The following is a 57,349-nucleotide window of genomic DNA, read 5'->3' on the forward strand; positions in this document are numbered from 1 at the left end:
GCGGGCAAACTTTTGCAGCTGCGGTATGTTGCTCTCCTCGGCTCCTTTAAACCATTTTTCCCATTCTACGGCAGCTAAATCGGGGTTTCTAAGCTCGAATAGATCACTTAGTTCCTCTTTCATTGTATGGCAAACTGTCAAATTTTCATGTTTTTTAAGGATTTCCTTGAGATTTTCTGCCTTTTTATCGCTTAGTGTTTCTTCCTTGCAAAGCAGCGTCCAGCGAGCTTGTTTTACTTCCTTGTAAAGCCGATTCTCCTCTTTAATTGAATCCTCTGCTTTTGTTGCCTGCTCTTCAGCAATATTCTCTGTAATCCCAAGCTTTAGGTTATCTTCTTACTGTTTGTGCTGTCTTTCTTCATACAGCCTTACGGCTACCAGCTCATCTCGTCCATACTGGGCTTGCATATGGTAGCGGTCGTATACTATTGCCGCATGAGGCAGATACTTTTCTACCAGGGTGTTGAACGATGCGTTCATGTCCATTGCGACAGCTTCTACTTCAGACAAATACTCCAGGTCTGTCTCTTCAAAAAACTTTGTAAAGGCAGCTATAGAGCGTCCCGCACCAACCCAGAGGATGTCTCCCATATCAAGGTCCATAACACAGGTTGCGTAAGTATGGCCTTTGTGCATTGCAAACTCATCAACGGCAAGATGCTTAGGACGGTAGCCACTTTTGCGAAGTTCCTCGCTTCGCGTTTTGAGAGCCTCGTCCATAATTTCCTTATGGATTTTAGAAACTGTTCCCCAATGGATACCGGTCAAATCGCTGACTGCTTTAATCGTCATTTGATGCATAAGCAAAATCTTGATCCATAAAGCGGCACGAGAAGTGACTCTGGTTCCAGGATACTTAAAGGTTATGTTTTCATTGAAGGTATGCCCGCATTTTTGGCACCGGTAGCGGTGGAATCTCACACGAAGAATCCGTGGCTTTCCGGGTATCCAGGACATGTCTTTAAGTGTAGTTACAGGGTTGTCATGGACATGGACCTTACCGCCGCAGCAAGGGCATACAACGTCGGCTGTAGGCCGGGTACTATTTACATCTATGATCTCTTCAAAAAGAGAAGCAATACTCGTAGGAATATTAAAATTGTCCTGTATGTTTTTGCATAAATTTGCTATACTTGAGGTTGAGAGCACGTGGATCATTCCTTTCGTAGTTTTGTCGCTATTACTTAGAATGGAGCATCCCGTGCTCTTTTTCAATACCTTTTTTCAGTTTTTAAATTCTGTCTTAGATTTCGTATCCCCCAATTTTCCGTGATGAGCCATAAAATTTCTTTGGGAAAAGAATACTTTACGGAAATTTTACATACAGGAAAAACAAGTAGTACAAAATAAAGAAATTTTGCTATAATCCCGGCGAATATGGTACACTATAGATTGAAAAAGTACAGGCAGAAGTACATAGGAATTCTTGTTCCGAGCACTTACCTGAAAACCTTTATAAGCAAGCTATAGCTTAGGGAGGGGAACCTTTCCCTTCCTAAAATCCTGGAAAAAAGCTGGTGAGACAGATGGCAGACACTCCTCTTGCAGTATTGACATTTTCCGTCCGTGCCTCCCATGTGCTGAAAGGCATGGGGATTGGCACCGTGGAGCAATTATTGGCCACACCCTCTAAAAGGATTGCGGTTCAAAAGAATGCCGGCCGTAAAACCCTGGAAGAAATTGAACGCATCCGGCAGGATATTCTGTCGGGTAAAATTGATTTGGCAGCCCTGGAACAAAAAGGCAGGGCTCCCGGGGCTGTTCCCAGGCAATTTTCCCAGGATCAGTTGTCCGAACTTTCCCGGCACTCCATTGGGGAGCTGGGGCTCTCGGCCCGGCCCTACCACGCCCTGATTCATCGGGAACTGGTGACCCTGGACCAGGTGGCGGTGCTGACTGTCGAAGAAATGGAAAAATGGACCGGCTTTGGTCATAAATCCCTGGTGGAGCTCCAGACCGTGCTGGGCCAGTGGCTTGCCAAGAACCTGGTACCCGCGGCTGCTGCCGAGGAGGAGCTGCCAGGGGAGGGGGAGATTTCTGAAGCCTGCCGGAGCTATTTTCAGAACCTGGCCCAGAACCTGAGACCCCTCCAGTGGGTGTCCTGGCACCAGTTAAAGGAGGCGGCGGACAAGGCCGGCCTAACCGAAGCTTTGGTGTATTATGGGGACCAGCTGCCCCGGCAGCTCCAAATGGATCTGCTGTCCATGCCCGTTTTGGCACCGGCGCTCAGAAAACTGTTTTTCCAGCTGGCACCGGAAGGGATTCTCAAAACGGAAGAACTGAAAAAAGAACTGGATCAGCTGGACCTGCCCATTGCCGGGGACGTGCTGTTTCAGGTATTTCTGCGCCGCCACGTGGGAGCCCTTTTGGGGAACGCCTGCTATTTTCCCCGGCCCAATCTCAGCCGGTACCTGCGGCGGCATGCCAAGGAGTGGGATGCCCGGGTGCTGTCCATGCTGCGGCTGCGGCTCCAGGGAGAAACCCTCCAGGCCATCGGCAACCGGTTTTCCGTAAGCCGGGAGCGGGTGCGGCAGATTACTTCCAAAATGGCTCGCAAATTCCCGCCCCTGTACGAAGACTACTATGAACGGCCCTTTACCTATTTCAAATTTACCAAGGAAGAATTCTGTCAGGCCTTTCCCCAGTGCGGCGGCCAGGGCTACGAGTTCCTGGCCCTTCGGTGGGAGCGGGGGACCCACAAGGTAAACCGGGAAAATATCGAGGCCTACCAGGATGTTTTCAGAGGCCAGCTGGTGCGCTGCCTGGTGGCCAAGGACAAGCAGAGCATTACCCGGACGGCCCTGGCTTACCGGGTGCTGCTCAGCAACAGTGAAAATGCCCTGACCATGGAAGAACTGGCCCAGGCCTACAACCGGTACCTGAAGGACAACGGCTACCCCAAGGAGCGGCTCCACCTGAACATCCATACCCTGACCAATACCCTGCGCAATTCTTCCCATGTGGTGTGGGACCAGAACAGCCGGGTGCGGTACTGCGAAGCGGACGGGGAGCGGCTGTGGGAGGAAATCGACTTCCAGCGGTACAAGGACAAGGTGATTTCCACAGAGCTCATCTACCGGGATTATCCGGACCTGATGGAAGCCCTGGACCTGCGGGATGGCTACGAGCTGTTCTATGCCCTAAAGACGTCCCAGCCCCAAGCTGCCCCAGGCGGCCTTTCCGTGGTATTTCGCCGGGTGCCGGTGGTGGTCATTGGGGACGGCCGGGAGGACCAGCAGGCCCTGGACCTGCTAAAGGAACTTTCCCCGGTAAGCTACCACGACTTTTACCAGGCCTACGAGGAGCGCTATGGGGTCAAGAAGGAAACGGCCCAGGGGAACGGGGAACTGAACCGGCCTCTGCTGCCCTATTATGCCCACGGGGAATATACCCTGGAAGTGCCCACCCTGGACCCCCGGGACCGGGAGCCCTTTCTCCATGCCCTGGGCCAGAAAAAGTTCTGGTTCTGGGATGATTTGAAGCGGGTGTTTGCCGCGGTCTGCATCCATTCGTCCCCGGATGCCTTAAACCGGGCAGCCTTTCAGCGGATTGGCTACGCTTTCCAGACCGGCTACGCCTACAAAAGCGAATACGGTACAGCCCTGCGGTTTTTCGACCAGGAAATCTTTAACGGCAAGGTGGTACAGCTCAGTCAGCTGGATCCCCGGCTTACTTCCCTGCCCACCTTCCAGTCCGCCCTGAACCATAAGCGGAACAAACTGGAATACATCGAAACCCGGCCCAAGGTCCTGGAACCGGCTGCCCAGGTGGAACGCAAGTACGGCATTAGCCGCCAGGAAATCAAGGCCTTCCAGAAATGGGTAAACAGCCAGTGCCGGGAACCCTATTTCAATGGCTACAGCCTGTGGTCCCAAATCCGGGACTACCCTTTGGTCCGGAAAATCCAGGGGAAAAAATGGCTGTACACGGCCCTGCTGCGGCAGCAGGCTGGGGTTTCCTCCCTGGTGGTTACCGGCGGCCTGGTGCTCAGCCGGGAAAACCAGACTCTCAATCTGAGAAAAATCTGCCTGTGGCTGGCGGACCGGTACGGCAAAAAGAGCCTGGAAGAAATGACCCGGTTGTTCAACAAACAATTCGGCACCCAGGTGCCTTCATACAAACTGGCGGAAAAACTGCGGGGCAAAGGGGTCTGGGAACAGGTGATTACCGATTCCCTGGAATCCTACCTGGATCAGCTGCTGCCGGAGTAAATTGTATAATTACGTAAAAATATACCGATATAGTGAATTAATATTCACAATAAGCGGGTTTTATGGTATAATGCGTGCATGCGCAGAAAGGTGGTTTTGTTGTGCATTGGAAGAAAATTCTCGGAATCTGTACGGCCGGCCTGCTGTCCCTGCCCGGGGCAGTGAGCGCTGGGGAAAAGCTGGTGTTTGTCCCCTTGGACAACCGGCCCGTTTCCCTGGCCTATACAGCGGACAGTTTCCGCAAAGCAGGGTATCAGGTGGTAACGCCTCCTGCAGAGCTTTTGGCCTCGGACCGGCAGCAGGGGAAACCGGAACAGCTGGAAAAATGGCTGGAGCAGGAAATTCCCGGGTCCATAGGGACCGTGGTTTCGGCAGATACCCTGATTTATGGGGGCCTTACCGGGTCCAGGACCCATGAGCTGCCGGCGGGGGTTCTGGCCAAACGGACCCAAAGCCTTTTGAACCTGAAAAAGAAATTTCCCTTGGTTCCGGTCTATGCTTTTGCAACCATTATGCGGTCTCCCCGCTACAGTGCAGCGCCGGCCGAACCGGCCTACTACGCCCAGTATGGGCCCCAGATTTTTCGCTGGGGGGAACTCCGGGACCGGCAGGAATTGCAGCTGCTGAACAAAAAGGAAACCCAGGAGCTGGAACAGTTGGAAAAGAGCCTGCCCCAGGAGGTTCAGACGGACGTTCTTTCCCGCAGAAGCAAGAACCTGCGGGTGCTGGAGCAGCTGGCCCAGGGGATTCCGGAAGGCCGGCTGGATTACCTGGTCATTGGCCGGGACGATTCGGCGCCTTTTTCGGAAGCCCACCGGGACGCCAGGGCCTTTTTCCTGACCACGGGAGATGTACCTTCCTATAAGCTGCGCTCCTTCTCCGGAACCGATGAACTTGGGATGCTGATGCTGAACCGGGCAGTGAACCGGAGCAAGGGGGTTACCCCCCTGGTGTACGCCTACTATACCGGCGGCACCGGCGGCAGGACCGTGCCCAGCTACGAGGACGGCACCATCCGCCAGAGCTATCGCCAGCACGTGCTGGCTGCCGGCGGGTACCCGGCCCTGCTGGATAAGAATGCGGACCTGGTGCTGGGGATTTACACCCCGGTCAACGGCATTACCGCCGGGGCCGATACGGACGCCAACACCAGTCGTTTGGATGACCGGCAGGAAAGTTTTTTGGCGAAAACCAGACGGTACGTGGACGCAGGCCGGAACGTGGGCCTGGCGGACATTAACGTCAGCAACGGGGGCAGCAATGGCCTGGTAAAGCATCTGCTTACCGCCCGCCAGGGCAAAACACCCCTGGGCTGGGAGCTGGGCTCCTACGCCGGCTGGAATACGGCCGGCAACTCCCTGGGCTATGCCCTGGGGCAGGGGCTGCTCCGCAAGCGCCTGTCCGACCAGAACCGGAAGGACCTGCTCACGGTCCGCTACCTGGACGACTGGCTGTACCAAAGCAAGGTGCGCCAGGAAGTGCGCCAGCAGCTGATCTACCCCAAAGGGTACCCGGATGGGGCCCTGACGGACCAGGAAACCCTGGAAGCACAGCAGTTTATTGCCAAAGCCATGCCAGAAGCTGGGAAAAAGTACTTTGTGCCCCAGGTCTGGCAGGCATATACCTTTACTTTGCCCTGGCACAGGACCTTTGAAGTCTATGTCAAGCCAGCGACAAAACCGGAAGCACGTAAGTAAAAGGAGGGAAAATCATGACATTATTGGAAGAAGCTATGGGACTGCGGGAGGAAATGGTAAAAAGACGACGGGACCTGCACGCCCACCCGGAAACAGCCTGGACGGAATTTCGCACCACCAGCATCATTGCCACGGAACTGAAGAAACTGGGGTATGAAGTGCTTATGGGAGCAGATATTATGAAAGCTTCCGAGAGAATGCTGGTACCTTCTGAAGCGGAGCTGGAAAAATGCGCCAAACGGGCCATTGCCGAAGGGGCGGACCCGGAGCTGGTGGCCAAAATGCAAGGCGGCATGACCGGCTGCGTGGGGGTCATGCATTTTGCCAAACCGGGTAATACCGTTGCCCTGCGCTTTGATATCGACTCGCTCTTTGTGGCAGAGGACCCGGACAAAAAGCACCGGCCCACTGCAGAGTGCTTTGCTTCCCAGCACCCCGGCCTGATGCACGCCTGCGGCCATGACGGTCACGCCACCATCGGCCTTGCGGTAGCCAAACTGGTGGCAGCCCACAAGGACGAAATGGCCGGCACCTTGAAAATCTGCTTCCAGCCCGGTGAAGAAGGGGTGGTAGGAGCCAAGGGCATGGTGGCCAGCGGTATCGTGGATGATGTGGACTACTTCCTCAGCGGCCATATCGGCCTGGGAGCTGAAAAGAACAACGCCCTGGTCTGCATGACTACGGGCTTTTTGGCCACGGATAAAATGGACGCGGTCTTTACCGGGGTTCCCGCCCATGCCGGCGCCGACCCGGAAAAAGGCCGCAATGCCTTGCTGGCAGCGGCCCAGGCGGCCATTTCCCTCCATACCATTGCCCGGCACAGCGAAGGGGTCTCCCGCATCAATGTGGGGGTCCTGGAAGCCGGTACCGGCCGGAACGTAATCCCGGCCAATGCCCGAATCAAATTTGAAACCCGGGGCTCCACGGCCAAAATCAACGATTATATGGCCAGCGAAGCCAAGCGCATGGTGAAGGCCGCTGCAGACCTGTACGGGGTCCAGGTGGAAATTCTCCCCATGGGCAGCGCCACTGCCTCCGGCTCCGACGCCGATATGGGCCAGGAAATCTATGACCTCATCAAACCTCTGAACGTTTACAAGGAACTCAAATTGGAAGACCAGGTAGGCGGCAGTGAAGATTGCTGCTACTTCATGAGCCGGGTACAAAGCCACGGCGGAAAAGCTGTCTACATGCTCTACGGAACGGAACTGGAAGCCGGACACCACCAAAGTGATTTTGACTTCAACGAAGATGTTTTGCCCCGCACAGCCTTTACCATTACCTATCTGGTCAAACACTTTGGCAATAAGGCGAAGTGAGCCGCGGTTTGACTTTTTAGGCCTCCCGTGGTAAACTTGTAGCAACTTCAAATGATTACCTTTAAATCTAGTCCTGTGAGACTAAGAAAGGGACTTTTATTTCAGGAGCTATTTAGAAGCCTTCTTGTCTTAGGACGAGAAGGCTTTATTTTGTTGATAAAAGCCTTTTTGGAAAGTTGAACAGTTGTGAAGCAGGATTGTGTAAAGCGTTTGCAGTCAATCAGTGAGGAGGCTATTCCATGACCAAAGCAGCAGTCAGCCTTTCCGGGCGGGATATTCTAGATCTGGCGTCCCTGTCCGTGGAGGAATATGAACTCATTATGCGCACCGCCGCAGAAATGAAAAAAATTATGAAGCGGGACATTAAAAAGGTTCCCTCCCTGCGAGGCAAGTCCATCATTAACCTGTTTTACGAAAACAGCACCCGTACCCGTTCGTCCTTTGAACTGGCCGGCAAGTACCTGGGAGCTGATGTCATCAACATTTCTACCGCAGGTTCCAGCGTGGCCAAGGGCGAATGCCTGAAGGACACCATCCTGACCGTACAGGCCATGGCCTGCGATGCCATCGTCATGCGGCACCCCATTGAAGGGGTTGCCAAATACGCAGCGGATATCGCAAGTCCCGTGGTCATCAACGCCGGGGACGGTGCCCATGCCCATCCCACCCAGGGCCTTTTGGATATGTTCACCATCCTGGAACACGGCAAAAAGTTTAAGGGCCTGAAGATGGCCATCATCGGCGATATCCTCTACAGCCGGGTAGCCCGCAGCAACATTGCGGCCTGGACCAAACTGGGCGCCGACGTCCATGTGGCCGGTCCCATGACCCTGATTCCCCATGACGCTGAGGCGCTGGGGGTCACCGTCCACAAACGGGTAGAAGACGCCATTGAGGGCGCCGACGTGGTGGACGTCCTGCGGATTCAGCTGGAACGCCAGGAAAAAGGCATGTTCCCCACACCCCGGGAATACGCCCGGATTTTTGGGGTAAACGAAGAAAAAATGAAACTGGCCAAACCCGACTGCCTGGTGATGCACCCGGGTCCCATGAACCGGGGACTGGAAATTTCCTGGGAAACCGGCTACTCTGACCAGGCCGTAATCCGGGAACAGGTAACCAACGGGGTTGCCGTACGGATGGCACTGTTATTCTTGACGCTGACGGGAGGTAAACAAGTTGAAAACGCTAATTAAGAATGGTCGCCTTGTAGATCCCAGCCAGAATCTGGATGCAGTGCTGGATCTGTTGATTGAAGACGGAAAAATCAAGGAAACGGCTCCCCACATTGATGTGGACGCCGACGAAGTCTACGATGCCACGGGCCTTGTGGTAGCCCCTGGCTTTATTGACCTGCACACCCATTTGCGGGAACCTGGCCTGGAAGCCAAGGAAGACCTGGTCACCGGGACCATGGCAGCCGCTGCCGGGGGCATTACCCGGGTAGCCTGTATGCCCAATACCAAACCGGTGATTGATTCCTCCATTATTGTCAGCGGCGTCAAAAAACGCGCGGAAGAAGAAGGTTATGTCCATGTGGAAGTCATTGGTGCCATCACCAAAGGCGAAAAGGGACAGGAAATCACCGAAATGGGGGATATGGCCATGCGGGGCGCTATGGCCTTCTCCGACGATGGTCACTATGTGGACAGTGCCCACATTATGCTGCTGGCTGCCAAATACGCCGGCATCTTTGATAAAGCACTCATCTGTCATGATATTGAAACGGAACTGAACCACGAAGGCTATATGCACGAAGGGGCTGTTTCCGCCCGCCTGGGGGTTCCTGGGGTACCGGCCATTGCAGAAGACATTGCCGTCGCCCGGGATGCCATCATCGCGGAATATACCGGCACCCACGTACACATTGCCCACATCGCCAGCAAGGGCGCCGTGGACATTGTACGCCAGGCCAAAAAGAAAGGCATTCCCATTACCTGCGAAGTGGCCGTCCATCACCTGACTTTGACGGACGAAATGTGCTCCTCCTACAGCACCGCCACCAGGGTATCTCCGCCTCTGCGGTCTTGGGACCATGTGGAAGCCCTGCGGGAAGCCCTGAAGGATGGCACCATCGATGCCATCGTTACCGACCATGCACCCCATGCGCCGGAAGAAAAGGATGTGGAATTCCGCTACGCCCCCAACGGCTTCTGCGGACTGGAAACGTCTGTTGGGGTGATTCTTACCGAGCTGTACCAAACCCATGAGTTCACCATCAACGAAATCGTGGACAAAATGAGCACCAGCCCGGCCAAGCTGTTCAACCTGGATGCAGGCACCTTGCAGGTGGGCAAAAATGCCGATATCACCCTGCTGGACCTGGACAAGGAATGGACTGTGGACAGCAATAAATTCTATACCCGGGGCAAAGTAACGCCCTTTAACGGGAAACATTGTAAAGGTAAAGCTGCGGCCACCATCGTAAATGGCCAATTCGTTATGAAAGACGGTGTAGTATGCAAAAAATGAAGGGTAAGTTAGTGTTGAAGGACGGCGGCGTCTACGAAGGCATCCTGTACGCCAATCGGAATGCTGTAGGCGAAGTAGTTTTCACTACCGGTATGAGCGGGTATCAAGAAACCCTCACCGATCCTTCTTTCTATGGACAAATTGTAGTCTTCACCTATCCGCTGATCGGAAACTATGGCTGCAATGACCTGTTTAAGCAATCCGAAGGCTGCTGCTATCAGGGCCTGATTGTGGATGAACTGTGCGACGAACCCAGCTCCTGGCGGGATGAAGGCACGGTACTGGATTTCCTGGACAAAAACGACATTCCGGTGCTTACCGGTGTGGATACCCGGGCCATTACCCGGAGAATCCGTTCCTACGGTACCCTCCAGGGAGTGCTGGTGCCCGCCGATATGCCGGACGCAGAAGTCCAGGCCCTGCTCGCCACCCCGGACCGGCACGACCAGGTAGCCCAGGTGACCACCAAAGAAGTGTACACCATGGGTGACGGTCCTTACCACGTAGCCGTTATGGACTACGGTATCAAGAGAAACATTCTGCTGTCCCTGGTACATTACGGCTGCCGTTTGACGGTATTCCCGGCAGAAACCCCTGCCGAAGACGTCCTGGCCATCAATCCCGACGGTATTTTCCTGTCCAACGGTCCTGGCGACCCGGCAGACCTGACGGTGGAAATCGAAAACCTGAAGAAAATGCTGGGCAAGAAACCCATTTTCGGCATCTGCATGGGACATCAGGTCATGGCCCTGGCCAACGGCGCCAAGACCAAAAAAATGCTCTTTGGCCACCGGGGCATCAACCAGCCCGTACGGGACCTGGTGGACCACAAAATTACCATTACCTCCCAAAACCATGGCTTCATGGTGGACGAGGATTCCTTAAAGGGCCTGCCTGTGGAAGTGACCAACCGCTCCCTGAATGACGGCACCATTGAAGGTCTCCGGTATCTGAATCATCCGACCTTCACCGTTCAGTATCACCCGGAAGCCTGCCCTGGACCCAGCGGCAACGCCTACTTGTTTGAACGGTTTATCAAAATGATGGGAGGGCATTGATATGCCAAAAAAAGAAAATATCAAGAAAGTCATGGTAATCGGTTCCGGTCCTATCATTATCGGCCAGGCTGCAGAGTTTGACTATGCAGGGACCCAGGCTTGCCGGGCCCTGAAAGAAGAAGGGCTGGAAGTGGTGCTGGTCAACAGCAACCCGGCCACCATTATGACCGACGTACACATTGCCGACCGGGTTTATGTAGAACCCCTGGATGTGGAATTTTTGGAAAGCGTTATTGCCAAGGAACGCCCGGATTCCCTGCTGGCCACCCTGGGCGGCCAAATGGGCCTGAACCTGGCCATTGAGCTGGATAAAAAAGGCATCCTGAAAAAATACAACGTGCAGCTGCTGGGCACCCAGATTGCCAGCATCATGAAAGCCGAGGACAGAGAACTGTTCAAGGAAACCATGGAAAAACTGCACCAGCCCATTCCTCCCAGCACCATTGTGGAAAGCGTGGCTGAGGCCAAGGAATTTGCCAAGACCGCAGGCTACCCCCTGATTGTGCGCCCGGCCTACACCCTGGGCGGCACCGGCGGCGGTATTGCCCACAACGACGAAGAACTGGACGATATCACCACCAAGGGTCTGATGTACTCCCTGATTGGCCAGGCCCTGATTGAACGCAGCGTGGCAGGCTGGAAAGAAATCGAATTCGAGGTTATCCGGGACAGCGCCGACAACTGCATCACCGTCTGCAACATGGAAAATATCGACCCGGTGGGCGTGCATACCGGCGACAGCATCGTGGTAGCGCCCTGCCAGACCCTGACGGATCGGGAAGTCCAGATGCTTCGTACCGCCGCCATCGACATCGTGCGGGAACTGGGCGTAGAAGGGGGCTGCAATGTGCAGTATGCCCTGAACCCGGAATCCGAAGAATACATTGTTATTGAAGTAAATCCCCGGGTCAGCCGTTCTTCTGCCCTGGCTTCCAAGGCAACGGGCTATCCCATTGCCAAAGTGGCCTCCAAGATTGCAGCCGGCTACACCCTGGACGAAATCGAAAATGCCGTTACCAAGAAGACCTCTGCCTGCTTCGAACCCACCCTGGACTATGTGGTCCTGAAGATTCCCCGCTGGCCCTTTGACAAGTTCGTTCATGCTGACCATACCCTGGGCACCCAGATGAAGGCCACCGGCGAAGTCATGGCCATTGAACGGAACATGGAAGCCGGCCTGCTGAAGGCAGTGCGGTCCCTGGAAATCGGCCTGATCCATATGGATATGCCCGAACTCCACAAGCTTACCGACGCCGAAGTGTTTGCAAAGGTAAAGAAAGTGGACGATGAGCGGCTGTTCACCATTGCTGAAGCGTTCCGCAGAGGCATGACCGTGGACCAAGCCCACGACATCACCAAGATTGACAAGTTCTTCCTGCGGAAGATTCGCCATATTACCGAAATCGAAAAGCAGCTGGCTGCCGGCCCCCTGACCCCGGAACTGCTCCGGGAAGCCAAGGTAAGAGGCTTTGCCGATGAGGCCATTGGCCACTTTACCGGCAAGAAGGGCCTGGAAATCCGCAGCCTGCGGAAAGAATGGAAGATCATTCCTACCTTCAAGATGGTAGATACCTGCGCCGCCGAGTTCGATGCGGAAACGCCCTACTACTATTCCACCTATGGGGTAGAGGACGAAGTGGAAGACACCGACAAGAAAAAGGTGGTTGTGCTGGGTTCCGGTCCTATCCGGATTGGCCAGGGCGTAGAATTCGACTACTGCTCCGTACACTCCGTGTGGGCCCTGAAGGACCTGGGCTACGAAACCATCATCATCAACAACAACCCAGAAACCGTCAGCACGGACTTTGATACCGCTGACCGGCTGTACTTTGAACCGCTGACCCTGGAAGACGTACTGAACGTGATCGACCGGGAGCAGCCGGAAGGGGTTATCGTCCAATTCGGCGGCCAGACCGCCATTAACCTGGCCGGCCCCCTGCACGAATGCGGCGTGAAGATTCTGGGTACCTCTGTCGACGATATTGACCGGGCAGAAGACCGGGAACGGTTTGAACAGCTGCTCACCGCCGTGAACATCGACCGTCCCAAAGGCTGCACCGTATTTGATATTGACGGCGCCCTGAAGGCTGCCGAAAAAGTCGGTTATCCTGTGATGGTGCGTCCTTCCTACGTACTGGGCGGCCGGGCCATGGAAATCGTCTACAACCCGGAAGAACTGCGCTACTATATGAACAACGCCGTTAAGGCTTCCCATGAACACCCTGTACTGGTGGACCATTACCTGATGGGCACCGAAGTGGAAGTGGACGCCATCTGCGACGGCAAGAACGTTCTGATTCCTGGGATTATGGAACACGTGGAAAGAGCCGGGGTCCACTCCGGGGACAGCATCGCGGTATATCCGCCCCGGACTCTCAGCCAGCACATCATTGACACCATCATTGACCATACCAACAAACTGGCCCTGGGCCTTTCTGTACACGGCCTGATCAATATCCAGTACATCGTCCGGGACGACCAGCTGTACGTCATTGAAGTGAACCCCAGATCCAGCCGTACCGTACCCTTCCTGAGCAAGGTTACCGGCATCTCCATGGTGGACGTGGCCACCAAATGCGCCATGGGCGTCAGCCTGCCGGAACAGGGCCTGAAGGCCGGCCTGAAACCTTTCCCGGATTACGTGGCGGTGAAGGCTCCGGTGTTCTCCTTCAACAAGATGACCGATGTGGACATCACCTTGGGACCTGAAATGAAATCCACCGGTGAAGTCATGTGCATCGATGACAAGTTCCCCAAAGCCCTGTACAAGGCCTGCATTGCTGCCGGCATCGAAGTACCGGAAAAAGGAACCATCCTCATTACCGTAGCCAACCAGGATAAGGAAGAAGTAGTACCCATTGCCAAGGGCTTTACAGACCTGGGCTATGACCTGGCTGCTACCAAGGGCACCGCAGAATACCTGAAGAGTCACGGGATTCCTGTAAGCCATGTGGAAAAAGCCAGCGCCGGCAAGCCCAACCTGCTGGACGATATCAAGGAAGGCCGCATCTGCATGGTAGTGAACACCTTCACCCATGGCCAGGATGCCACCCGGGATGGCTTCAAGATTCGTCGGTCCACGGTAGAACACGCCATTCCCTGCCTGACTTCCCTGGATACGGCCCGGGCTCTCCAGCACGCTATGGCGGCTATGGCCCACCAGCGGATCAACAGCGTCATTGCGCTGCAAGATCTGAAAACGGAGTAAGGTATGACTGCATATAAGGTTGAAGGGACCCTGCTGTTCAAGAAACAGCTGTCCCAGGATATACGCCTGATGGAAATCAAGGCACCGGAAATTGCCAAAACGGCACAGCCGGGACAATTTGTAACCCTCAAACTGAACCACCTTTCCGTTCCCCTGCTGCGCCGCCCCTTTGGGGTGGCCGGGGTGGACCGGGACCGGGGAACCCTGCAATTGATGTACCGGATTGTAGGGGAGACCACGGAACTGATGGACAAACTGGCCGTGGGCAGCCCCGTGGATCTTTTGGGGCCCCTGGGCCACGGCTTTGCTATGGAGGCCAAGCGGCCGCTATTAGTCGGCGGCGGCATGGGTCTTGCTCCCCTGCATTTTCTGGCAGCCGAGTACAAGGGCGCCAAGCCCGACGTGCTCATTGGCGGCCGGACCAAGGCGGAACTGTTCTGGGTGGACCTGTTCAAGGACAAGACGGGCCTCCAGTACGAAACCACCGATGACGGCTCCTGCGGCGTCATGGGTACGGTAAACGCTGTGCTGCCCCAGCTGCTGGCCAAGGGTCTGTATGACTGTGTGTACGTCTGCGGCCCCTCCAAAATGATGCGGGCAGTGGTGGCCGAAGTGGACAAGGCCGGCGTACCCTGCCAGATTTCCCTGGAAAAATACATGGGCTGCGGCTTGGGCGCCTGCCTGTCCTGCACCTGCAGCGGCATCGGCAAACGGGTAAAGGTCTGCAAGGACGGCCCGGTATTTTGGAGCGGGGAGGTGACAGAATGGTAAAACCCTGTGAGGATCCCAGAATGACGGTGAAAATCGCCGGCATGACTATGAAAACCCCGGTGACCACGGCTTCCGGCACCTTTGGCTTTGGCCTGGAATTTACGGATTTCCTGGACCTTGACCAGGTGGGGGCCATTACCGTAAAAGGCACCACCCTGGAACCCCGGGCGGGGAACAAGGGCCAGCGTATTGTGGAAACCCCTTCGGGTATCCTGAACTGCGTAGGCCTGGAAAACCCCGGCGTGGAAGTGTTCCTGAAGGAAACCCTGCCCCACCTGCGGCAGGTGACGAAAAGCCCCATCATCGTCAACATTGACGGCAATACCCCAGAAGAATACGGGGAGCTGGCGGCCATGCTGGACGTGGAAGGGGTAGATGCCATCGAACTGAACGTGTCCTGCCCCAACGTGGCCCAAGGCGGTCTGGCCTTTGGTACGGACTGCGGGGCTGCGGCCCAGGTGGTGAAAGCCGCCAAGGCCCGGACCAGCAAGGTGGTAATCACCAAACTGTCCCCCAATGTAACAGATGTTACGGAAATTGCCCGGGCGGTGGAAGCTGCCGGTACCGATGCCATTTCTCTCATTAATACTTTGGTGGGAATGAAAATCGACATTACCACCCAAAAACCCGTTTTGGGCAATATTATGGGCGGGCTCTCGGGCCCGGCGGTGCGGCCGGTGGCCGTGCGGATGGTGTACCAGGTGGCCCAGGCTGTTAAGGTGCCTCTTATCGGCATGGGCGGCATTACCTGCTGGCAGGATGCAATAGAATTTATCCTGGCCGGCGCCACTGCGGTAGCTGTTGGTACGTCCAACTTTACGGATCCGGGCCTGGCCCAGCACATCAGTGAGGGGATTCAGGGCTATTTGGAAGCCCAGCAGCTTTCTTCCCTGGAAGAACTGAGGGGACGTGCCCTGCCCGGCAGAGGAGAAGCCTAATGGACCCTAAAGATCGCTTGATTACAGCTTTGGATTTCCCGTCCTTTGCTGAGGCCAAGGCCTTTGTGGAGGAACTGGGGGATTCCCTGAGCTTTTATAAAGTGGGTATGGAGCTGTTTTATGCAGCCGGCCCGGAAATCATTACCTATCTCAAAGAAAAGAACAAAAAGGTGTTCCTGGACCTGAAGCTCCAGGATATTCCCAATACGGTGGCCCATTCCTTGGCGGTACTTACCCGGCTGGGAGTGGACATCTTGAACGTCCACGCAGTGGGCGGCGCCAAAATGATGGCAGAGGGTGCCAAGGCGGTGCGGATTGCTGCGGCGGCCCTGCATAGACCCGCTCCCAAACTCATTGCCGTTACCGTGCTTACCAGCATGGATGACGCCCAGTGGGAGCAGCTCCATTATGCCCAGCCCATTGCCCAGCAGGTGCTGAGCCTGGCCCAGCTGGCCAAGGAAAGCGGCCTGGATGGGGTAGTGGCTTCTCCCCGGGAAGCTGGGGAAATCCGCAAGGCCTGCGGCAAGGATTTTCTCATTGTAACCCCGGGCGTTCGGCCGGCCTGGTCCGCAAAGAACGACCAAAGCCGGATTGCCACTCCTAAGGCAGCCCTGGAAAACGGTTCCACCCATTTGGTGGTGGGCCGGCCCATTACCCAGGCTGCGGATAAAAAGGCAGCGGCAGCAAAAATCTTGGAAGAAATGAAAGAGGCGGCAATATGAACGATAAGAATGTACTGCGTATGCTCGAAGAAACCCAGGCTGTCATGCACGGCCATTTCCTTTTGACCAGCGGCCTGCACAGCCCCATGTACGTGGAAAAATTTAACGTACTGCGGCAGCCCCGGTATACCGAAGCCCTGTGCAAGGAACTGGCCAGCCGCTTTATCAACGATAATGTGGAACTGGTGGTAGGCCCCATGACCGGCGGTATTCTCCTGGCCTATGAAGTGGCCAAGAACCTGGGCACCCAGTTCTTCTTTACGGAACGGGTCAACGGGAAAATGACCTTCAAACGGGGCTTCCACATTGAACCGGGCACCCGGGTGCTGATTGTGGAAGATATCGTAACCACCGGCGGCAGCGTCAAGGAAGTACTGGACGTGGTCAAGGGCGAAGGCGGCGTGCCGGTAGGCGTGGGCCTGTTGGTAGACCGGAGCGGCGGCAAGGTGGACTTTGGCGTGCGCACGGAACCCCTGCTGCAATTGGAAGTGGAAGCTTTCAAACCTGAGGACTGCCCCCTGTGCAAGGCCGGCGTACCGTTGACCCAACGGGGCCGTACCGGCAAATAAGCCGGCCCCTTCCTGGGAACGCTTCCCACGGGCGGCCTTATTGACAAATTATGGTATAATAGGGTTAGATAAATAGATTCTTGAGGAGGATTCCCATGGAAAAAGTTACTGCAGATTCCAGCATTATAGAAACGGTGCAGTTGCACCCCGAAATTATTGACATTTTCATGCAATATGGTTTGGGCTGCATCGGCTGCATGGCTGCCAACTTCGAAACCATCGGCCAAGGCGCCTCCGCCCATGGCATTGATGTAGAAGCCCTGATTGCAGACATCAACGACTGCATTGCCGCTGTGGAAGGCGGAGAAAACTAAGAGCTGGCTAGACTGGCTGCGTAAATCCCTTTACCGAGAGAAGTTCTTTCGGTAAAGGGATTTTTTTGCGTTTTGGGGGGAATAGAGCTGTACTGAAACTGATAACAGTTCGAAAACGGTACAGCCCAAATACCCTTGTAATGTACTAGCTATTGTTTATAGAACGTTTAAAACAAAGAAAATAAGTGAGTAAAAATAATTTTATGCATATTTTCGGCCATAAATGGCGAGAACACCGAAACTTCAGTTAAATTGTCACGATTCGGCGTGAATTCGTTGATTTTTTGCCGAAAAGGTTTTATAATGGTGAAAAATGGTGAAAAGTGGAGCGAAGGGGGTGAACAGATATGCTGATGGGAGAGTTCGAACATACCATTGATGCCAAAGGCCGTCTGTTCATGCCTGCAAAGCTTCGTGAAACCTTGGGCACACCGTTTGTAGTTACCAAAGGCGTGGATGGGTGTTTGGATGTGTATCCCATGGCAGCCTGGGAAAAACTGCAAGTTAGCTTTTCCCAAAAAATGATGCCCAAACATAAGGAAAGAGACGTTTCCCGTTTTATTTTCGGCGGCGCCGCAGAAGTGGAGCCGGACAAGCAGGGGAGAATCCTCCTGCCGTCCAACCTGCGTACCTATGCCAAAATCCAGGACCGGGTCCTGATTGTAGGGGTGGGGAGCAAGGCCGAAATATGGGATGCTGAGCGGTACGCCGCTTACACCAGTGCTGTAGAAGATGATGTAGCGCAATTGGTAGAAGAACTGGATTTTGAATCATTGTAAACGGGGACTGAATATGGAATTTGTACATAAAAGTGTGTTGTTAGAAGAAAGTGTCTCCTGGCTGGTTACCGACCCCCAGGGGATTTATGTGGACTGCACCCTGGGCGGGGCTGGCCATTCCAGCCGGATTGCCCAAAAGCTGGCTCCGGAAGGGCTGCTGATTGGCATCGACCAGGACGAGGACGCCATTGCCGCCGCCACCGAAAAGCTCAAGGGAGCACCCTGCCAGGTCCGGATTGTGCACAACAATTTTCGGAATCTGGGAGACATTCTGGACCAACTGGGACTTGCCGCCGTGGACGGTATTTTTTTTGACCTGGGGGTATCCTCCTATCAGCTGGATACGCCGGAGCGGGGCTTTTCCTATATGCATGACGGGCCCTTGGATATGCGCATGGACCAGGAACGGTCCCTGACCGCTGCCAAGGTGGTCAATACCTATTCAGAAGAAGCCCTGGCAGAGCTGATCTACAAGTACGGGGAAGAACGCTGGAGCCGCCGGATTGCCCAGTTTATTGTGGCTGCCCGGAAAGAAAAGCCGCTTGCGACCACCTTTGACCTGGTGCATGTGATCAAGGCAGCCATTCCCAAGGGCGCCCGGCAGGATGGACCCCACCCTGCCAAACGGACCTTCCAGGCCATTCGGATTGAGGTCAACGATGAACTGAAAATCCTGGACAAAACCATGGAAACAGCCGTGGCCCATCTGAAAAGCGGGGGACGGATTGGGGTTATTACCTTCCATTCCCTGGAAGACCGGATCATCAAGCAGGCTTTCAAGCGCATGGCCAAGGGCTGCATCTGCCCGCCGGAACTGCCGGTGTGCGTCTGCGGCCATAAGCCGGAACTCAAGAAACTGAAAGACTTTACCCCCTCGGAAGCAGAACTGGCCGATAACCCCCGGGCCAGAAGCGCCCGGCTAAGAGGCGCCATTAAGATTTGACTTGAGGAGAGAAGCGATGTATACTCGGAAGAATTCGCGCCATGAACTATGGTCTAAAGATATCAGCTATAATTACGGATCTTCCGCTGTACAGGAAGAGCCGGAAACTACCGAAGAAGAACCTTCGGAAAAAAATAAACAAAGGGAGACGAAGATTTTGCGTCGCCAGGTTGTGTTTTTGTTCTTGTTGGGTGTATTATGTTACTTCGGGAACGTGGTGCTGAGCCAGCAGTACATTGTGAAAAGCAATGAGCTGGTCCAGCTGAAAAAAGTTGAGGCGGAATGCCTGGACGAGAACGAAACCCTGAAAATTGATGTGGAGCGGCTGAAAAGTCCGGAACGGATTACCAGCATCGCCAGCAAAGAGCTGGGGATGAGCACAGCCCGAAGCAATATTTACGTGCGGGTGGATGGAACTGATAACGCGCCCGGGAAAAAATAACACGGCAGGCGGAGTACCGGACTCCCCCTTGCCGCGGTACATTACACAGAAGCAGCCGGAAAGGCTGCTTTTCTTATAATTGGAGGAATTGAACATGGAAAAAAAGCTGGCAGCCGTGCTGCAGCAGCTGCCCCAGGCAGTGGTGACAGGAACAGTAGAAAATCAGGTAATCACGGATTTGACCATTGATTCCCGTACGGCAGGTCCTGGCGGCCTGTTCATCTGTTTAAAAGGCGTGCATACCAATGGCCACGCCTACATTGGCAAGGCTGCGGCCCAAGGGGCTGCTGCCATTTTGGTGGAGGAGGACGTGCCCACTGTGCCCGGCGTGGTGCTGATCCGGGTAAAGGATACCACGGCCGCCATGACGGCCCTGGCCCCCTGGTTCTACGATTATCCCGCAGAGAAAATGCGGGTCATCGGGGTAACCGGCACCAACGGCAAGACCACCACCACGACGATTCTGCGCAATCTGCTGACCCGCTGCGGTCATAAGGTGGGCCTGATTGGCACCATCTCCATTATGATCGGCGAGGAAAGTGAAGTCAGCCATAATACCACCCCCGATGTGGTGGATTTGCAGCGGACCCTGTACCGCATGGAGCAGGCCGGCTGCGACTACGTGGTGATGGAAGTGTCTTCCCACGCTCTGGCCCTTAATCGGGTGGCCGGCATCGAATACGATACGGCGGTGCTCACCAATATTACCCAGGACCACCTGGATTTCCATAAGACCATGGAAAACTACCGGGAGGCCAAGGCCCTCTTGTTTACCCGGCTGCACCTGGGGAAGAAACCTGGCAAAACGGCCATCTTCAATAGCGATGACCCCAGCTCCCCGCTGATTATGAACCGGGTGAAAACCAAAATCCTGACCTACGGCAAGGGCCCGGAGAACGCTGTATATCCCCTGTCCTTCCACGTAGGTGCCCGTCATATGGAACTGAACCTCCAGACCCCTGCTGGGGAAATGGACCTGCAGCTCCATATTACCGGGGAATTTAACGTATATAATGTAATGGCGGCGGTTTGCGCCGCCCTGGCCGAAGGTCTCAGCCGGGAAGAAGTCATTCAGGGCCTGGACCAGTTCGGCGGGGTGCCTGGCCGCTTCCAGCTCATTGACGCCGGCCAGGACGCTACCGTGGTGGTGGACTATGCCCATACCCCGGACGGCCTGGAAAACGTGCTCCATACCGCCCGCCAGATTACCCAGGGCAAGCTGTGGGTGGTCTTTGGCTGCGGTGGGGACCGGGATGCCAAAAAGCGCCCTATTATGGGCAAATTGGCCTTGGATTTGGCCGACCAGATTGTGGTTACCACCGACAATCCCCGGAGCGAGGATCCGGAAGCTATTATCCGGGATATTGAAGCCGGTATGCAGGGCGCTGCCCCCGGCAAGGAAATCCACAAGATTACCGACCGGAAGGACGCCATTGAATTTGCCGTAGGCCACGCCCAAAAAGGCGACGTGGTGCTCATTGCCGGCAAAGGCCATGAGAATTACCAGATTTTGAAGGACCGCACCATCCATTTCGATGATGGGGAAGTAGTAAGAGACTTTGTACAAAAGGGGAAACTCCATGATTGATATAGCTTTAGTGACCCGCGCCCTGCCGGTGGAAACCAGTCTGCCGGCGGACACCGTATTTACCGATGTAACCACCGATTCCCGACAGCTTGCGCCGGGAACTCTTTTTGTCGCCCTCCGGGGAGAAAAGTTTGACGGCCACGCCTTTGTCAGCAAGGCCCTTGCCGCCGGTGCAGCTGCCGCCGTGGTGGACCATGTGCCGGAAGGGGTGGACCCGGGCAAATGCCTGGTGGTCAAAGACACCCTGGACGCCTACCAGAAGCTGGCCTCTGCCTACCGGCTCAGCAAGCCAAAGGTAACGGTGATTGCCATTACGGGTTCCAACGGAAAAACCTCCACCAAGGACCTGATTAGCGCCTGCCTGTCCGCCAAGTACCGGGTCATCAAGACCCAGGCCAACTTCAACAACGAAATCGGCCTGCCCAAGACCCTGTTCACCATCCAGGACGACACGGAATTTGCCGTAGTGGAAATGGGAATGCGGGGCCTGGGCCAGATTCGGGCCATGAAAAAACTGGCCCTGCCCGACGCAGCAGTGATTACCAATGTGGGGGACACCCATTTGGAGCTGCTGGGCAGCCTGGAAAATATTGCCAAGGCCAAAAGTGAAATCCTGGAAGACTTTACCCCAGCCAATCACGCCTTCCTGAACGGAGATGACCCCCGGGTGTCCGTGATGCCCACCGGCGCTAAGGTAACCACCTACGGCATCGACGCAGACTGCGACGTGAAAGCCCTCTCCCTTACGCCTACCGGCCTGGGCACGGACTTTACCTACCGCAGCCGGGTTACCGGCCAGACCCAGGCGGTGCACCTGCCCCTGGCCGGCCGGCACAACGTAATGAATGCCCTGGCGGCCATTGCCGTGGCTGAAGTCTACGGGGTGGCCGATGGAGCCATTGCTGGGGCTCTGGAGCACCCTGCCATGACGGGGATGCGCCAGGAAGTCCTGCACTTTGGGGACATTACGGTTATCAACGACGCCTATAACGCCAGCCCTGCCTCTATGAAGGCGGGCCTGGAAACCCTACGAGACCTGGTCAAAAACCAGGGCCGGGGCCGGGCGGTTGCCGTTCTGGCCGATATGCTGGAACTGGGAGCCCACTCCCAAAGCGGCCATACCCAGGTAGGGGAATGGGCTGCGGACTGCGGCGTGAAAGAGTTGATTGTCTACGGCACCGAAGCTAAATATATAGGTGAGGCTGCCGCCAAACGGGGCGTCATCGTTACCTATGCGGCAAACAAGGAAGAAGCCGCCCGGCTGCTCCAAAAAATTCTTCAGCCGGGGGATGTGGTCCTGTGCAAGGGCTCCCATTCCATGGCAGTGGACCAGGTGATTCCCCTGGTCTTTGGGAAAGAAGGCGCTGACGCATGAGTGCTCTTGGCATGCTGGTAACCTCCTTTGTCCTTACCGTACTTTTTGGCCGGCTGCTGCTGCCGCTGCTGCACAAATGGCATTTTGGCCAAAGCATCCGGGAATGCGGCCCCAAGGAACATTTGAAGAAAAGCGGGACCCCCACCATGGGCGGTCTCATGATGATTGCAGCCCTTTTGGTTTCCACCCTGGTGTGGATTCCCCTGAGCGGCCGGGTCTTTTTGGCCCTGTGGCTGTTCTTGGGCTATGCGGTCATTGGTTTTATTGACGATGGTCTGAAGATTTTCTTCCATCGGAATTTGGGCCTGACCTCCAAGCAGAAAATGCTGCTCCAGATTCTGGTAGCCGCCGTGTATCTGCTGTATCCGGGAGCCGTCAGCGTCTACAGCACCAGCGTGTGGATTCCCCTGGTCAACACCACGGTTTCCCTGGGTGCCGGTTACTATGTTTTCCTGCTCCTGCTGCTGGTGGGAACCACCAACGCAGTGAATTTGACCGATGGTCTGGATGGCCTGGCAGCCAGTGTTACGGTGCCGGTCATGCTGGCCTTTGCTTACATTGGGTATCTCAGCCACCTGCCGGCGGAAATGCTGTTTGCGCTGGGCGTTTGCGGCTGCTGCCTGGGTTTTTTGGTGTACAACCACCATCCTGCCCGGGTGTTCATGGGTGATACCGGTTCCTTGGCCCTGGGCGGCGCTGTAGCGGCCTGTGCCATTGCAACCCATACGGAACTGCTCCTGGTCCTGATTGGCGGCATTTACGTGCTGGAAGCCCTGTCAGTGATTATGCAGGTCACGTATTTCAAGCTGACCCATGGCAAGAGAATCTTCCGGATGAGCCCCCTGCATCACCATTTTGAGCTGGGCGGCTGGCCTGAAGTGCAGGTGGTCAAGAGATTTTTCCTGATCAGTTGCGTTTTCTCCCTTTTGGGAGTACTATTATTTATCTGTCGATAAATGAGGGGGTAATGTAAAATGGCAGACAATCGGGCAATTTTTGTATACGGAGCAGGTATTAGCGGGCAAGGTGTGGCCGAAGTCCTGGCAGACCAGGGCGAGGAGGTCGTTTTATATAATGATACGGACGTGGATCTGGAACCGGAATGGTGCACTGCCTTTGGGGCAGTGGGCGGCCTGTTTATGACCGAAGTGGATCCCACCGATGAACTGAAAAGAAGTAAGCTGATGATCATCTCCCCGGGGATTCCCTTTACCACCGATACGGTGAAAAAAGCCAGGGAACTGGGCGTAGAAATCATCGGGGAAGCAGAAGAAGCCAGCCGGCTGTACAAAGGCAAATGGATTGGCATTACCGGTACCAACGGCAAGACCACAACCACCACGCTGGTGGGGGAAATGCTGGATACCCTGCCGGTAAAGACGGCGGTGGCCGGCAACATTGGCCGCTCTCTGTCCAAAGAGGTCATCAATCTGGACGCAGATTCCTACGTGGCTGCCGAACTGTCCAGCTTCCAGCTGGAAGGCGTCACCACCATGCGGGTGAACATTGCCCTGATTGTGAACATTACGCCGGACCATTTTGAACGCCATGGCAACATGGAAAACTACATTAACGCCAAGGCCAATATTTTTGCTCACCAACAGCCGGAGGACGTACTGATTTTGAACGCTGACGATGCCAACTGCGTGGCTCTGGCTCCCCGTGCCAAGGGCCGGGTGGTGTTCTTCAGCACCCAAAAACAGCTGGATGAAGGCGCCTATATTGAAGACGGCTGGTTCGTCCTGAACCTGGACGGCAAGAAGCAGCGGATTCTCCAGGTTTCCGACATGAAGATTTTCGGTTCCCACAACGAACAAAACGTGCTGGGAGCCCTGTGCTGCGCCTACTTTGCCGGCGTTGCCCCGGAAAACATGGCCAAGGTCCTGAAGAACTTCCAAGGCGTGGAACACCGGCTGGAATACGTAACCACCATCAAGGGCGTACCCTACTACAACGATTCCAAGGCCACCAATACGGACTCCGCCGTGAAGGCCATGGAAGCCTTTAAGGACGGCCACGTAATCCTTTTGGCCGGCGGCCATGATAAGCTGACGGACCTGACCGAATTTATGCAGGTGGCAGCCCGCCAGACCGATGCCCTGATTCTTTTGGGCGAAGCCCGGCAGCGTTTCTACGAAGCCGCGGTGAAAAACGGCGTAAAGAACATCTATATGATTGACGGCAGTTTTGACGATGCCGTGAATAAAGCAGCCAGCCTGGCCCAGCCGCCGGAAGTGGTCCTCCTTTCTCCTGCCTGCTCGTCCTATGATATGTTTGACAACTATCCGCAGCGGGGGAGATATTTCAAGGAACTGGTCCGGAAACTGGAAAAACAGCAGGAAAACGCGTAGGAGGCTAGATTGTGAAAGTAATCCTTTCAGGCGGCGGCACGGGCGGTCATATCTACCCGGCGCTGACCATTGCTGATGCCATACGAGATTTGGAGCCCTCTGCGGAAATCACCTTCGTGGGAACCCGGAAGGGCCTGGAAAAAGATATCATTCCCCGGTACGGCTATCCCCTGGAATTTATTGAAGTGGCCGGGTTTGAGCGCCATTTGGGGCTAGGTACCCTGAAAAGCGCCGGAAAGTTGGTGGTGGGTCTCAGCGAGGCCTACCAGCTGCTGAACCGGATTAACCCCGACCTGGTCATCGGTACCGGCGGCTACGTGTGCGGCCCCATTTTGTTTTGGGCCGCCCTGAAGCGGGTACCCACGGCCATTCAGGAGCAGAATGCCATGCCCGGGGTAACCAACAAGATTCTCTCCCGGTTTGTGGATGAAGTCTTTTTGGGTTACAAGGAAGGGGCCCGGTACTTTGCGTCCCACGCCAAGAAAATCTTTACCGGCAACCCGGTGCGCAAGGAAATCCTTGTGGCCGAACGGTCTGCGGGAATTGCCAAATTTCAGCTGGACCCCAGCCGGAAAACCCTGCTGGTGTTTGGCGGCAGCCGGGGCGCCCGTTCCATCAACCAAAGCATGATTGCGGTGGAAAAGGCCCTAGCCGGCGACCGGCATATCCAGATTCTCCATGCCACCGGCCAGCAGGGGTACCAGAGCCATATTGAAGCCCTGGGAGAAAACCTGCTCAAGGCGGACAACCTGCACATTGTGCCCTACCTGCACGATATGCCCCTGGCCCTGGCGGCTGCGGACGTAGCCGTTTCCCGGGCCGGGGCCATTGGCCTGGCGGAACTGATGGTCAAGGGAATCCCGTCCATCTTGATTCCCTATCCCTACGCCACGGCCAACCATCAGAAATTTAACGCCCGTGCCCTGGCAGCCCTGGGGGCAGCCAAGGTGGTCCTGGACAAGGACCTTAGCGGAGAAATTTTGCTGCGGGAAGTAGAAAGTCTGCTGAAAGATGAAGAAGTCTTAGCCATGATGCATCGCAGCGCCTGCAAAGCAGGTATGCCTCAGGCAGCTGAAACCATTGCCCAGGAGGCGCTGGCTTTGGCAGAACGTGATAGGAGGAACGCATAGTGCTGGATTTGGATAAAATCAAAAATATACATTTTATCGGTATCGGCGGCGCCGGTATGAGTGCCCTGTCGTATGTTATGATCAAACGGGGCTACCAGGTTTCCGGCTCAGATGCCAAACCGGGCTACATGGCCACCAACCTGGCCAAAGAAGGGGCCCTGGTTTTCATCGGCCATTCTGCCTGCCAGATTGAACGGGCGGAAGTGGTGGTGGTTTCTACCGCCATCCATCCGGACAACCCTGAACTGGTGGAAGCCAAAAAAAGACAGGTACCGGTAATCCACAGAAGTGATGTGCTGGCCTATCTCATGAACAAACACAAGGGCGTGGCCGTAGCCGGCGCCCATGGCAAGACCACCACCAGCTCCATGCTCTCCTGCATTACCTGTGAAGGGGGCCTGGATCCCACCATCGTGGTAGGGGGCATCGTTAACAACCTGGGCAGCAATGCCGTCAACGGCAAAAGCGATTATGTGGTGGCAGAAGCCGACGAAAGCGACGGCTCCTTCCTGAAATTCCATCCCTACCTGGCGGTGATTACCAATATCGAAAATGACCACCTGGACCATTACGGCAGCGAAGAAAACATCCAGGCAGCCTTTGCCAAATTTGTGGAGCAGATTAAGGAAGACGGCAAGGCCATCTTGTGCTACGATAACGCCAAGGTCCGGGCCCTGGGAGAAAAGACCGGCAAGACCGTAATCTCCTACGGCATCGACAGCAAGGACGCCGATTACCGGGCAGAAAATATCGAATACGGCAAAAACGGCACCACCTATGATATCCTGTATAAGAACGAAGTCATCGGCAAGGGGCAGCTCATTGTCCCCGGCCGTCATAACGTATTAAACTCCCTGGGGGCCATTGCCGCCGCCCGGGAACTGGGTATCCCCCTGGAAAGCATTCTGGCCTCCCTGGCCCATTTCAGCGGTGCCAAGCGCCGTTTTGAAACCAAGGGCAAGGTTGGCGGCGTTTGGGTAGTGGACGACTACGCCCACCATCCCACGGAAATTGCCGTGACCTTAAAGGCTGCCCGGCAGACCCAGCCGGAACGACTGGTCTGCGTGTTCCAGCCCCACCGCTATACCCGGACCCAGCTTCTCCTGGACCAGTTTGCGGTGGCCTTCAAGGACTGTGATGAGCTGATCATCACCGACATCTACGCTGCCAGCGAAGACCCCATTCCCGGCGTCAGCGGGGAAATGCTGGCCCACAAGATTGCCGAAACCACCGGACAAAAGGTCCGTTATATTTCTGGGCAGGATAAAATCGAAGAAACCCTGGAACGGGAAGTTCGGCCAGGCGACCTGGTGATTACCATGGGCGCCGGGGACATCTACCGGCTGGGGGAGCAGTTAGTGCAAGCATTAGAACGGAGTGAAGCAAATGCGTAAAGAAGACAAAGTCGCAGTGGTTATGGGCGGTCCGTCCAAAGAAAGAGAAATTTCCTTTTTGACTGGCAACGCCATTTTGGCCGCTTTGCAGGAAAAGGGCTACAACGCCGTAGCCATCGACCTGGATCCGGCTCATTTTGTAGAGCAGCTGAAGGAAAGCGGCGCCAAGGTGGTCTTTAACGCCGTTCATGGACTGTACGGGGAAGACGGCCGGCTCCAGGGCGTCCTGGAAATGCTGGGCATTCCCTATACCGGTTCCGGGGTGCTGGCCAGCGCCCTGGCCATGGACAAGGCTTATACCAAGCACCTGTTTGAAAACAACCATGTGCCCACGGCCCGCTGCCTGTACCTGAACAAGCACGATGCCGTCAGCCCCAAGGAACAGATTCTCAAGGAACTGGGCCTGCCGGTAGTGGTAAAGCCGGTGGCCCAGGGCTCCAGCATTGGTGTAGTTATCGTTAAAAGCGAGGCTGAACTGGACAGCGCCCTGGAAGAAGCCTTCTCCTACGGTGACCGGGTACTGGCCGAAGCCTTCTTTAAAGGCAAGGAAGTGGCTGCCGGCGTCATGATGGGCGAGGATGGCAAGGCCATTCCCATGCCCCTGGTGCTCATTGAGCCCCACTCCGGCTCCTACGATTTCCATTCCAAGTACACCAAGGGCGCAACCACCTATACCTGCCCGGCACCTTTTTCCGAAGAAACCACGCAGAAGCTCCAGCAGGTGGCAGTGGCTGCCTATAACGCCCTGGGTTGCCACGGGGTTGCCCGGGTGGACCTGATGCTGGCTGACGATGGCAGCTGCATTGCCCTGGAAGTCAACTCCATTCCGGGGATGACCGCTACCAGCCTGATTCCCAAGGCTGCGGCTGCCATGGGGATTTCCTTCCCCGACCTGTGTGAAAAAATTCTGCTGACGGCTCATTAAAATGAACAAGCCAAAGGTTTTTCGCCCCCGGCTTCACACCAGAAAAAGCGGTCAGGAGGAAGCCCGGGAGAAACAACGAGAGCAGGCTCCCGTCCAGGAAGAACGGGCTTTCCAGCGGCAGCTGCGGGAAGCCCGGGAGGCACGGGAAGCCCGGGAACGCTGGCAGGAAGTAGAGCAGCGGGAGCGGGAAAAGAAGGCGGAGGAGGCAAACGCGCCTCGTAGCCGGACCACCTACCATGAACGGCGCCGCAATAAGCGCAGTACTCCTCCGGAGGAAAACCTGGAGCATTTGACCACCCGGCAGAGAATCCGGAAAAGACGCCGGCTGAACAAGGTGAAGCTCTTTCTCATGCTGGGCTCCATTCTGCTGCTAGTGGCCTCCTACGTGCTGCTGCACCAGCCCTGGCTGGCCTTTGGACGGCTGGACGTCCAGGGCAACAGCCGGGTGACCCGGGAAGAAATCAACCAGTGGGGGAATGTGCCCACGCCCCTGAACATCTTTAACGTGGACAAAAAAAGCCTGGCCAAAGCGCTGCAAAACGATTACCGGGTGGAATCCTCCTCCGTGTCCTACGGCTGGCCCAACGTGCTCCGGGTAGTAATCAAGGAGCGGCAGCCGGCCCTGTACGTAGCCTGCGAAGGAGGAGAATACGCCAAGCTAGACCGTACCGGCCACGTCATCGATTTGCAGCCCGGCATTCCTGACGACAGTGCGCCCTATGTATCCGGGTGCTATGTGGGCCAGGTGCAAAAGGGCGACGTAATCAAGAACCAGGACGTGCTGGGGCTTCTGGATTTTCTCAGCAAGCTGAAGCCCGACCTGAAGAAACGGATTACGGAAATTGCCATGGACGACCAGAAAAGCATCAAGATTTTCCTAGAAGGCGGTGTTCCCATTATTATCGGAACCTACCAGAACGGGGAAGAAAAAATGGATACGTTCATTGCCATCTGCCAGGAACTGGAGTCCAAAAAAATCAAAGCAAAATATATTGATCTGACCTACGACAAACCCTACGTGAAACTGCAATAAAGAATGGGGGACTTATGTTACTAAATGGAAAACGGGAAAAGTTCTTCTTATTTTTGGTCTGCCTGATTCTGGGCACCATGATTTCCACCCAATTCCGCAGTGCAGAAAATGCCAGGCACAACACCCTGAACCAGCAGCGGGCTGAGGATTTGGCCGAAAAGCTGCAAAATACGGAAAAAGAAAACAAGGTGCTGACGGAACGGCTGGAAAAACTGGAAGCCCAGGGCTCGGGAACCGACGCGAAAGTCCTGCAAAGCCTGAAGCTCAAGGCTGGGGAAACCCAGGTGCAGGGCCCCGGGGTCCTGGTAACCCTGGACGACAGTAAGGTGACCCCCAAAAACGGGGAAAACCCCAACCTGTACATTATCCATGACGACGACCTGCTGCGGCTCTTGAACGAGCTCAGGGCCGCTGGGGCAGAAGCACTGTCCATCAACGACGAGCGGCTCCTGGACGTTTCCGAGGTGCGCTGTGCCGGTCCTACGGTATCGGTGAACAACACCCGCTTTACCCCGCCCTACGTCATCCGAGCCATTGGGGACCCCAAGACCCTGGAAGGAGCGCTCCGGATGCGGGGCGGCGTGGTGGAAACCCTGAAATTCTGGGGCATCCAGGTGGACGTAGCCCAGAAGAAGGAAATCATCATTCCGGCCTTTAAGGGCACCCGGCATTTTGAATATGCCAAAGCGGTGGAAGGAGGCAAGTCATGATTTATGCAGTGGCTGGCCTGGCTCTGGGCATCGCCATCGGCGTGTACCTGCCGGTCTTTCCCCAAGCCTACGCCAAACTGGTGGCGGTGGCCTTTATGGCCTGCCTGGACGCAGCCTTCGGCGGTTTTCGTTCCGCCAAGGAAGGCCATTACAACAACAGCATCTTCATCAGCGGCTTTTTCGCCAACGGACTTTTTGCGGTTTTTCTCTGCTACTTTGGCATGAGATTGGGCATAGACCTGTATTATGTGGCGCTTATTGCCTTTGGCCTGAGGATTTTCAACAATATTGCGATCATTCGCCGGCTCTTCATGAAAAAGTAACGGAAAAAGTTGGCGTTTTGCATGAAAAGTGCGTGAAATATTACCTGTCAGATGATATACTATACAGTATAGTGTTATTTTAGAACTACTCAATCTTAGAAAGAAAATAGATTAGGAGGACCATGGTATGATGTTTGAGGCAGATAAGGATAAGCTGGATCAGCCCCTGGAAAAAATAAAGGTTATCGGTGTAGGCGGGGGCGGCAATAACGCCGTTGATCGTATGATCGAAGCCGGGTTGCAGGGGGTGGAATTTGTTGCTGTCAACTGCGACGCTCAGGCTCTGCAAAAATCCAGTGCGCCCACCAAGATTCAAATTGGTGAAGACGAAACGAGAGGCCTGGGAGCCGGTGCCAATCCTGAAGTAGGTGAAAAATCTGCCGAGGAATCCAAGGATGTACTGGCAGAAGTTGTAAAAGGTGCAGACATGGTCTTCATTACCGCTGGCATGGGCGGCGGTACCGGTACCGGTGCTGCTCATGTAGTGGCTGAAATGGCCAAAAATGCTGGTGCCCTGACCGTGGGCGTTGTAACGAAACCCTTCTCCTTCGAAGGCCGTCGTCGTTACAATGTAGCTGAACAAGGGATTGCCAACCTGAAAGCAAAAGTAGATGCGCTGATCACCATCCCCAACGACCGTTTGCTGCAGGTTGTAGACAAGAGAACTTCCATGAAAGATGCCTTCAAACTGGCCGATGACGTACTGCGTCAGGGCGTACAGGGCATCAGTGATTTGATTTCCGTTCCTGGCCTGATCAACGTTGACTTCAACGACGTAAAAGCCGTTATGAGCAACGCTGGCAGTGCTATGATGGGTATTGGTTCTTCCAAGGGTGACGAAGGCGCTGCTGCCGCTGCAGAAGCTGCTGTAAAGAGCCCGCTGCTGGACAGCACTATCGAAGGCGCCAAGGGCGTACTGCTGAACATCACCGGCGGCCCTAACCTGTCCCTGATGGACGTGAACGAAGCCAGCAAGATTATTACCGACGTGGTAGACCAAGATGCCATCATCATCTTCGGTGCCAACATTGACGAAAGCATGGAAGACGAAATCCGGGTAACCGTGATTGCCACCGGTATTGACGAAGGCAAAGGCTCCACCTCTGCCAGACCCCAAAGCTTTGTAAAACCGGAAACCCAGCAAAGCCGTTTCACCCAAAAAGCTGAATCTGCGGCTTCTGCTAAGGTAAGCTCCTTCACTTCTCCTTCTTCGGAGATTCCACCCTGGATTCGCAACAAATAAGCAGTAGAAGGGGGTGTAAGTTATGAAATGTCCATTCTGTTCTTACGGCGACAGCCGGGTAGTCGATTCCCGTTCTATTGATAATGGGGCATCCATCAGACGCAGAAGAGAATGTCCCAAATGTGGACGGCGTTTCACCACTTACGAAAAGTATGAACAAGTTCCCCTGCTGGTCATCAAAAAGGACGGCCGCCGGGAAATGTTCGACAACAAGAAACTTCTGGCCGGATTATTGCGGGCCTTTGAAAAGAGACCCTTCTCCTATGAGCAGATCCAGTCCCTGGCTTCCCAAATCGAAGGGGAACTGCGGGCCAGCGGAGAAAACGAAATCAAGTCCACCCAGATTGGCGAAACTGTCATGAAGTATCTGGAAAAGATTGACCAGATTGCCTACGTACGGTTTGCCTCTGTTTACCGGCAGTTTGCCGATGTGAACAGCTTCATGCAGGAAATTCAAAACATGCTGAAAAAGGGCGGTCCCGATACGGACAAGAAATAATCCGCCGGCAGTGCGGACAACCTGACTGCAAAAAGGCACAGCGCTTAGCGCTGTGCCTTTTTCTCATATGCAGTTTGGAATTAGTACAGTCCGGTTTTCACGTGGGGCACATAGGGTGCCTCCAAAGCTTTGATTTCTTCTTCGTCCAGGTGGATGGACAGGGCGCTTACCGCTTCTTCCACGTGCTGTACCGTGGTGCAGCCCACAATGGGAGCTGTAATAGAGGGCTTGGACAGAAGCCAGGCCAGGGCTTCCTGGGCCATGGAGCGTCCGTGTTTTTGGGCGACGGCAGCCAGGTTATCCACCACTTTTTTATCCTGCTCCTTGGTGGCATCCCACACCAGAGGGGAGACCGTATCCACCTTGGTCCTGGGGGTTATGGTGCCCCAGGGATGGGCACAGCGGCCGCCGGCCAGGGGACTCCAGGGCACCACGGCCATTTTCCGGTCTTGGCACAGGGGCAGGATTTCCCGTTCTTCTTCCCGGTAGATTAAATTGTACTGGGGCTGCAAGGATACAAACTGGGTCCAGCCGTGCTGGGCGGCCAGGTTTTGCAGCCGTTCCAGCTGCCAGGCAAAAATGGTGGAAGCACCAAGGTACCGGGCCTTGCCGCTTTTTACCACGTCGTGGAGGGCTTCCTGGGTCTCCTCCATGGGGGTATTGGGGTCCAGCCGGTGAATCTGGTACACATCCACGTAATCCAGCCCCAGACGTTCCAGACTGTGGTCGATTTCTGCCAGAATGTTCTTCCGGGACAGGCCGCCGCCATTGGGACGGCCGGGCCGCATGGCAAAATTCACCTTGGTGGCCACCACGATTTCATCCCGGTTCAGGCCAAATTCCCGAATGTAGCGGCCGGTATTTTCTTCGCTGCTGCCCATTTGGTACACATTCGCGGTATCAAAGTAATTGATGCCCAGTTCAAGGGCCCGGTGGAACAGGGGCTTGCCGGCTTCGTAGTCCAGCGCCCAGGGAAACAAACCATTTTCCGCACCGGGCTTTCCGAAGCTCATCATACCTAGACAAATCCGGGAAACCTCCATGCCGGTATTGCCAAACTTAACGTAGTCCATAACTGATTCTCCTTTTTATAGTGCCTGCATTTTTGCAGGACTTTTTCTTTTTTGACTTGTTCCGGAGCGATGCCCCAGGTACAATAAAAGCAATAACAATCAATGAATTGACAGGGAGGGACGTGTGTGAATACCAAACAGATGGAATATATTCTGGAGCTGGCCCGAACCGGCAACTTTAACCGGGCGGCGGAAAACCTTTATATTTCCCAGCCCACCCTGACCTACCAGATTAAATTGGCAGAGCAAGAAATCCGTTTCCGGCTGTTTGACCGTTCCGGCCGAGGGGCAGCTCTGACCCCAGCCGGGGAGCAGTTTGTCACTACCTTGCAGAATGTGATGACAGAACTGCGGATTGCCGTAGAGCAGGGACAGAACTTTGCGGCCCGATTCCAGGAGAATCTCCGGCTGGTAATGCCCATCCGTTCGGCGCTGTACTTTTTGCCCCAGGCCCTGGAGCGTTTCGAACAGGAGCATCCGGGGATTTCTGTAACCCCTGGCTTTGATTGGCATCGGGGCATCGAAGCATTTCTTAAAGGCGAGTACGATATCTGCTTTGCCTACCAGGGGGATGTGCGCCATCTGCCAGATGTGCAGCTGCATCCTCTGTTTGACAGCAAGATTTATCTGGTGACCCGGCAGGATGACCCACTGGCCCAAAAAACGCGAATTACGGAGCAGGACCTGGCAGATCGGACCCTGATGGTGGGCGGCCCTTCCCAGGACCCCCTGCGTCAGGTCCAGCGCCGGGTGGTGGAGCATACCGGCTGCCAATATTTCAACAGTGAAAGCCACGACATGTCCCTGACCTATGTGGCCTCCCAGCGGGGAATCGTGCTGTCCCCAGGGTTTCTCAACGACCATACTGGGGCCTTTGCCTGGATACCCTTTGAATGTCCGGAAACCCTGCCCTGCGTGCTGTGTACCCACAAGGAGGACCGCCGCACCAGTGTCTGGCAGTTTGTTGCCCTGCTCCAGGAGCTGTACGCCGGGCAGCCGGATTTTCCCTGCTAAGCCTGTTTTAGGCCGCAGGCCCTGGCCCAGTCCAGCAGCTGCTTTTCTGAAGCATCTACGGCGGCTCCCTGAATAGCCAGGCTCTGGCCCAGACGGGCGCCCTTGCAGGCCTTTAGCAGATCCTTTGCGGCGTGGCCCAGGCCAGAGCCCTCGTGGGTCAGCAGGGGATAAATGGTTTTTCCGGTAAAGTCCAGCATTTCCACCTGGGTAAAGATTGCCATAGGGTAGGTGCCCCACCAGCAGGGCCCCGCAATTACCACCTTGTCGTAGGCGGAAATATCCGTCAGGGGCTGTAAAATCGCCGGCCGGGCGCCAGTGTGCAGCTCCTCCAGGGCCTGTTGGGTGCAGGTGTGATAATCCGTACTGTAGGGTTTCACCGTTTCCACCTGAAAGGTGTCGGCGCCGGTGGCCTTTGCCAGGTATTGGATGGCCTTTTTGGTCTGCCCAACCGGCAGGGAAACAATCCGGCCGTTCACGTAGTTTTCCCCTGACCGGGAATAGTAGAGAAGCAAGGTTTTACTCATAGGAATCATCCTTTCTTGGAACCGGCTAAGGGGCCGGGAATGGTTGGTTGTTTTTTGGATTACTTGTATTGTAGGCTAGTAGATACTTATAAATCAAATTGAAATATTGGATAATCAATTTAAAAATTTAATCGTAGTGCGGAAAATCATTTCTGCTGCACTGTCTAAGGAGGATATTATGCTGCTTCAGTTTTCCAAATCCGAGGAACGGGTTTTTTCAGCTATGAATGGGGGTACAGGAGAAGTGGCTGCCCAGCTATTGCCCTATCCGGGCGGCAAGGTCATTGCCTCCCGGCTGCTGCCGGGAGCGTCCATTGGGCTCCACCGCCACGAAACCAGTACGGATATCAACTTTGTCCTGTCCGGCACGGGCACCGCCCTGTGTGATGGAGTGGAGGAGCCCCTGACTCCGGGCTGCTGCCATATCTGCCCTAAGGGTTCTTCCCACAGCCTGACCAATACAGGGAGCCAGGACCTGGTGCTGCTGACAGTTGTTGTAGAAGGGTAAGAGAAGTACAGCCTGTATAGGCGCACCCGGTCATGCCCCTGCCAATTGAACCCCACGGCCTACCTCCCAAAGTACCCGGTTTTTCTTTTTCTTTCTTTTATATTGTTATGATATAATATACATAATAGGAAGTTGTCCTTGTTTTTTGTAAAGCGAGGTGATGGGTATGGGGAAGTTGTTCCGGGCTTTGGCGAGCTTCGTGTTTGTTCTAGGACTCATTGGCGGGGCTTTGATGGACCTCCTTTGTCTGCTGCCGCTGCTGCTTTTGGCGCTGGGGGTTGAATTAGTGGCGATGTATATTCTCGCCTCGATTTTTGTGTCTCCCGAGCATGCTGGGACAGTGGCCGTCGTCCTTACGGTACTCATGGTGGTTTTTGCACTCATCTACGCCTGGGCGGAGGACCATCAAGACCAGTTGTTTTGATAGCTGCTGTTGTTCCAACAGGTGCACTCTAAAACAAAACACCCCTGAAGAAATGCCAGGCATTTCTTCAGGGGTGTTTTGTTTTATTTTAACTTTGCGGTTCAAATTTTTCAAAAGCCTGGTTGGCTTCCAGCCAGTTCTTGGCCAGGGGCAGCAGCCGGCGGCCATTGTCCGTTAGATCCGCCCGGCGGATTCCCTTGCTGCGCAGCACCAGTTCTGCACCCACCTGCCGTTCCAGGGCTTTCAGCCGATAGCTCACCGTGGCTTGGGATACGTATAAAAGCTTGGAGGCCTTGCTGATATTCCGTACGGTTGCTACAGTCAAAAACGTTTCTACCAATTCCTTATCCATAAGGTGCGCCTCCTAGTATACTTTGTACCCGGTGGGAAGGAAGCCTTCTCCTGGCCCCAGATCAGCAACTGGAGATGCTTTGTGTGATTTGAACAGGACCAGGAAGTGCGCTTCATTCAAAAAACAGAGGGTAAAATGGATTTCAATTCCCCCTAATTTGGGGGATTGGGAACTATTATAGCGAAACGGCAATTTTTCTGCAAAAGGCTGTAGGAATCAACAGCTTTCTTTGGAAATAATGTTAGTATAATGCGTACAGAAAGCAGCGCTTATTGCCTGGCAACAGGGGGCGTGAAGCGGCTATTTTGGGTTGGAAACGATTTGTTGTTTATCATTTGATGCGGAAGAGAAGAAAGAAATTTGGTATACCTATAGGGAAGCCTGGGGCAGGGTTTCCCCGGAGCAGAGCTGCATCAGGCGCTCCGGCTCCAGGATGGTGATGGTCTTTCGTTTGGTTTCGATAATGCCCAGGCGGCGCAGCTGGGTCAGCCCCCGGCTCACGTTGATCAGGCTGACGCCCAGGGTATCCGCCAGTTCTTCCTGGGTCAGGTCCTGGAGCATATTCCGCCGGCCCACTTCGCTGAGCTTTAGCAGGTACAGCAGGTTGCACAGCCGGACAAAGGAGCTGTTGTATTCCTGGTGGGCGCCATCGTAGATTAACAGGTTGGTGTAGGAGGAGAACCAGTCGATGACCCGGCGCACCAGGGCCGGATTGGCTTCAAACAGCTGGGCGAACTGGGCCTGGGTAAATTCGTAGGCCTGGACATGGGTCATGGCCCGGCTCAGCAGGGATTCTTCAATCTTGTAGTGCAGGTAATGGAAGCCGGGGAAAATAGTTCCCCCTGCATGAAAGGAGAGAATCTTCCGGTGGCCGTTTTCGTGGATCAGGTAGTTTTCCACTACGCCGCTTCTGATGTAGTGAATCCGGTCAAACGGTTCGCCCGGTTCCCACAGGTAGTCCCCTTTGCGAAAGGAAACATCCTTGTGGGGCGCTGCGGCAAAATACCCTTCCAGGCTGCGAAAGTCATCAGCAAAAATGTATTTGGGAGTCCATTCCATCGTTGTTCACCTCAGTATATACTGAGATTTATTTTACCATTTTTGGAGGCGAAAAAATGAACGAAATTTTGGCGTGCATCAAGCAGCGCCGGAGCATCCGGAAATTTAAACCGGACCTGATTCCCTGCGAGGACATGGATGCCATCATCGAGGCCGGCCTGTACGCCGCCAGCGGCATGGGCAAGCAGGCCACCAAGATTATTGCGGTCACCAATAAAAAGGTCCGGGATGAACTTAGCGACCTGAACCGGCAAATCGGAGGCTGGAAGCCGGGCTTTGATCCTTTCTACGGAGCCCCGGTGGTGCTTATTGTCCTGGGGGACAAAAGCTGGGTGAACCATGTGTACGACGGCAGCTTGGTAATGGGCAACCTGATGCTGGCTGCCCAGGCCCTGGGCATTGGCAGCTGCTGGATTCACCGGGCCAAGGAAGAATTTGAGCTGCCCTACGGCCAGGAGCTTCTGCAAAAACTGGGTATCCAGGGGGAATGGGAAGGCATCGGCCACTGCGTGCTGGGCTATCCGGAAGGCCCCTTGCCTGAGGCCCCGGCCCGGAAACCGGACCGGGTGTATTATATTGAATAGGAGGCATTACGCATGAAGGTACTGGTGATTACCGGCAGCCCCCATCGGCAGGGCTGCTCGAATTGTCTGGCTGAGCAGGCCATGGCCGGCGCTCAGGCAGCAGGGCACAGCCTGGAACGGGTGGATGCGGCTTTTGCCAATATACATCCCTGTATTGGCTGCAATCATTGCGAAAGCGGCAAGCATCCCTGCATCTACCAAGATGACATGACGGCGATTTATCCCAAAATTGAAAGGGCGGAGGCTCTGATTTATGCTACACCCTTATATTACCATGCTGCATCGGCCCAGTTTCTCACCCTTATCGACCGTTACCATGGCATTGATGAACATATTCGCGGAACCCACAAAAAATGCATTCTTCTGGTAACCGGTTCCAATCCGGACCCTTCCTATATGGATGGTATGCGTATCTGGTTCCAGACGGATATGCGCTATTTGGGGTGGCAGGCAGCCGGCGCTGTCTATGCCCACGGCTGCACAACTGCGGCCCAGCTGAAGGAAACGGCTTTTGCCCAGGAAGCCTATCGGTTAGGTTATACTTTATAAAAACGTTTTTAGGGAAGCACAACGCAAGAGGAGGAATTTTCCATGCAGTACAAAGTAAAAGTCACGGTAATCGACAAGAAGCTGTACCCGGAGCTTCAGGAGGCCTATTGCGCAGACCCCCAGTCCGGGGCTTGTCCCTGCTACAATGTGGGGGATACCTTCGTATTTGAGCGATATGGCCTACAGGACGATTTCTGGCATATGGGGCTGAATACCTTGAAGGAAACACAAGGAACGGCAGCCGGGGTGGCCGGCGGTCCGGCTATGCCCCATTGCTCCGAGGCTTGGGATGCCATCAGCCGGTACATCTACACCGGCCTGCAAGGGGGCTCCATTATGCGGGGCTGGATGCGGGACGAGCACCAGATGATTGCCTGCTGCTCCGATGGCACCCGTCCGGTTATCTTTAAAATCGAGCGTTTGGACTACAAGCTGGTGAAGCTGCCCCAGGGGGACCTGACAAAGGCAGCGGCTGCCCTGGGAAGCGTGCCCGGGGTACAGCAAGCCACGGTGCGGGAAGACCTGGGAGCCGTGGAAGTGTATATGGACCGGAACCAGGAAGTGGGCGATGAAGCCCTGCGTCAGGCTCTGGAGGGCAGATCCGTTACCATTGAATAACCTGCAAAAGAAAAACGACCTATTCTGCACTTGGCAGAACAGGCCGTTTTTCTTTTTGGCGGACAATTTAGCACTGCTTTTTTTAGTGGCGATTTCCCCGATTTTGCACCTTGAAAGTACTCCGTCAGTCCCTGCACTTGGCAGAACAGGCCGTTTTTCCTTCTGGTGGACAATTTAGCACTACTTTCTTTTTGGCGTTTCCCCCGATTCCGCACCCTGGAAGTACTCCGTCAGTTCCTTCAGGAGAATCTTCAGGGCGTAGGACTGGGTTTTGTGTTTTTTGGTCAGGCAGCAGATTTCACTGTCAAAATGGGGAATCTGCACCAGGGTAATGGGGGGCTGTTCCTTTTGCAGGGCCTGGTATTCCCGGTTCATCTGGGCGGCAAACTGGGCAAAGGAGAAGGAATAGCCTAGCCCCCGCAGGGTCAGCTTGGTGACGGTTTCCAGGTCGTGGATGGAGTACAGGGGCCGGGGGTTGATGCCCAGCTGATAAAAGAAGGAATCCCCGTTGTTTTTGATGGCCGAATGGATCATCTGGAGAAAGGGTTCCTGGACCAACAGGTCCATAAGCCGGCCCGGGTCCAGCTGCTCCACGGACAGTACGGCGGGCTTTTTGCCGGCGAGCTGCGGGAAGTAGCCTGTGAGCAGCTTTTGGGGCAGCAATAGGCAGAAGGGGTCCCGGTACAGCAGCTGCCGCTCTATATGGCTGGCGGCCGTCCGGGAGGTGGCTACCAGCACATCCAGGGTATCGTCCTGGAGCTGTTCTTCCAGCTGCCGGTAGCCGTCCACCAGGAGGGTCAGGTCAATATGGGGATACTTCTGGTAGAACTGGGGCAGAAAGTCCGGGAGAATCAGCCGGGAGCGGATAGGGGTGATGCCCAGGGTAATATGCCCCCGCAGGTTCTGGGCCACCTCATCCAGGGTATCGGTCAGCTTGTTTTCCAGGGCCAGCATTTCCCGGGCGTAGGTGACCATGCAGTGACCTGCATCTGTCAGCTGGAGATGGGGACCCCGGAGGAAAAACTGGGTATGGTATTCCTTTTCCAGCCGCTGGATGGCCGAGCTCAAGGTCTGCTGGGAAATAAACAGCTTTTTGGCGGCCTGGGTCATGTTCCGTTCTTCCGCCGTGGTCAAAAAATAAAGCAAACTCCGCTGGTTCATGGGTCCTCCTATCCACAGAATTTTATCTGTGATAATTGACTATAATTAAATGTTTTACACTGTAGCTTGCAAACAGTATACTAAATATATAGAAAAATCGCAAGACTTTCCACAAGAAGGAGCAGAACCATGGAATTACAAGAAAAGAATGGACAGGTAGGGTTTCGCTACCGGACTTGCAGCGGCACGTGCAGCAGCAAGGCACTGAAGGCCCTGGAACCCTACGGAGTATGCAATCTGGCAGACGGCACCCACGGTTTTTATGTGCTGACCCCGGCCATCCACAGCCTGGGGGTGTATCGGAAGGTCATTGGACCCGCAGTGACGGTGGAAATTCCTCCGGGAGATAACCTGATGGTCCACAAGGCCATGGCCCTGATTCAGCCGGGAGCGGTGCTGGTCATCAAGATTACCGGCGAGGGCTGTGCGTCCGCCTGCGGCGGCATTATGCTCCGGCGGATGCAGCGGCTGGGTATCCAGGCTGTCATTGTGGACGGCTACGTAAGGGACCTGGACGAGCTGCTGCAAACGGATATGCCGGTATTTGCCCGGGGGCTGATGCCTGCCGGCTGCAAAAAGAACGGCCTGGGGCAGATCAATTACCCCATTGCCTGCGGGGGCGTGGTTGTCCGGCCCGGGGATATCATCGTAGCAGACCGGGACGGAGTGATTTGCCTGCCGGAAGAAGATGTGCAGGAAGTGGCCCAACGGGCCGCCGAGAAGCTCCAGAAGGAAGCCCGGGCCCTGAAGAACATTGCAGAAGGGCACCTGGTTATGGAGAACGTGGACGAAATCCTGGCCCAGCGGGGATTAAAACAGCTGGGAGGCAAGGAGGGGTAAGCATGGGCGTACTGGCGAACGAAAAACAAGGAAAACCTTCTTTTGGCCTGAACCTGGCCCTGACGGACCCGGTGGTGCTGGAATATGCCAAGCTGGCCGGTTACGATTTTGTCCGGCTGGACTGTGAGCATATCCTCTACGACTACAGTACTATAGGAGAAATGCTCCGGCTGGGCAGAGCCTTGAATATTGACGTGCAGCTGCGGCTGGCGGACCCGGCACAGGCGGGGCCTCTGCTGGATATGGGGGCCACAGCCCTGATGTTTCCCCATGTGAGCAGCGCCCTGGAGGCCAAACGGATTGTGGAGCTGACCAAGTTCCCGCCCCTGGGGGACCGGGGCCTTACCGGGGCCAGCCGGGTGGTGCAGCTCAGCGGGCTTACCACCAGCGCCTACCAGGCCCAGGCCAACACCCAGGTGTACAATATCATCCAAATTGAAAGCAAGGAAGCCCTGGAACGGATCGACGAAATCCTGTCCGTGCCGGGCATTGATTTGGTGGCCACCGGCCGCAACGACCTGTCCCAGTCCCTGGGGGTACCGGGGCAGAAGAACCATCCCAAGGTTTTGGACGCAGAAAACACCATCATTCGCAAGACCTTGGACTACGGCAAGACGCCCACCATTTTGTGCAAAAGCCAGAAGCGGTATGCAGAACTGCTGGAGCAGGGCGTGCGCTGCTTTTCCGTAGGCAGGGATGACAGCCTGCTGAAAACAGCCCTGGAAACCCAACTGCAAAAATTCACGCAGTCCTGTCAGGAATAACGGAGGAATCAATTATGGAAATTGGGATTGGCATCTGGGCCTTCTTGGCCTACATTGGATTTATCCTTATTTGGAACCTGGTGGTGAAACGGAAATTGGCGGAAGCCATGATGATTTCCTGGATCATCGTCTGCCTGCTCCACGGCCTGGACAAGGCACCGGCGGCCCTTTGGAGTTCCTTCCTGAGAGGCACCCGTACTTCTTCCTGCCTGTCGCCTATTTTGTTTGTAGGCATGGCGGCCCTGATGGAAGAAACCAATATCATCGGTCGGCTTATTGATATTTTGAACTCCCTGATTGGACGCCTGCGGGGCGGCCCGGCGTACATTTCCGTACTGGCCAGCGCCCTCATGGGGCTGATTTCCGGCTCCACCGCAGCCAACGCCGCCACCGTAGGGAGCATTACCATTCCCTGGATGATGGAAACCGGCTGGAGCGCCGACATGGCCGCCATCATGAACTCCGGCAACGCTGGCCTGGGGGTATCCCTGCCGCCCAGCACGTCCATGTTCCTGATGCTGGGCTTTGCGGATGTGGCGGCCTATACCACCACCGGGGACGTGTACATTGCCGTTCTCTGCACCGGCCTTTACGGGGTGCTGTACCGGCTGCTGTTGACCTCGTACTTCATCCGCCGGTACCACATTGAAGCCCTGAAAGAAGAAGACGTGCCCAACTTCTGGACCACCATCAAAGAAAAATGGGGTTCCCTGATTATCTTCGTAGGGGTTATGATTCCGTTGCTTTTGACCACCGGCCCCATTTCCCAAATGCTGCGGCACAGCCATTTTGGCGCCAAGGGCGTCAAAGCCATCGACATCATCATCTGGGTGCCGGTACTAATCATCCTGGGGGTGCTGTTTGAAGGCAGAAAACACCTGCCCCACGATGCCGCCGGCTGGAAGGGCTTCTTTAAGCCCCTGGCCAAGAAATTCTTTAACGTGGCCCCCATTATCATGTTCGCCATGTGCGGGTCCGAAGCCCTGAGCTCCATCGGCTTCGGCCACGACGTATCCGTTTTCATGAATGCTTTGGGCCTGAGCAAGGTACTGACCATTCTCCTGCTGGTAGTGGTGGTAGAATGCGTGGTAGGCCCCCTGAATGCCTCCGCCGCTACCATGGCCCTGGGCCCCATGTGCTTCCTGTGCCTGAAGGATGCAGGCGTAGCCCCGGCCACCGCCGTAGCCGTCTTCCTGATGCTGGTGTCCAACCAGGGCGCCATTCCCCCCAGCTCCTCGGCCATCTACATTTCCTGCGGCATTTCCGGCAGTGACGTCACCCGGACTTTCAGCAAGCTCATGTGTGACTACGCCATACCCATTGCCTGCATCGCTGCCCTGATCGCCCTGGGCATTCTGCCCGTTATCAGTTAGGAGGCTGCCATGAAAACCTTGAACCCGCTTTTACTCACCATATTTTATATCTTCCTGGCCCTGACCTTCGGCTGCGCCATCTTCATCGTAATGGGCCAAGCCGTGGCCATCGTTACCAGTAACCCTGGCCTGGCCGTCTGGTGCAAAAAACTCATTGCCTTGAACGCCCGCTTCGGTGCCGGCCTGTCCATTACTACCCTGATTATGGGGTATCTGAACGGCTGGATGAAGGGGAAGAAGGAAGGGTAAGGGAAAAAAGTAAATAGCAAGGACCTGTGGAAAAGAGGTAATCCTCTTCGCCACAGGTCCTTTTTTGTGTAGCGCATTACCGATGATGCAGCAAAAATTACCGATGGTTTGTCGGCAGCAGGATTCGGGAACATTACGGTTAAGTAGGATAGAAGTATTCCTGTCAAAGGAGGTGAATTCATGCAAAAATTTCGCTGGAAAACCTTGAACCAGGAAGGGCAGACGATAACCGGAGAAATGTATGCCGGCAGCCAGGCAGAAGCAGGGCAGAAATTGCTTTTGACCTATCCCTATGTACTGGAACTGAAGCCCGTTTTCCAATGGAAACTGGGGTTGGGCAGGCGGAGAAACCTTACCGACCTGGAACGGGAAACCCTGTACAGGCAATTGGCCATCCTTCTGGAAGGGGGTATTCCAATTCTGAGAGCGGTCCACGTACTGGGCCTGGGCAAAAGCCAGAAACTCCAGGATTTGTGCCAGGCCCTGGAACAGGATCTTCAGGCGGGCTTTTCCCTTTCCCAGACTTTGCAGAAACATTGGCAGCAGGCGGGAAGCTTGGCACCCAAGTTGGTGGCAGCGGGGGAAGAAAGTGGCAAGGTGCCGGAAACGCTTCAGGGTTTGGCAGATTTCTATGGGGAACAGCGGGAAAACAAGAAAGCGGTGATTCAGGCCTGTATGTATCCAGGACTGGTTTTTCTGCTTTCCTTATGCATTGCCCTGTATTTTGCCTGGGCTATATTGCCCATTTTTATGGACGTGTACCAGCTGATGCGGCTGGAACCAACACCGCTTCTTGTGGGAGTCCTGAACCTGCGGAATCTGGCGGCAGAGTATCCTCCCCTGGTTTTCCTCTTTCTAGCAGGACTGGGCTGGTGCGGCACCCAATTGCTGCAGGGAAAAGGCGGTTTTTGGCACAAACTGCCCATTTTGGCTTCCCTCTACCATGATCTGTGGGAAGTTCGCTACAGCCGGCTGCTTTCCCTGCTTTTGGCTAGCGGCTTGACGTTGGATAAGGCCCTTACCGCCGCAGGAGCTATCCTGCCGGAGGAGAAACTGCGCACTGTAAGCCGACAGCTGGAGCAGGAGGTCATTGCAGGTATGTCCCTTCATGGTGCCAGCGAAAATCATCCCCAATTTTTTGGGTCGTTGACCCGGGAATTTATTGCCATTGGGGAAGAAAGCGGCAAATTGCCGGAAATGCTGGGAGAGGCGGCAGCCCTTATGGAAAAAGAACTGCGGAGCCGGCTGAAGAACCTGAAGACATTGCTGGAACCCTGCTTGCTACTGCTGCTTGCAGGGGGGAGTGCCGCACTTTTGTATCTTGTACTGTCCCCCATGTACACCATTATGAATCGCTTGCCCGCTCAATTTTGAAAGGAGATTAAGAAACTTATGCTGCAGAACCAATTCGATTCCAAAGAAACCCAAAATTTTCAACAGACTACACTTGTAAATACACCCAAAAAGAAAAGAAAGAAATCTCCCGGTTTCACCCTGATTGAAGTCATTGCTGTAATGGCCATTATCGGGGTCATGGCGGCTGCCCTGATGCCCAGTGTAGAATCTGCCATGAACAAGTCCAAGGATACCCAGTTGGTGAGCAATCTGTCGCTGCTGGACAGCGGCGCCAAAATCTACACCATTGAGAACGGCAAGGCTCCCACTAGCCTTCAGGAATTGGTGGATAAAAAATATGTGCCCGACAAGAACTATGAAGGAATAACGTATTCCGCAGGTACAGAAGGTGGCAGTGCTTCCTTTACGGGCACGTTAAGCAGCGGGGAAAAGGTCAGCAGTACGGACCTGGGCCTGCGTACCCCCAGTGGCAATTCCCTATGAGCTGCGGTGCCCGGAAAAGCCCGGGCTTTGTGATGCTGGACCTGCTTTTGGGGCTAAGCCTGTACCTTACCCTGGCCTTTTTCTGCCTGCCTCTGTTTTCCAGCATCAGTGAATTGAGTAAGGCTGTCAAACTGAACTTGGCTTCTCAAGCTATGAGTACCTTTGCCTCTACTGCCCAGCAAAAGGTCATGTACCAGCACGAGGGAATTCTCTGGCTAAAGCGGAATTGGCAGAACCCGAAGGAGCTTCAAATTGGCCAGCAGTACCAGGTCCAGCGGCAGATTTCCATGGCAGAATTGGGGCTGGGAGACTTCGAAGCCAAGTCCTTTAACACGAGCTTTATCCGCAGCGGCAATGCCACTGGCTATATACATGTTGCCCACCGGACGGACCCGGGGTACAGCCGGATGCTGATTTTTCAGCCTGTAACAGGACGGATGGTTTATGCAGATCCATGAAAAAGCCGCAGGCTTTATCCTTTTGGATGTATTGTGGGCTACTGTGCTGGCAGGGCTTTTGGCTGTGCTGGGCCTGGAAACCTGGGCGGTAACTGCCAAAATGCTGGAGCGGTATCAGCGTCTCCAGGCGGCTGCCCGTTTGGCCCGGGAAGCGGTCTGGAATGTGGAAGACGGACTGCCGGTTCCGGCAGAACGGGAGGGCCTGACGCTGCAGGTGACCCAGCGCGCAATGGCGGGTTTTGACCAGCCCCAGGTGCTGTATCAGATTGACGTGCTGGAGCAGGACGGAAGGAGGTACTTCACCTATTATGCGTTTGGGAAAAAGTAGGGGCAGTCTCCTTTTGGAAAGCTATATTGCCCTGGGATTTTTTATGCTTATTACGGCGGGAATTCTTCAATTTGGCGGCCGGCTGGTGCAGCTGTTTGCTGCTCAATACGGTCAGTGGGAACTGGAACGGGCAGCCCAGGACCTGGAAGCACGAGTGGGTAGCCATTTGGAGTTTGCTGTGGACCGGGTGGAAATCCACCCTTCCTTGACTGGCTCTAGAAATGGGATTGCTACGTATGGCCATTTGCAGCCCCTGAAACGCAGCTATTACCTGAACCACCCCATGAAGAATCCCCAACAGCAGCTGCTGTATATGGCCTCCTGGGTGAATTCCACCCGGCCGGGGGCGAATCCGCTCTTGGCTCCTCAGCTGGAAATAGAAGACCTGAAGGTGGAAAAGACGGGGCCTAACCGGCTGCGGTGGCGTCTGTTGCTCAGCTATCCTGCCACCGGGCAGAAAAAGCAGGTGGAGGAGGTCTTTCGCTATGGCAATTACTAATGGAAAAAGTACCGGCATGGTGTCCCTGCTGTTCCTGTATCTGTTTGCGGCCTTTGCCGGCATTCTGTATGCCCTAAAGCAGGTTACCTTCCAGGAGGTGGATGCCCTGGTCTACCGGGAGCAAAGCCGGCAGTGGGCGGAGTTGCTCAGCAGTTTCTGCCGCAGCAGGAATGGACTTCCTCTGAATCGGGAGAACAGCATTAAGGAACTGCCGCCTATGGGGTTTCCGGGGTCTCCGGACCAATTCCAAATCCGGGTAAAAACCTGGCAGAGGGGCGTGCAGCTGCGTATGGAATATGCTAGCCTGCACCGGCTCAACCGGGGCCTTCTGATGGATGGAGCCCGGTATGAAATCCGGCCGGTGGGGAAAAACCTGGAGGTGGAGTATCCTGTGGGCCAGATTCGGGACAAAAATTCCGGGCTGGGTCTTTTGGGAATGTCTGCAGTGGATTTTGCCCACGCCATTACCAGTCCTATGCCGCCCCAGGCTAGGCTGGAACAGCCGCTGGAACCCTATCTGTACCAAACGCCCAGCCGTAAGCCCATTACGTATACCAAGGCGGTGCTGCGGGGCAGCGGGGTGCTGGTACCCCAGGGAGCTCTGACCTTTAGCAACGGCTTTCGGGTGGAAGGGGATTTTCGGATCTATTGCGGCGGCTCTCTGACTCTGGGTGAAGGAGTCTATATGGACAAGGTGCTGCTGTATTCGGCCGGGGCCATGAAAATCGGAAAAAATTCACATATCAATGGTATAATAGTCTCCGACGGCATTGTGGAGCTGGGGGAAAACGTCACCTACACGGAGGACCGCAGTGTTTTGCAGCCGTTTCTCACGAGATATTTATTATAACAGGAGGATTTTCATGAAAAAACTGTTGACGCTGTTTGCTGCTTTCTTATTCTGTCTACCGGAAACAGTGCTGGCCTTTGGGCACACCACGGTGCTCCAGGAGCATTATGCCGACGGCAATGCAGAGGGTGTGGTTCCCTATGTGGATGGCCTGAAGGAGCAATATCTGGAAAACAATCTGAATCATGTCATTAAGGAAAAGGCCAATGCCCTGGGCAAGGAAGCCGGGGGCAAGGCGGTGCTGTCCTACCAGATTACGGTGAACCGGCCTACGCTGTTTAGTGTAATCCTGAAGGCGGAAGGGGACAAGACGGTCTACGACGGCCTGAATCTGGACACCACCAGCGGCAAGGAGGTGGAACCTCGGGATCTGCTCTATACCAATACGGCGGAGTATACGGAAAAGCTCCTGGGCAAGGATTTTGTCTTTGGGGAAAACGGGATTCTGCTGCCGGCGGCTCCGGGGGGCGCGTATACCACCAGTGTACCCTATGCGTCCCTGGTAAAATCCATCAATGTGGCGGAGGGGGCCCGGCTCCTGACCAGCTACAAGCTGACCCAGGACGCTGCGGACAAGACCCTGGTACTGCACCCGGGGGAACTGGTGGCGCTGTACCTGGATGCCAATCCTACCACGGGCAATACCTGGCAGCTCCTTGACCAAAGCAGCCAGGGGGGCTTTGCCAATCTGGGCCATTCCTTCTACCTGCCCATGGTGAACGAATCCGGCCAAAATGGTTCTCCCGGCAGCACCATTTTGTTCCTGAGCTTTACCCAGGCCGGGGACTACAAGATAAAGGCTGAGTATGCCAAAACGTTAAACCTGCCGTTGAAAGATATTGTATTCAATTTTAAGGTAATTTAAGAGCAATATAAGCAAAAGCTGTCCAGCCAATTGAAAATAGTTTACCAAGGCGCGTCTGCGGACGCGTCTTTTTGTATAAGGGGGATATTTCAGCATTGAACTTAATAAAAATACAAGAAACGGGGAAATATGTCCCAAACCGGGGTAAAATGAAAGATTCTGAAAAAATGAACTTCGTCAACCGTAATTGACAAAGGCACAGTTATAGGATAAAATTATACACATATTAATATATTTAATATTAAAATAACATGAAACTGTTGAATATCTGAAAATTCAGTGCTATACTAATGTCGTCGCTAAGAGATATAGCGAAGCATATTCGAAAATAAGCGTACATTAATTAAACGAAATCCATAGCCTACTGGGGTGACTGAATCCAAGGCTTACGGGGAGAAGCCTCCAGGGGATCCATGGACTCAGATTGAGGGAGGAATGATTTTATGACAAAAGCAGATATCCAAGAAACCTACGGTTTGTTTATTAACGGCGAATTTGTTCCTGCGTCCGACGGCGCTACTTTTGATGCCCATAACCCGGCCAACGGGGAGCATTTGGCTTACTTTGCCGAAGCTACCAAAGAAGACGTGGACAAGGCCGTCAAGGCTGCCAGAGCTGCCCTGCCTGCCTGGGGCAGAACTTCCCCCATTGAACGGCAGAACGTGCTGATGAAGATTGCTGATATTATCGATGCCAACCTGGACCATCTGGCCCTGGTAGAAACCCTGGATAACGGCAAACCCATTCGGGAAACCAAGGCTGCCGATATTCCTCTGGGCTCCGACCACTTCCGGTATTTCGCCGGCTGCCTGAGAGCCTGGGAAGGTTCCGCCAATATGCTGGATGACAACACCATGTCCCTGATTCTCCACGAACCGGTAGGCGTGGTAGGCCAGGTCATTCCCTGGAACTTCCCGTTCACCATGGCCTGCTGGAAATTGGCTCCTGCCCTGGCCGCTGGTGACACGGTGGTCATCAAACCGTCCTCCCATACCTCTCTATCCCTGATGGAACTGGTACGGCTGATCAAGGACGTAGTACCCAAAGGCGTTATCAACGTTATCACCGGCAAGGGTTCCAAATCCGGCCAATGGATTCTGGACCACCCGGATCTGGACAAACTGGCCTTCACCGGTTCTACCGAAGTGGGCCGGGGCGTATACCAGGCTGCCTGCGACAAATTGATTCCGGCTACCCTGGAATTGGGCGGCAAATCCGCCAACATCGTCTTTGATGATGCGGATATGACCCAAGCCATTGACGGCGCCTGCAAGGGCATTCTGTTCAACCAAGGCCAGGTTTGCTGCGCTGGTTCCCGGCTGTTTGTACAGGAAGGCATTTTCGATGAATTCCTGAAACATTTGAAAGCCACCTTCGAAGCGGTGAAGATTGGCGATCCTACGGATCCTACCACCCAATTGGGTGCCCAAATCTATAAAGCCCAGCAGGATAAGGTCCTGAACTACGTGAAATTGGGCGTAGAAGAAGGCTGCCAGCTGATTACCGGCGGTGAAAAATACACCGAAAACGGCTGCGATAAGGGCTTCTTCATGAAACCCACCATCCTGGTGGCCAACTCCAACGCTGACCGGGTATGCCAGGAAGAAATCTTTGGACCTGTGGTTGTGGTACAAAAATTCAAGACCGTGGACGAAGTTATCAAACTGGCCAACGACAGCGATTATGGCCTGGGCGGCGCCGTATTCAGCAGCAACATCAATACGGCTTTGAAAGTAGCCCGCAGCGTACGCACCGGCCGTATGTGGGTCAACACCTACAATGACCTGCCTGCCGGCGCTCCCTTCGGCGGCTACAAACTGTCCGGTATCGGCAGAGAAACCCATAAGGTGATTTTGAACCACTACAGCCAGATCAAGAACATCCTGATCAACCTGCGGCCTGGCCCCAGCGGGATGTATGATGTGAAATAAAAGCCTTTAACAAACTGGTAAAGAACCCCATAAGAGCAGCACAGCCGTCCTTGGTTGTGCTGCCCCTTTTGTTTTGGGACAGGAACTGCTTCTCCGCCTTTAGATTGACACTGGCCTGTGGAAAGTTTATAATTTTTGTAGCAGGTCATGTAACTGACGGAAGTGGGTAAACCACAGGGAGCATGGCCCAAGACCGCCGACCGTCTGGGCAGAAAAGCTGACCCGGGATAGGTCGGTTTTTTCGTAAAAAAGGAGGAAAAGCATCTATGAAAGAATTGAAATTAAAGTACGGCTGCAACCCCAATCAGATTCCTGCCAGAATCTATATGGCTGGCGGTGAAGATCTGCCGATTACGGTGTTAAACGGCAACCCTGGCTATATCAACTTCCTGGATGCCTTCAACAGCTGGCAGCTGGTGCGGGAACTGAAAAAGGCCACGGGCCTGCCTTCTGCCGCTTCCTTTAAGCATGTGAGCCCGGCCGGTGCGGCTGTGGCCAGCCCGCTGAACGCAACCATGGAAAAGGTGTATGGGGTGGAGGGTTTGGAGCTGTCGCCTTTGGCTTCGGCCTATGTGCGGGCCAGAGGTGCTGACCGCATGTCCTCCTTTGGGGATTTTGTGGCGCTGTCCGACGTGTGCGACGTGGCTACGGCACGGGTGCTGAAGCACGAAGTGTCCGACGGGGTCATTGCCCCGGGCTACGAACCGGAAGCCCTGGAAATCCTGAAAAGCAAGAAAAAGGGCCGCTACAATGTAATTGAAATCGACCCGGATTATGAACCGGAAGAACTGGAAACCAAGCAGGTGTTTGGTATTACCTTTGAACAAAAACGCAACAATGACCAGATTACGGAAGCGCTGCTGCAAAACCGGCCGACCAAGAACAAGGAACTGCCGGAGGAAGCGGTCCGGGATCTGCTGATTGCCATGATTGCCCTGAAATACACCCAGTCCAACTCTGTGTGCTACGTCAAAGACGGCCAGACCATCGGCGTAGGCGCCGGCCAGCAGTCCCGGGTACACTGCACCCGGCTGGCAGGGGACAAGGCCGACAAATGGTGGCTGCGCCAAAGCCCCAAGGTCCTGGCGCTGCCCTTCAAACCGGGCCTCAGCCGTCCGGAAACGGACAACACCATTGACGTCTACACCTCTGACGAAGCGGAAGACGTGCTGGCCGACGGCAAGTGGCAACAATACTTTACGGAAAAACCGGAACCTATGACCCGGGAAGAACGGGCTGCCTGGATTGCCCAAAATACCGGGGTGTCCCTGGGTTCTGATGCCTTCTTCCCCTTCGGCGACAACATCGAACGGGCCTATAAGAGCGGCGTGGCCTATATTGCCCAAACTGGCGGCTCCATCCGGGACGACCTGGTGATTGCAGCCTGCGATGCCCACAACATCACCATGTGCATGACCGGCGTCCGTCTGTTCCATCATTAACACTTTTCGCCCGGCGTGGAGGTTTTTTAGGGAATTTGTTGACATCTGTTACTAAAAACCGTATAATTACCACCATAAACTATAAAGCTTGTAAACAATGACTATGACGGAAGAAAAGATGCGCAGTGAGATTTTCAGAGAGTCGGCGGCTGCTGTGAGCCGATAATCTGCTGGGCATGGATAACTGGTTCCTGAGTCGTCCGGGTGATACGTAGTCCGGAACGGGAGGTCCCGTTACAGACCTTAGCCTTAGCAGAGGTGAAAGGGTCAGCAGCGCTGACTGAAACAAGGGTGGTACCGCGTGGAAATTTTTCCCCGCCCCTAGACAATACCTGGGGGGCGGGGATTTTTGTTGCCCCCGGAAAACAAGGAGGAAACAAAAATGCAAAAACCCATTAAAAAATACATTCCTTTTCAGGGGGTATCCCTGCCGGACCGGACCTGGCCGGACAAAACCATTACCCAGCCGCCTATCTGGTGCAGCGTGGATCTGCGGGACGGGAACCAGGCCCTGGTAACCCCCATGCAGCTGGAAGAAAAGCTGCTGCTGTTTACCACCCTGGTGAAAATCGGCTTTAAGGAAATCGAGGTGGGATTTCCCTCAGCCTCCGAAACGGAATACGAAATCCTGCGCACCCTGATCGAGGACCACTATATCCCTGACGATGTAACCATCCAGGTGCTGGTCCAGGCCCGGCCGGAGCTGATTGAAAAGACCTTTGAGGCCGTAAGGGGCGCCAAGAACGTGATTATCCACTTCTACAATTCCACCTCCACCCTCCAGCGGAAAGTGGTGTTTGACAAGGAAATGGACGGCATCACCAAGATTGCCGTGGACGGGGCCAAGTTGATCCGGGAGCTGACGGAGAAGGAAGTGGCCAAAAGCGGCATGAACATCCGCTACGAGTACTCCCCGGAAAGCTTTACCGGCACGGAAACGGACTACGCTGTGGAAATCTGCGAAGCGGTGCTGGATACCCTGGGGGCCACGGCGGAAAAGCCGGTCATCATCAACCTGCCCTCCACGGTGGAAATGTCCACCCCCAATACGTATGCGGACCAGATTGAGTACTTCTGCCGGAAGCTGAAGGACCGCAGCCGGGCCATTATCAGTCTCCACCCCCACAACGACCGGGGCGAAGGGGTAGCCGCGGCAGAGCTGGCCCTGATGGCCGGCGGGGAACGGGTAGAGGGGACCCTGTTTGGCAACGGGGAACGGACCGGGAACGTGGATATTGTCACCCTGGCCCTGAATATGTACACCCACAATGTGGACCCCAAGCTGGACTTCTCCCATATCAACCGGATCAAGCGCATCTGCGAAAGTGTCACCAAAATGAAGGTCCACGAAAGACATCCCTACGCCGGGGAGCTGGTGTTCACCGCTTTCTCCGGGTCCCACCAGGACGCCATCCGCAAGGGCTTCAAGTACATGGCGGACACCAACAGCCGGTATTGGGAAGTGCCGTACCTGCCCATCAACCCGGCGGATATCCACCGGGAGTACGAACCGGTGATCCGCATCAACAGCCAGTCCGGCAAGGGGGGTGCCGCCTTTGTGATGCAGCAGGCGGTGGGCTACTACCTGCCCAAGGAAATGCACCCGGAATTTGGCCATATTGTTAAGGAAGCCGCCGACCAGTACGGGGACGAGCTGTCCGCCAGCCAGATTGTGGAGCTGTTCAACAAGGAATACGTGGATTTCCAGGGCAATTATCAGCTGGGCAAGCATCGGGTCTACGACAACCAGGAAGCCGCTGAGGACTCCAATACGGTGTTTGAGGGAGATGTGAAGGCCGGGGGCACCGACGTGCATATTATCGGCTCCGGCAACGGCCCCATCGATGCCTTCTTCAGCGCCCTCCACAAGATTGGGGTGGACGGCTACAGCTTCATCAACTACCACGAACACGCCATTTCCCAGGGCTCCAATTCCAAGGCCATTTCCTATATTGAGCTGGCCAAACCGGACGGCAAGCACATTTTTGGGGTAGGCATTCACCCCAATATCAACACCGCTTCCCTGTTAGGAATCATCAATGCCATCAACCGTTCAGAAAAATCTCTTGAGAAATGACTTGCACATTATGCCCAACCATGGTAGAATACTTTGGTAAAGCTTATTGGTGGAGGTGAAAACATGCCGAATATTAAGTCTTCCATTCGTAGTGTCAAGACTGATGCCGAACGACGCGCTGCCAATGGCCCGGTTAAAGCTGAAATCCGCAGCACCGCACGCAAGGTTGAAGCTTTTGCTGCTGCAGGATCCAAAGATGAGGCCCAGGCCACTTTGAAGGTAGCAACGAGCTTATTAGATAAAGCTGCTCGCAGAGGTACGGTGAATAAAAAAGCCGCAGCTCGCAAAAAGTCTCGTTTAGCAAAGAAAGTAAATGCAGTAAAATAAGATTGGCCAGGAAGGCTGACAACTCTTTACAGTTGCCGGCCTTTTTTGTCGTATAAAACAGGCAAAAGGCGCAGCCTTAGACAAGATGCGGCTTTTCATGATATAATAAACTATTCGATTGTAAATTCCAAAGCTTGAATTACCTTTTAGGGAGAGAAATAAGAATGGCCAAAAGCGATCATATCAGAAATTTTTCCATTATTGCCCATATTGACCATGGCAAGTCAACCTTGGCAGACCGGCTGATCGAGAAAACCGGAACCCTTTCCAAACGGGAAATGGAAGACCAGGTACTGGACTCCATGTCACTGGAAAGAGAACGGGGCATCACCATCAAGGATCAGGCTGTTCAGCTGCATTACCAGGCCAAAGACGGACAGGAGTATATGCTGAACTTGATCGACACCCCGGGGCATGTGGACTTTACCTACGAAGTATCCCGGGCCCTGGCTGCCTGCGAAGGGGCGCTGCTGGTGATTGACGCCACCCAGGGCATCGAAGCCCAAACCCTGGCCAATGTGTACCTGGCCATGGAGCACGACCTGGAAATCATTCCCGTCATCAACAAGGTGGACCTGCCCAGCGCAGATCCCCAGCGGGTGGAAAAGGAAGTAGAAGACGTGTTGGGTATTGACGCCAGCGACGCCGTCCTGTGCAGTGCCAAAACCGGCCTGGGCGTGGACGAAGTACTGGAAGCTGTGGTAAAGCGGGTACCGCCTCCCAAGGGCGACCCGGAAGCCCCTCTCCAGGCCCTGATTTTCGACTCCAAGTTTGATGCCTACAAGGGCGTTATCCTCTACGTCCGGGTAATGAACGGGGTCCTGAAAACCGGTATGTCCATCCGGCTTATGGCTACCGGCAAGGTGTACGAGGTCACCGAGGTGGGCGTCTTCCGGCCGGCCATGGTGAACGTGGACCAGCTGGGCGAAGGCCAGGTAGGGTACCTGGCAGCCGCCATCAAGACCGTCAAGGACGCCCGGGTGGGCGACACGGTAACGGACAACAAACGGCCCGCCAAGGAGCCCCTGCCCGGCTACCGGAAAGCTACCCCCATGGTGTACTGCGGCCTGTACCCGGTGGACAACTCCGACTACGATAACCTGCGGGATGCCCTGGAAAAACTCCAGCTCAACGATGCGTCCCTGCTGTTTGAACCGGAAACCTCCTCGGCCCTGGGCTTTGGCTTCCGCTGCGGCTTTTTGGGCCTGCTGCACATGGACGTTATCAAGGAACGGCTGGAACGGGAGTACAATCTGACCCTCATTACCACCGCCCCCAACGTAATCTACGAAGTGGTGAAGACCAACGGGGACGTGGAAATGGTGGACAATCCGTCCCAGTTCCCCAATCCTACGGTGATTGAACACGTGGAAGAACCCTTTGTGAACGCCACCATCATTGTGCCCAAGGACTATGTGGGCGCAGTCATGGAACTGTCCCAGGAAAAACGGGGCGAATACGAGAATATGACCTACCTGGACGAAAACCGGGTGATGATCCATTACGCCCTGCCGCTTAGTGAAATCATTTTCGACTATTTTGACCGGCTGAAATCCGTATCCCGGGGCTACGCTTCCCTGGACTACGAACTCAGCGGCTACCGGCCTTCCGACATGGTGAAGGTGGATATTCTCCTGAACGGGGAAGGGGTGGACGCCCTGTCCGCCATTGTCCATCGGGACCGGGCCCAGGTCTGGGGCCGTGCCTTGGTAGAAAAGCTGCGGAAACTGATTCCCCGCCAGCTGTTTGAAATTCCCATCCAGGCAGCCATCGGCAGCAAGATTATCGCCCGGGAAAACGTCAGCGCCATGCGTAAGGACGTATTGGCCAAGTGCTACGGCGGCGATATTACCCGGAAACGGAAACTGCTGGAAAAACAGAAGGCTGGTAAGAAACGCATGAAGCAGGTGGGCTCTGTGGAACTGCCCCAGGAAGCCTTTATGGCCATCCTGAAGATGGATAAATAACCCAAAGCAGGAAAGCTCCTTGACCTGTGAACTACACTAGGAAATGCACCAAGGAAGAAGCTGCGAGATTGATACAGGCCCAAGGGGGCCGCGGGAGATGAGCAAACCAATGGAAATGTATAAACCCACCCAAGAGGTGATTTACGAATCCATCAGGAACCAGATTTGCAAGGGGGAGCTGCAGCCTGGTACGGAATTAAAACAAGTGGAATTGGCCCAGCAGTTTGGGGTATCTAGAATGCCCATCCGGGAGGCGCTGCAGAACCTGCTGGCCTCCGGGCTGGCTACCCGGCTGCAAAACCGGCACGTGGTCATTGCGGACGATGCCCGCAAGCTGGCCCTGGAGGAGCAGGGCACGGAAACGGGGGAAGTGGACCGGCCCCGGGTGAAGGCGGAACAGACGGCGAAAACCCAGGTTCCCATGAACAAGATTCATTTACTGCCTGCCCGGGAGCAGGTGGCTGCCTATTTGCGCAAAGCCATTCTGCGCCAGGAAATCCGGGAAGGCACCATCTTGAACCTGGCGGATACGGCCAGACAGATGGGGGTGTCCGTGACCCCCGTGCGGGAAGCCTTGCAGCTGCTGGCGGCCCAGGGACTGGTCCGGCTGCGGCCCAATAAGGGCGCCGTGGTCATGGGCATCAACGAAAAGGCCATTCGGGATCATTTTGCCGTCCGTACCCTTTTGGAAGGGGAGGCGGCCGCCCTGGCGGCCCGGCCGGGCAGCGATATTTCCGAGGTGGAGGAAGTGTACGCCGCCATGAAAAAGTGCATGGAAGAACAGCGCTACAGCGAGTACACCCACTACAACGAAAGCTTCCACATGGCCATTTGGCAGGCCTCGGACAATCCCAAGCTGGCCCAGATTCTGGCCAGCCTGTGGAACGGGCTGTCCCTGGGCTTTTTGGTCAGCGAAAACGAATACTCCCAGATTTCCTTTGCGGAGCATACCAAATTCATGGCTGCCCTTAGGGCCCACGATGCGGCAAAGGCTCGGAAGCTCATGCGGGCCCATATGGAACGGAGCATGGAAAACCTCCTGACCAACTACCGGAATACGGCTAATAAAGGATAAATGGATTTTTTTGGCTGCACAGGAAATGGGGAATGTCCTTGTGCGGTAGAATAATAGGAATAACAGGCACTGTTCTAGTTTGCAAGACTAGGGCGGTGCCTTTATTTGTACCCAATTATGAGAAAATTCAAATGTGCGTGTTGACAGGAGAAAAAATTAGCTGTATATTATGGCTACGAAATGGATACATTATCACATATCACATATGTATCCAAAACAAACAACGGAAATCAACACCCTGAAGGAGGAATTGCCATGACCCCGATTTCCATCACCTTGCTTCTCTTGCTTTTTGTCATCATCCTATTCGTTACCGAGAAACTCCCCCTGGCCGTAACATCTATGATTGCCCTGATCACCCTGGTGCTCACCGGCGTGCTTTCCCCCAAGGATGCTTTTGCCGGCTTTGTGGACAATAACCTGATCCTGTTCGTCGCCATGTTCATCATCGGCGGTGCCTTCTTTGAAACCGGTATGGCCAACAAGACCGGCGGCATTGTTACCAAGTTTGCCCATTCCGAACGGGAACTGATTGTAGCCGTGATGACCGTTACCGGTCTCATGAGCGGGTTCCTGTCCAACACC

At 54.8% G+C, this 57,349-nt stretch carries 55 protein-coding genes, 3 pseudogenes, 1 riboswitch and 1 other annotated feature (2 of these 60 running past the window's edge); of the genes and pseudogenes, 52 read left to right on the forward strand and 6 right to left on the reverse strand.

The window, feature by feature from the left end:
- A pseudogene (locus C7E10_RS12540) lies at window positions 1-1,158 on the reverse strand (ISL3 family transposase); it reaches 189 nt to the left of the window's first position.
- 368 nt (window positions 1,159-1,526) lie between these two features.
- Between C7E10_RS12540 and C7E10_RS10450 the strand changes: the two are divergent.
- The 27 genes from C7E10_RS10450 to nrdR all read left to right on the forward strand — a co-directional run bounded on the left by C7E10_RS10450 (window position 1,527) and on the right by nrdR (window position 32,014).
- Complete coding sequence (locus C7E10_RS10450) at window positions 1,527-4,211, forward strand: DNA-directed RNA polymerase subunit alpha C-terminal domain-containing protein (RefSeq protein WP_105327217.1); 2,685 nt, start codon at window positions 1,527-1,529, stop codon at window positions 4,209-4,211.
- Between the two features lie 101 nt (window positions 4,212-4,312).
- Complete coding sequence (locus tag C7E10_RS10455) at window positions 4,313-5,908, forward strand: DUF4127 family protein (RefSeq protein ID WP_105327218.1); 1,596 nt, start codon at window positions 4,313-4,315, stop codon at window positions 5,906-5,908.
- Window positions 5,909-5,922: 14 nt separating this feature from the next.
- Window positions 5,923-7,227: an amidohydrolase gene (locus C7E10_RS10460; RefSeq protein ID WP_105327219.1), complete on the forward strand. Its 1,305-nt coding sequence runs from the start codon at window positions 5,923-5,925 to the stop codon at window positions 7,225-7,227.
- Window positions 7,228-7,466: 239 nt separating this feature from the next.
- A complete protein-coding gene (locus C7E10_RS10465) occupies window positions 7,467-8,423 on the forward strand; it encodes an aspartate carbamoyltransferase catalytic subunit (protein WP_105327220.1) in 957 nt (318 codons plus the stop codon).
- Window positions 8,407-9,699 (forward strand): dihydroorotase, encoded by a 1,293-nt coding sequence (locus C7E10_RS10470; protein WP_105327221.1) that lies wholly within the window; start codon window positions 8,407-8,409, stop codon window positions 9,697-9,699. Before C7E10_RS10465 ends, C7E10_RS10470 begins: the two co-directional genes overlap by 17 nt.
- On the forward strand, window positions 9,687-10,757 hold the full coding sequence (locus C7E10_RS10475) for a carbamoyl phosphate synthase small subunit (protein ID WP_105327222.1): 1,071 nt from the start codon (window positions 9,687-9,689) through the stop codon (window positions 10,755-10,757). Before C7E10_RS10470 ends, C7E10_RS10475 begins: the two co-directional genes overlap by 13 nt.
- A 1-nt stretch (window position 10,758) precedes the next feature.
- The gene (carB, locus tag C7E10_RS10480; protein ID WP_105327223.1) at window positions 10,759-13,965 is read left to right on the forward strand and encodes a carbamoyl-phosphate synthase large subunit; all 3,207 of its coding nucleotides are present in this window, start codon (window positions 10,759-10,761) and stop codon (window positions 13,963-13,965) included.
- 3 nt (window positions 13,966-13,968) lie between these two features.
- Window positions 13,969-14,736, forward strand: a complete 768-nt coding sequence (locus C7E10_RS10485) for a dihydroorotate dehydrogenase electron transfer subunit (protein WP_105327224.1) — start codon at window positions 13,969-13,971, stop codon at window positions 14,734-14,736.
- Complete coding sequence (locus C7E10_RS10490) at window positions 14,730-15,674, forward strand: dihydroorotate dehydrogenase (protein ID WP_105327225.1); 945 nt, start codon at window positions 14,730-14,732, stop codon at window positions 15,672-15,674. The genes C7E10_RS10485 and C7E10_RS10490 overlap by 7 nt, the downstream gene beginning before the upstream one ends.
- Window positions 15,674-16,396, forward strand: a complete 723-nt coding sequence (pyrF, locus tag C7E10_RS10495) for an orotidine-5'-phosphate decarboxylase (protein ID WP_105327226.1) — start codon at window positions 15,674-15,676, stop codon at window positions 16,394-16,396. Before C7E10_RS10490 ends, pyrF begins: the two co-directional genes overlap by 1 nt.
- Entirely contained in the window at window positions 16,393-16,965 is a 573-nt protein-coding gene (gene pyrE, locus C7E10_RS10500) for an orotate phosphoribosyltransferase (RefSeq protein WP_105327227.1), read from the forward strand. The genes pyrF and pyrE overlap by 4 nt, the downstream gene beginning before the upstream one ends.
- Before the next feature lie 95 nt (window positions 16,966-17,060).
- Window positions 17,061-17,279 carry a DUF1858 domain-containing protein gene (locus C7E10_RS10505; protein ID WP_105327228.1) on the forward strand — a complete coding sequence of 73 codons (219 nt, stop codon included), beginning with the start codon at window positions 17,061-17,063 and terminating at the stop codon, window positions 17,277-17,279.
- A 347-nt stretch (window positions 17,280-17,626) separates the two neighbouring features.
- A complete protein-coding gene (gene mraZ, locus C7E10_RS10510) occupies window positions 17,627-18,058 on the forward strand; it encodes a division/cell wall cluster transcriptional repressor MraZ (RefSeq protein WP_105327229.1) in 432 nt (143 codons plus the stop codon).
- Between the two features lie 13 nt (window positions 18,059-18,071).
- A complete protein-coding gene (rsmH, locus tag C7E10_RS10515; RefSeq protein WP_199614568.1) occupies window positions 18,072-19,001 on the forward strand; it encodes a 16S rRNA (cytosine(1402)-N(4))-methyltransferase RsmH in 930 nt (309 codons plus the stop codon).
- 157 nt (window positions 19,002-19,158) lie between these two features.
- Window positions 19,159-19,443 carry a septum formation initiator family protein gene (locus tag C7E10_RS10520; RefSeq protein WP_231085874.1) on the forward strand — a complete coding sequence of 95 codons (285 nt, stop codon included), beginning with the start codon at window positions 19,159-19,161 and terminating at the stop codon, window positions 19,441-19,443.
- Between the two features lie 94 nt (window positions 19,444-19,537).
- Window positions 19,538-21,031, forward strand: coding sequence for a UDP-N-acetylmuramoyl-L-alanyl-D-glutamate--2,6-diaminopimelate ligase (locus C7E10_RS10525; RefSeq protein ID WP_105327231.1), 1,494 nt, complete (start codon window positions 19,538-19,540; stop codon window positions 21,029-21,031).
- Window positions 21,024-22,406 (forward strand): UDP-N-acetylmuramoyl-tripeptide--D-alanyl-D-alanine ligase, encoded by a 1,383-nt coding sequence (locus C7E10_RS10530; RefSeq protein WP_105327232.1) that lies wholly within the window; start codon window positions 21,024-21,026, stop codon window positions 22,404-22,406. The genes C7E10_RS10525 and C7E10_RS10530 overlap by 8 nt, the downstream gene beginning before the upstream one ends.
- Window positions 22,403-23,362: a phospho-N-acetylmuramoyl-pentapeptide-transferase gene (gene mraY, locus C7E10_RS10535; protein ID WP_105327233.1), complete on the forward strand. Its 960-nt coding sequence runs from the start codon at window positions 22,403-22,405 to the stop codon at window positions 23,360-23,362. Before C7E10_RS10530 ends, mraY begins: the two co-directional genes overlap by 4 nt.
- Window positions 23,363-23,380: 18 nt before the next feature.
- Window positions 23,381-24,757, forward strand: a complete 1,377-nt coding sequence (murD, locus tag C7E10_RS10540; protein WP_105327234.1) for a UDP-N-acetylmuramoyl-L-alanine--D-glutamate ligase — start codon at window positions 23,381-23,383, stop codon at window positions 24,755-24,757.
- An 11-nt stretch (window positions 24,758-24,768) separates the two neighbouring features.
- A complete protein-coding gene (gene murG / locus C7E10_RS10545; protein WP_105327235.1) occupies window positions 24,769-25,887 on the forward strand; it encodes an undecaprenyldiphospho-muramoylpentapeptide beta-N-acetylglucosaminyltransferase in 1,119 nt (372 codons plus the stop codon).
- On the forward strand, window positions 25,887-27,281 hold the full coding sequence (murC, locus tag C7E10_RS10550; RefSeq protein ID WP_105327236.1) for a UDP-N-acetylmuramate--L-alanine ligase: 1,395 nt from the start codon (window positions 25,887-25,889) through the stop codon (window positions 27,279-27,281). Before murG ends, murC begins: the two co-directional genes overlap by 1 nt.
- Complete coding sequence (locus tag C7E10_RS10555; protein WP_105327237.1) at window positions 27,274-28,206, forward strand: D-alanine--D-alanine ligase family protein; 933 nt, start codon at window positions 27,274-27,276, stop codon at window positions 28,204-28,206. The genes murC and C7E10_RS10555 overlap by 8 nt, the downstream gene beginning before the upstream one ends.
- Window position 28,207: 1 nt before the next feature.
- Entirely contained in the window at window positions 28,208-29,239 is a 1,032-nt protein-coding gene (locus C7E10_RS10560; RefSeq protein WP_105327238.1) for a cell division protein FtsQ/DivIB, read from the forward strand.
- A 14-nt stretch (window positions 29,240-29,253) separates the two neighbouring features.
- Complete coding sequence (locus C7E10_RS10565; protein WP_105327239.1) at window positions 29,254-29,949, forward strand: DUF881 domain-containing protein; 696 nt, start codon at window positions 29,254-29,256, stop codon at window positions 29,947-29,949.
- Window positions 29,946-30,272, forward strand: coding sequence for a small basic family protein (locus C7E10_RS10570; protein WP_105327240.1), 327 nt, complete (start codon window positions 29,946-29,948; stop codon window positions 30,270-30,272). The genes C7E10_RS10565 and C7E10_RS10570 overlap by 4 nt, the downstream gene beginning before the upstream one ends.
- 130 nt (window positions 30,273-30,402) lie before the next feature.
- Window positions 30,403-31,515 carry a cell division protein FtsZ gene (gene ftsZ, locus C7E10_RS10575; protein WP_105327452.1) on the forward strand — a complete coding sequence of 371 codons (1,113 nt, stop codon included), beginning with the start codon at window positions 30,403-30,405 and terminating at the stop codon, window positions 31,513-31,515.
- A 22-nt stretch (window positions 31,516-31,537) separates the two neighbouring features.
- Entirely contained in the window at window positions 31,538-32,014 is a 477-nt protein-coding gene (gene nrdR / locus C7E10_RS10580; protein ID WP_105327241.1) for a transcriptional regulator NrdR, read from the forward strand.
- An 80-nt stretch (window positions 32,015-32,094) separates the two neighbouring features.
- On the opposite strand, the gene C7E10_RS10585 is transcribed toward nrdR, so the two are convergent.
- Entirely contained in the window at window positions 32,095-33,087 is a 993-nt protein-coding gene (locus tag C7E10_RS10585; RefSeq protein ID WP_105327242.1) for an aldo/keto reductase, read from the reverse strand.
- Between the two features lie 126 nt (window positions 33,088-33,213).
- Between C7E10_RS10585 and C7E10_RS10590 the strand changes: the two genes are divergently transcribed.
- A complete protein-coding gene (locus C7E10_RS10590; RefSeq protein ID WP_105327243.1) occupies window positions 33,214-34,101 on the forward strand; it encodes a LysR family transcriptional regulator in 888 nt (295 codons plus the stop codon).
- Here the strand turns inward: C7E10_RS10590 and C7E10_RS10595 are convergent.
- The gene (locus C7E10_RS10595; RefSeq protein WP_105327244.1) at window positions 34,098-34,625 is read right to left on the reverse strand and encodes a flavodoxin; all 528 of its coding nucleotides are present in this window, start codon (window positions 34,623-34,625) and stop codon (window positions 34,098-34,100) included. The genes C7E10_RS10590 and C7E10_RS10595 overlap by 4 nt on opposite strands.
- Window positions 34,626-34,803: 178 nt before the next feature.
- On the opposite strand from C7E10_RS10595, the gene C7E10_RS10600 reads away from it, so the two are divergent.
- Window positions 34,804-35,133 carry a cupin domain-containing protein gene (locus C7E10_RS10600; protein WP_105327245.1) on the forward strand — a complete coding sequence of 110 codons (330 nt, stop codon included), beginning with the start codon at window positions 34,804-34,806 and terminating at the stop codon, window positions 35,131-35,133.
- 166 nt (window positions 35,134-35,299) lie between these two features.
- Window positions 35,300-35,557 (forward strand): hypothetical protein, encoded by a 258-nt coding sequence (locus tag C7E10_RS10605; protein WP_118286862.1) that lies wholly within the window; start codon window positions 35,300-35,302, stop codon window positions 35,555-35,557.
- An 88-nt stretch (window positions 35,558-35,645) separates the two neighbouring features.
- On the opposite strand, the gene C7E10_RS10610 is transcribed toward C7E10_RS10605, so the two are convergent.
- Window positions 35,646-35,909 carry a LysR family transcriptional regulator gene (locus tag C7E10_RS10610; RefSeq protein ID WP_105327247.1) on the reverse strand — a complete coding sequence of 88 codons (264 nt, stop codon included), beginning with the start codon at window positions 35,907-35,909 and terminating at the stop codon, window positions 35,646-35,648.
- A gap of 369 nt (window positions 35,910-36,278) precedes the next feature.
- Window positions 36,279-36,968 carry a Crp/Fnr family transcriptional regulator gene (locus tag C7E10_RS10615; protein WP_105327248.1) on the reverse strand — a complete coding sequence of 230 codons (690 nt, stop codon included), beginning with the start codon at window positions 36,966-36,968 and terminating at the stop codon, window positions 36,279-36,281.
- A 56-nt stretch (window positions 36,969-37,024) separates the two neighbouring features.
- Between C7E10_RS10615 and C7E10_RS10620 the strand changes: the two genes are divergently transcribed.
- The 3 genes and pseudogenes from C7E10_RS10620 to C7E10_RS10630 all read left to right on the forward strand — a co-directional run.
- Entirely contained in the window at window positions 37,025-37,552 is a 528-nt protein-coding gene (locus C7E10_RS10620; RefSeq protein WP_105327453.1) for a nitroreductase, read from the forward strand.
- A gap of 12 nt (window positions 37,553-37,564) precedes the next feature.
- Window positions 37,565-38,101, forward strand: a complete 537-nt coding sequence (locus C7E10_RS10625; protein WP_105327249.1) for a flavodoxin family protein — start codon at window positions 37,565-37,567, stop codon at window positions 38,099-38,101.
- A 42-nt stretch (window positions 38,102-38,143) separates the two neighbouring features.
- A pseudogene (locus C7E10_RS10630) lies at window positions 38,144-38,533 on the forward strand (TIGR04076 family protein); the annotation flags it as partial.
- Between the two features lie 366 nt (window positions 38,534-38,899).
- Here the strand turns inward: C7E10_RS10630 and C7E10_RS10635 are convergent.
- The gene (locus tag C7E10_RS10635) at window positions 38,900-39,880 is read right to left on the reverse strand and encodes a LysR family transcriptional regulator (protein ID WP_105327251.1); all 981 of its coding nucleotides are present in this window, start codon (window positions 39,878-39,880) and stop codon (window positions 38,900-38,902) included.
- Window positions 39,881-40,009: 129 nt separating this feature from the next.
- Between C7E10_RS10635 and C7E10_RS10640 the strand changes: the two genes are divergently transcribed.
- The 19 genes and pseudogenes from C7E10_RS10640 to C7E10_RS10725 all read left to right on the forward strand — a co-directional run.
- A complete protein-coding gene (locus C7E10_RS10640; protein ID WP_105327252.1) occupies window positions 40,010-40,720 on the forward strand; it encodes an RraA family protein in 711 nt (236 codons plus the stop codon).
- 2 nt (window positions 40,721-40,722) lie between these two features.
- On the forward strand, window positions 40,723-41,484 hold the full coding sequence (locus tag C7E10_RS10645) for an HpcH/HpaI aldolase family protein (protein ID WP_105327253.1): 762 nt from the start codon (window positions 40,723-40,725) through the stop codon (window positions 41,482-41,484).
- 14 nt (window positions 41,485-41,498) lie between these two features.
- Entirely contained in the window at window positions 41,499-42,857 is a 1,359-nt protein-coding gene (locus C7E10_RS10650) for a TRAP transporter large permease subunit (RefSeq protein WP_105327254.1), read from the forward strand.
- Between the two features lie 9 nt (window positions 42,858-42,866).
- Complete coding sequence (locus C7E10_RS10655) at window positions 42,867-43,106, forward strand: hypothetical protein (protein ID WP_105327255.1); 240 nt, start codon at window positions 42,867-42,869, stop codon at window positions 43,104-43,106.
- 180 nt (window positions 43,107-43,286) lie between these two features.
- Entirely contained in the window at window positions 43,287-44,480 is a 1,194-nt protein-coding gene (locus C7E10_RS10660) for a type II secretion system F family protein (RefSeq protein WP_105327256.1), read from the forward strand.
- A gap of 18 nt (window positions 44,481-44,498) precedes the next feature.
- Entirely contained in the window at window positions 44,499-44,945 is a 447-nt protein-coding gene (locus C7E10_RS10665) for a type II secretion system protein (RefSeq protein ID WP_105327257.1), read from the forward strand.
- Window positions 44,942-45,403 carry a hypothetical protein gene (locus tag C7E10_RS10670; RefSeq protein WP_105327258.1) on the forward strand — a complete coding sequence of 154 codons (462 nt, stop codon included), beginning with the start codon at window positions 44,942-44,944 and terminating at the stop codon, window positions 45,401-45,403. The genes C7E10_RS10665 and C7E10_RS10670 overlap by 4 nt, the downstream gene beginning before the upstream one ends.
- On the forward strand, window positions 45,390-45,731 hold the full coding sequence (locus tag C7E10_RS10675; RefSeq protein ID WP_105327259.1) for a hypothetical protein: 342 nt from the start codon (window positions 45,390-45,392) through the stop codon (window positions 45,729-45,731). Before C7E10_RS10670 ends, C7E10_RS10675 begins: the two co-directional genes overlap by 14 nt.
- The gene (locus tag C7E10_RS10680) at window positions 45,712-46,230 is read left to right on the forward strand and encodes a hypothetical protein (RefSeq protein ID WP_105327260.1); all 519 of its coding nucleotides are present in this window, start codon (window positions 45,712-45,714) and stop codon (window positions 46,228-46,230) included. Before C7E10_RS10675 ends, C7E10_RS10680 begins: the two co-directional genes overlap by 20 nt.
- Window positions 46,217-47,080 (forward strand): LbetaH domain-containing protein, encoded by an 864-nt coding sequence (locus tag C7E10_RS10685; protein ID WP_105327261.1) that lies wholly within the window; start codon window positions 46,217-46,219, stop codon window positions 47,078-47,080. The genes C7E10_RS10680 and C7E10_RS10685 overlap by 14 nt, the downstream gene beginning before the upstream one ends.
- A gap of 13 nt (window positions 47,081-47,093) precedes the next feature.
- Entirely contained in the window at window positions 47,094-47,945 is an 852-nt protein-coding gene (locus tag C7E10_RS10690; RefSeq protein ID WP_105327262.1) for a protease inhibitor I42 family protein, read from the forward strand.
- A 443-nt stretch (window positions 47,946-48,388) separates the two neighbouring features.
- The gene (locus tag C7E10_RS10695; protein WP_105327263.1) at window positions 48,389-49,876 is read left to right on the forward strand and encodes an aldehyde dehydrogenase family protein; all 1,488 of its coding nucleotides are present in this window, start codon (window positions 48,389-48,391) and stop codon (window positions 49,874-49,876) included.
- Window positions 49,877-50,015: 139 nt separating this feature from the next.
- A riboswitch (ZMP/ZTP riboswitch) is annotated at window positions 50,016-50,093 on the forward strand.
- A gap of 49 nt (window positions 50,094-50,142) precedes the next feature.
- On the forward strand, window positions 50,143-51,318 hold the full coding sequence (locus C7E10_RS10700) for a phosphoribosylaminoimidazolecarboxamide formyltransferase (RefSeq protein WP_105327264.1): 1,176 nt from the start codon (window positions 50,143-50,145) through the stop codon (window positions 51,316-51,318).
- 94 nt (window positions 51,319-51,412) lie between these two features.
- Window positions 51,413-51,644: a binding site (T-box leader), on the forward strand.
- A gap of 56 nt (window positions 51,645-51,700) precedes the next feature.
- The gene (gene leuA / locus C7E10_RS10705; RefSeq protein WP_105327265.1) at window positions 51,701-53,395 is read left to right on the forward strand and encodes a 2-isopropylmalate synthase; all 1,695 of its coding nucleotides are present in this window, start codon (window positions 51,701-51,703) and stop codon (window positions 53,393-53,395) included.
- Between the two features lie 63 nt (window positions 53,396-53,458).
- Window positions 53,459-53,722, forward strand: coding sequence for a 30S ribosomal protein S20 (rpsT, locus tag C7E10_RS10710; protein WP_105327266.1), 264 nt, complete (start codon window positions 53,459-53,461; stop codon window positions 53,720-53,722).
- Between the two features lie 164 nt (window positions 53,723-53,886).
- Window positions 53,887-55,689 (forward strand): translation elongation factor 4, encoded by a 1,803-nt coding sequence (lepA, locus tag C7E10_RS10715; protein WP_105327267.1) that lies wholly within the window; start codon window positions 53,887-53,889, stop codon window positions 55,687-55,689.
- A 115-nt stretch (window positions 55,690-55,804) separates the two neighbouring features.
- A pseudogene (locus C7E10_RS12545) lies at window positions 55,805-55,936 on the forward strand (GntR family transcriptional regulator); the annotation flags it as partial.
- A gap of 174 nt (window positions 55,937-56,110) precedes the next feature.
- A complete protein-coding gene (locus C7E10_RS10720) occupies window positions 56,111-56,764 on the forward strand; it encodes a GntR family transcriptional regulator (protein ID WP_353937255.1) in 654 nt (217 codons plus the stop codon).
- A 255-nt stretch (window positions 56,765-57,019) separates the two neighbouring features.
- A protein-coding gene (locus C7E10_RS10725) for an SLC13 family permease (protein WP_105327269.1) crosses the window boundary here: on the forward strand, window positions 57,020-57,349 show its beginning. It continues 942 nt past the right edge of the window; only the first 330 of its 1,272 coding nucleotides appear in the window; its start codon is at window positions 57,020-57,022; its stop codon lies off the right edge, out of view.

Origin of the sequence: Acidaminococcus hominis (assembly GCF_900291475.1) — a bacterium.
In the GTDB taxonomy this organism is placed as follows: Bacteria; Bacillota; Negativicutes; order Acidaminococcales; family Acidaminococcaceae; genus Acidaminococcus; species Acidaminococcus hominis.

Bases quoted from the DNA above. Each gene is read 5' to 3' on its own strand.
- C7E10_RS10695 (WP_105327263.1), top strand. From the start codon at position 48,389: ATGACAAAAGCAGATATCCAAGAAACCTACGGTTTGTTTATTAACGGC.
- C7E10_RS10720 (WP_353937255.1), top strand. From the start codon at position 56,111: ATGAACAAGATTCATTTACTGCCTGCCCGGGAGCAGGTGGCTGCCTAT.
- murD (WP_105327234.1), top strand. From the start codon at position 23,381: ATGGCAGACAATCGGGCAATTTTTGTATACGGAGCAGGTATTAGCGGG.
- C7E10_RS10620 (WP_105327453.1), top strand. From the start codon at position 37,025: ATGAACGAAATTTTGGCGTGCATCAAGCAGCGCCGGAGCATCCGGAAA.
- ftsZ (WP_105327452.1), top strand. From the start codon at position 30,403: ATGTTTGAGGCAGATAAGGATAAGCTGGATCAGCCCCTGGAAAAAATA.
- C7E10_RS10700 (WP_105327264.1), top strand. From the start codon at position 50,143: ATGAAAGAATTGAAATTAAAGTACGGCTGCAACCCCAATCAGATTCCT.
- C7E10_RS10655 (WP_105327255.1), top strand. From the start codon at position 42,867: ATGAAAACCTTGAACCCGCTTTTACTCACCATATTTTATATCTTCCTG.
- C7E10_RS10475 (WP_105327222.1), top strand. From the start codon at position 9,687: ATGCAAAAAATGAAGGGTAAGTTAGTGTTGAAGGACGGCGGCGTCTAC.
- C7E10_RS10560 (WP_105327238.1), top strand. From the start codon at position 28,208: ATGAACAAGCCAAAGGTTTTTCGCCCCCGGCTTCACACCAGAAAAAGC.
- C7E10_RS10525 (WP_105327231.1), top strand. From the start codon at position 19,538: ATGGAAAAAAAGCTGGCAGCCGTGCTGCAGCAGCTGCCCCAGGCAGTG.
- pyrE (WP_105327227.1), top strand. From the start codon at position 16,393: ATGAACGATAAGAATGTACTGCGTATGCTCGAAGAAACCCAGGCTGTC.
- mraZ (WP_105327229.1), top strand. From the start codon at position 17,627: ATGCTGATGGGAGAGTTCGAACATACCATTGATGCCAAAGGCCGTCTG.
- C7E10_RS10625 (WP_105327249.1), top strand. From the start codon at position 37,565: ATGAAGGTACTGGTGATTACCGGCAGCCCCCATCGGCAGGGCTGCTCG.
- C7E10_RS10595 (WP_105327244.1), bottom strand. From the start codon at position 34,625: ATGAGTAAAACCTTGCTTCTCTACTATTCCCGGTCAGGGGAAAACTAC.
- rpsT (WP_105327266.1), top strand. From the start codon at position 53,459: ATGCCGAATATTAAGTCTTCCATTCGTAGTGTCAAGACTGATGCCGAA.
- C7E10_RS10615 (WP_105327248.1), bottom strand. From the start codon at position 36,968: ATGGAATGGACTCCCAAATACATTTTTGCTGATGACTTTCGCAGCCTG.
- C7E10_RS10660 (WP_105327256.1), top strand. From the start codon at position 43,287: ATGCAAAAATTTCGCTGGAAAACCTTGAACCAGGAAGGGCAGACGATA.
- C7E10_RS10490 (WP_105327225.1), top strand. From the start codon at position 14,730: ATGGTAAAACCCTGTGAGGATCCCAGAATGACGGTGAAAATCGCCGGC.
- C7E10_RS10645 (WP_105327253.1), top strand. From the start codon at position 40,723: ATGGGCGTACTGGCGAACGAAAAACAAGGAAAACCTTCTTTTGGCCTG.
- C7E10_RS10600 (WP_105327245.1), top strand. From the start codon at position 34,804: ATGCTGCTTCAGTTTTCCAAATCCGAGGAACGGGTTTTTTCAGCTATG.
- nrdR (WP_105327241.1), top strand. From the start codon at position 31,538: ATGAAATGTCCATTCTGTTCTTACGGCGACAGCCGGGTAGTCGATTCC.
- C7E10_RS10675 (WP_105327259.1), top strand. From the start codon at position 45,390: ATGCAGATCCATGAAAAAGCCGCAGGCTTTATCCTTTTGGATGTATTG.
- leuA (WP_105327265.1), top strand. From the start codon at position 51,701: ATGCAAAAACCCATTAAAAAATACATTCCTTTTCAGGGGGTATCCCTG.
- C7E10_RS10665 (WP_105327257.1), top strand. From the start codon at position 44,499: ATGCTGCAGAACCAATTCGATTCCAAAGAAACCCAAAATTTTCAACAG.
- C7E10_RS10450 (WP_105327217.1), top strand. From the start codon at position 1,527: ATGGCAGACACTCCTCTTGCAGTATTGACATTTTCCGTCCGTGCCTCC.
- C7E10_RS10690 (WP_105327262.1), top strand. From the start codon at position 47,094: ATGAAAAAACTGTTGACGCTGTTTGCTGCTTTCTTATTCTGTCTACCG.
- rsmH (WP_199614568.1), top strand. From the start codon at position 18,072: ATGGAATTTGTACATAAAAGTGTGTTGTTAGAAGAAAGTGTCTCCTGG.
- C7E10_RS10505 (WP_105327228.1), top strand. From the start codon at position 17,061: ATGGAAAAAGTTACTGCAGATTCCAGCATTATAGAAACGGTGCAGTTG.
- mraY (WP_105327233.1), top strand. From the start codon at position 22,403: ATGAGTGCTCTTGGCATGCTGGTAACCTCCTTTGTCCTTACCGTACTT.
- C7E10_RS10610 (WP_105327247.1), bottom strand. From the start codon at position 35,909: ATGGATAAGGAATTGGTAGAAACGTTTTTGACTGTAGCAACCGTACGG.
- C7E10_RS10635 (WP_105327251.1), bottom strand. From the start codon at position 39,880: ATGAACCAGCGGAGTTTGCTTTATTTTTTGACCACGGCGGAAGAACGG.
- C7E10_RS10485 (WP_105327224.1), top strand. From the start codon at position 13,969: ATGACTGCATATAAGGTTGAAGGGACCCTGCTGTTCAAGAAACAGCTG.
- carB (WP_105327223.1), top strand. From the start codon at position 10,759: ATGCCAAAAAAAGAAAATATCAAGAAAGTCATGGTAATCGGTTCCGGT.
- C7E10_RS10585 (WP_105327242.1), bottom strand. From the start codon at position 33,087: ATGGACTACGTTAAGTTTGGCAATACCGGCATGGAGGTTTCCCGGATT.
- C7E10_RS10605 (WP_118286862.1), top strand. From the start codon at position 35,300: ATGGGGAAGTTGTTCCGGGCTTTGGCGAGCTTCGTGTTTGTTCTAGGA.
- C7E10_RS10530 (WP_105327232.1), top strand. From the start codon at position 21,024: ATGATTGATATAGCTTTAGTGACCCGCGCCCTGCCGGTGGAAACCAGT.
- lepA (WP_105327267.1), top strand. From the start codon at position 53,887: ATGGCCAAAAGCGATCATATCAGAAATTTTTCCATTATTGCCCATATT.
- C7E10_RS10565 (WP_105327239.1), top strand. From the start codon at position 29,254: ATGTTACTAAATGGAAAACGGGAAAAGTTCTTCTTATTTTTGGTCTGC.
- pyrF (WP_105327226.1), top strand. From the start codon at position 15,674: ATGGACCCTAAAGATCGCTTGATTACAGCTTTGGATTTCCCGTCCTTT.
- C7E10_RS10670 (WP_105327258.1), top strand. From the start codon at position 44,942: ATGAGCTGCGGTGCCCGGAAAAGCCCGGGCTTTGTGATGCTGGACCTG.
- C7E10_RS10555 (WP_105327237.1), top strand. From the start codon at position 27,274: ATGCGTAAAGAAGACAAAGTCGCAGTGGTTATGGGCGGTCCGTCCAAA.
- C7E10_RS10680 (WP_105327260.1), top strand. From the start codon at position 45,712: ATGCGTTTGGGAAAAAGTAGGGGCAGTCTCCTTTTGGAAAGCTATATT.
- C7E10_RS10650 (WP_105327254.1), top strand. From the start codon at position 41,499: ATGGAAATTGGGATTGGCATCTGGGCCTTCTTGGCCTACATTGGATTT.
- C7E10_RS10640 (WP_105327252.1), top strand. From the start codon at position 40,010: ATGGAATTACAAGAAAAGAATGGACAGGTAGGGTTTCGCTACCGGACT.
- C7E10_RS10685 (WP_105327261.1), top strand. From the start codon at position 46,217: ATGGCAATTACTAATGGAAAAAGTACCGGCATGGTGTCCCTGCTGTTC.
- C7E10_RS10465 (WP_105327220.1), top strand. From the start codon at position 7,467: ATGACCAAAGCAGCAGTCAGCCTTTCCGGGCGGGATATTCTAGATCTG.
- C7E10_RS10570 (WP_105327240.1), top strand. From the start codon at position 29,946: ATGATTTATGCAGTGGCTGGCCTGGCTCTGGGCATCGCCATCGGCGTG.
- C7E10_RS10460 (WP_105327219.1), top strand. From the start codon at position 5,923: ATGACATTATTGGAAGAAGCTATGGGACTGCGGGAGGAAATGGTAAAA.